General features: G+C 42.3%; 39 protein-coding genes and 2 tRNA genes (1 of these 41 only partly in view). 22 read left to right on the forward strand and 19 right to left on the reverse strand.

Annotated elements, in window-relative coordinates; translation table 11 throughout:
• Window positions 1-229: 229 nt before the first annotated feature.
• Entirely contained in the window at window positions 230-1837 is a 1608-nt protein-coding gene (locus tag DN068_RS07375; protein ID WP_110998264.1) for a T9SS type A sorting domain-containing protein, read from the forward strand.
• 104 nt (window positions 1838-1941) lie between these two features.
• On the opposite strand, the gene DN068_RS07380 is transcribed toward DN068_RS07375, so the two are convergent.
• The 3 genes from DN068_RS07380 to DN068_RS07390 form a co-directional block, all read right to left on the reverse strand.
• Window positions 1942-2355: an OsmC family protein gene (locus DN068_RS07380; protein ID WP_123985274.1), complete on the reverse strand. Its 414-nt coding sequence runs from the start codon at window positions 2353-2355 to the stop codon at window positions 1942-1944.
• 261 nt (window positions 2356-2616) lie between these two features.
• Window positions 2617-4023: a dihydrolipoyl dehydrogenase gene (gene lpdA, locus DN068_RS07385; RefSeq protein WP_110998266.1), complete on the reverse strand. Its 1407-nt coding sequence runs from the start codon at window positions 4021-4023 to the stop codon at window positions 2617-2619.
• 521 nt (window positions 4024-4544) lie between these two features.
• Window positions 4545-6155, reverse strand: a complete 1611-nt coding sequence (locus DN068_RS07390) for an amino acid permease (protein WP_110998267.1) — start codon at window positions 6153-6155, stop codon at window positions 4545-4547.
• A 209-nt stretch (window positions 6156-6364) separates the two neighbouring features.
• On the opposite strand from DN068_RS07390, the gene DN068_RS07395 reads away from it, so the two are divergent.
• Window positions 6365-7264 (forward strand): hypothetical protein, encoded by a 900-nt coding sequence (locus tag DN068_RS07395; RefSeq protein ID WP_123985275.1) that lies wholly within the window; start codon window positions 6365-6367, stop codon window positions 7262-7264.
• Window positions 7265-7566: 302 nt separating this feature from the next.
• On the opposite strand, the gene DN068_RS07400 is transcribed toward DN068_RS07395, so the two are convergent.
• A complete protein-coding gene (locus DN068_RS07400; RefSeq protein WP_110998269.1) occupies window positions 7567-8199 on the reverse strand; it encodes a hypothetical protein in 633 nt (210 codons plus the stop codon).
• Window positions 8200-8241: 42 nt separating this feature from the next.
• The gene (lipB, locus tag DN068_RS07405) at window positions 8242-9048 is read right to left on the reverse strand and encodes a lipoyl(octanoyl) transferase LipB (RefSeq protein ID WP_243630149.1); all 807 of its coding nucleotides are present in this window, start codon (window positions 9046-9048) and stop codon (window positions 8242-8244) included.
• Window positions 9049-9203: 155 nt separating this feature from the next.
• Between lipB and DN068_RS07410 the strand changes: the two genes are divergently transcribed.
• From DN068_RS07410 to DN068_RS07420, 3 genes are all read left to right on the forward strand, one after another.
• Window positions 9204-11408 (forward strand): carboxy terminal-processing peptidase, encoded by a 2205-nt coding sequence (locus DN068_RS07410; protein ID WP_165836311.1) that lies wholly within the window; start codon window positions 9204-9206, stop codon window positions 11406-11408.
• Window positions 11409-11667: 259 nt separating this feature from the next.
• Window positions 11668-12309 carry a DUF5683 domain-containing protein gene (locus DN068_RS07415; RefSeq protein WP_110998271.1) on the forward strand — a complete coding sequence of 214 codons (642 nt, stop codon included), beginning with the start codon at window positions 11668-11670 and terminating at the stop codon, window positions 12307-12309.
• A 66-nt stretch (window positions 12310-12375) separates the two neighbouring features.
• Window positions 12376-13041 (forward strand): protein-L-isoaspartate(D-aspartate) O-methyltransferase, encoded by a 666-nt coding sequence (locus DN068_RS07420; RefSeq protein WP_110998272.1) that lies wholly within the window; start codon window positions 12376-12378, stop codon window positions 13039-13041.
• A gap of 238 nt (window positions 13042-13279) precedes the next feature.
• Here the strand turns inward: DN068_RS07420 and queG are convergent, their stop codons facing one another.
• The 4 genes from queG to ribD are packed head-to-tail and all read right to left on the reverse strand — an operon-like array spanning window position 13280 to window position 16769.
• The gene (gene queG, locus DN068_RS07425) at window positions 13280-14212 is read right to left on the reverse strand and encodes a tRNA epoxyqueuosine(34) reductase QueG (RefSeq protein ID WP_110998273.1); all 933 of its coding nucleotides are present in this window, start codon (window positions 14210-14212) and stop codon (window positions 13280-13282) included.
• A gap of 3 nt (window positions 14213-14215) precedes the next feature.
• Window positions 14216-14833, reverse strand: a complete 618-nt coding sequence (locus tag DN068_RS07430; RefSeq protein ID WP_110998274.1) for an IMPACT family protein — start codon at window positions 14831-14833, stop codon at window positions 14216-14218.
• Window positions 14833-15696, reverse strand: a complete 864-nt coding sequence (locus tag DN068_RS07435) for a DMT family transporter (protein WP_110998275.1) — start codon at window positions 15694-15696, stop codon at window positions 14833-14835. Before DN068_RS07435 ends, DN068_RS07430 begins: the two co-directional genes overlap by 1 nt.
• An 8-nt stretch (window positions 15697-15704) precedes the next feature.
• Entirely contained in the window at window positions 15705-16769 is a 1065-nt protein-coding gene (gene ribD / locus DN068_RS07440) for a bifunctional diaminohydroxyphosphoribosylaminopyrimidine deaminase/5-amino-6-(5-phosphoribosylamino)uracil reductase RibD (protein WP_262508848.1), read from the reverse strand.
• A gap of 508 nt (window positions 16770-17277) precedes the next feature.
• On the opposite strand from ribD, the gene prmC reads away from it, so the two are divergent.
• The gene (gene prmC, locus DN068_RS07445; protein WP_110998277.1) at window positions 17278-18150 is read left to right on the forward strand and encodes a peptide chain release factor N(5)-glutamine methyltransferase; all 873 of its coding nucleotides are present in this window, start codon (window positions 17278-17280) and stop codon (window positions 18148-18150) included.
• Between the two features lie 184 nt (window positions 18151-18334).
• Here prmC and DN068_RS07450 read toward each other — a convergent pair whose 3' ends face one another.
• The 6 genes from DN068_RS07450 to DN068_RS07475 all read right to left on the reverse strand — a co-directional run bounded on the left by DN068_RS07450 (window position 18335) and on the right by DN068_RS07475 (window position 38552).
• Window positions 18335-25357 carry an Ig-like domain-containing protein gene (locus DN068_RS07450; protein WP_110998278.1) on the reverse strand — a complete coding sequence of 2341 codons (7023 nt, stop codon included), beginning with the start codon at window positions 25355-25357 and terminating at the stop codon, window positions 18335-18337.
• A 537-nt stretch (window positions 25358-25894) separates the two neighbouring features.
• Window positions 25895-34195 (reverse strand): Ig-like domain-containing protein, encoded by an 8301-nt coding sequence (locus tag DN068_RS07455; RefSeq protein WP_123985276.1) that lies wholly within the window; start codon window positions 34193-34195, stop codon window positions 25895-25897.
• A gap of 1109 nt (window positions 34196-35304) precedes the next feature.
• Window positions 35305-36741, reverse strand: coding sequence for a Glu/Leu/Phe/Val family dehydrogenase (locus DN068_RS07460; RefSeq protein ID WP_110998280.1), 1437 nt, complete (start codon window positions 36739-36741; stop codon window positions 35305-35307).
• 26 nt (window positions 36742-36767) lie between these two features.
• On the reverse strand, window positions 36768-36980 hold the full coding sequence (locus DN068_RS07465) for a CcmD family protein (protein WP_110998281.1): 213 nt from the start codon (window positions 36978-36980) through the stop codon (window positions 36768-36770).
• Between the two features lie 68 nt (window positions 36981-37048).
• Window positions 37049-37759, reverse strand: a complete 711-nt coding sequence (ccsA, locus tag DN068_RS07470) for a cytochrome c biogenesis protein CcsA (protein WP_110998282.1) — start codon at window positions 37757-37759, stop codon at window positions 37049-37051.
• Window positions 37760-37895: 136 nt separating this feature from the next.
• The gene (locus DN068_RS07475) at window positions 37896-38552 is read right to left on the reverse strand and encodes a heme exporter protein CcmB (protein WP_110998283.1); all 657 of its coding nucleotides are present in this window, start codon (window positions 38550-38552) and stop codon (window positions 37896-37898) included.
• Between the two features lie 313 nt (window positions 38553-38865).
• Between DN068_RS07475 and DN068_RS07485 the strand changes: the two genes are divergently transcribed.
• The 11 genes from DN068_RS07485 to DN068_RS07535 all read left to right on the forward strand — a co-directional run bounded on the left by DN068_RS07485 (window position 38866) and on the right by DN068_RS07535 (window position 49913).
• Window positions 38866-38938, forward strand: a tRNA-Gly gene (locus DN068_RS07485).
• A 61-nt stretch (window positions 38939-38999) separates the two neighbouring features.
• Window positions 39000-39085, forward strand: a tRNA-Leu gene (locus DN068_RS07490).
• A 238-nt stretch (window positions 39086-39323) separates the two neighbouring features.
• Window positions 39324-40391, forward strand: coding sequence for a site-specific integrase (locus DN068_RS07495; protein ID WP_110998285.1), 1068 nt, complete (start codon window positions 39324-39326; stop codon window positions 40389-40391).
• Between the two features lie 8 nt (window positions 40392-40399).
• The gene (locus DN068_RS07500; protein ID WP_110998286.1) at window positions 40400-41095 is read left to right on the forward strand and encodes a hypothetical protein; all 696 of its coding nucleotides are present in this window, start codon (window positions 40400-40402) and stop codon (window positions 41093-41095) included.
• A 65-nt stretch (window positions 41096-41160) separates the two neighbouring features.
• A complete protein-coding gene (locus tag DN068_RS07505; RefSeq protein ID WP_110998363.1) occupies window positions 41161-43482 on the forward strand; it encodes an N-6 DNA methylase in 2322 nt (773 codons plus the stop codon).
• Window positions 43463-44875: a restriction endonuclease subunit S gene (locus DN068_RS07510; protein WP_110998287.1), complete on the forward strand. Its 1413-nt coding sequence runs from the start codon at window positions 43463-43465 to the stop codon at window positions 44873-44875. The genes DN068_RS07505 and DN068_RS07510 overlap by 20 nt, the downstream gene beginning before the upstream one ends.
• Window positions 44876-44885: 10 nt before the next feature.
• On the forward strand, window positions 44886-46364 hold the full coding sequence (locus tag DN068_RS07515; protein WP_110998288.1) for an AAA family ATPase: 1479 nt from the start codon (window positions 44886-44888) through the stop codon (window positions 46362-46364).
• The gene (locus tag DN068_RS07520; RefSeq protein ID WP_110998289.1) at window positions 46348-46971 is read left to right on the forward strand and encodes a retron system putative HNH endonuclease; all 624 of its coding nucleotides are present in this window, start codon (window positions 46348-46350) and stop codon (window positions 46969-46971) included. Before DN068_RS07515 ends, DN068_RS07520 begins: the two co-directional genes overlap by 17 nt.
• A 163-nt stretch (window positions 46972-47134) precedes the next feature.
• The gene (locus DN068_RS07525) at window positions 47135-47425 is read left to right on the forward strand and encodes a helix-turn-helix domain-containing protein (protein ID WP_110998364.1); all 291 of its coding nucleotides are present in this window, start codon (window positions 47135-47137) and stop codon (window positions 47423-47425) included.
• A 2-nt stretch (window positions 47426-47427) separates the two neighbouring features.
• A complete protein-coding gene (locus tag DN068_RS07530) occupies window positions 47428-48888 on the forward strand; it encodes a DNA primase family protein (protein WP_110998290.1) in 1461 nt (486 codons plus the stop codon).
• A 107-nt stretch (window positions 48889-48995) separates the two neighbouring features.
• Window positions 48996-49913: a DUF6371 domain-containing protein gene (locus tag DN068_RS07535; protein ID WP_123985277.1), complete on the forward strand. Its 918-nt coding sequence runs from the start codon at window positions 48996-48998 to the stop codon at window positions 49911-49913.
• A gap of 171 nt (window positions 49914-50084) precedes the next feature.
• On the opposite strand, the gene DN068_RS07540 is transcribed toward DN068_RS07535, so the two are convergent.
• Genes DN068_RS07540 through DN068_RS21955 form a run of 3 tightly spaced genes read right to left on the reverse strand, consistent with a single transcriptional unit; the run spans window position 50085 to window position 52521 of the window.
• Window positions 50085-51128, reverse strand: a complete 1044-nt coding sequence (locus DN068_RS07540) for a hypothetical protein (RefSeq protein ID WP_110998292.1) — start codon at window positions 51126-51128, stop codon at window positions 50085-50087.
• Window positions 51129-51155: 27 nt separating this feature from the next.
• On the reverse strand, window positions 51156-52280 hold the full coding sequence (locus DN068_RS07545) for a radical SAM protein (RefSeq protein ID WP_110998293.1): 1125 nt from the start codon (window positions 52278-52280) through the stop codon (window positions 51156-51158).
• A 43-nt stretch (window positions 52281-52323) separates the two neighbouring features.
• The gene (locus DN068_RS21955; RefSeq protein ID WP_123985278.1) at window positions 52324-52521 is read right to left on the reverse strand and encodes a hypothetical protein; all 198 of its coding nucleotides are present in this window, start codon (window positions 52519-52521) and stop codon (window positions 52324-52326) included.
• Window positions 52522-53160: 639 nt separating this feature from the next.
• Between DN068_RS21955 and DN068_RS07550 the strand changes: the two genes are divergently transcribed.
• From DN068_RS07550 to msrA, 4 genes are all read left to right on the forward strand, one after another.
• Window positions 53161-53418, forward strand: coding sequence for a hypothetical protein (locus tag DN068_RS07550; protein WP_110998294.1), 258 nt, complete (start codon window positions 53161-53163; stop codon window positions 53416-53418).
• 104 nt (window positions 53419-53522) lie between these two features.
• On the forward strand, window positions 53523-54683 hold the full coding sequence (locus tag DN068_RS07555; protein WP_110998295.1) for a cell envelope integrity protein TolA: 1161 nt from the start codon (window positions 53523-53525) through the stop codon (window positions 54681-54683).
• Between the two features lie 313 nt (window positions 54684-54996).
• Complete coding sequence (locus DN068_RS07560; RefSeq protein ID WP_110998296.1) at window positions 54997-55308, forward strand: SHOCT domain-containing protein; 312 nt, start codon at window positions 54997-54999, stop codon at window positions 55306-55308.
• Between the two features lie 423 nt (window positions 55309-55731).
• Window positions 55732-56220, forward strand: a complete 489-nt coding sequence (gene msrA, locus DN068_RS07565) for a peptide-methionine (S)-S-oxide reductase MsrA (protein ID WP_110998297.1) — start codon at window positions 55732-55734, stop codon at window positions 56218-56220.
• Window positions 56221-56441: 221 nt separating this feature from the next.
• Here the strand turns inward: msrA and DN068_RS07570 are convergent, their stop codons facing one another.
• Complete coding sequence (locus tag DN068_RS07570) at window positions 56442-56747, reverse strand: hypothetical protein (protein ID WP_123985279.1); 306 nt, start codon at window positions 56745-56747, stop codon at window positions 56442-56444.
• Between the two features lie 629 nt (window positions 56748-57376).
• On the opposite strand from DN068_RS07570, the gene DN068_RS07585 reads away from it, so the two are divergent.
• Window positions 57377-57671, forward strand: the start of a protein-coding gene (locus tag DN068_RS07585) for a DUF1214 domain-containing protein (RefSeq protein WP_110998301.1). The gene runs 779 nt beyond the window's last position; only the first 295 of its 1074 coding nucleotides appear in the window; it begins with the start codon at window positions 57377-57379; its stop codon lies off the right edge, out of view.

Here is a 57671-nt window from a genome sequence, read left to right on the forward strand (position 1 = left end):
CCTGATTTCGCGCCGGGGAAAACACACTGCGAGCGACCTGCATTCCGCGCAGCCGGCTTCTTACCTCGCCATGACGCGAATACCAACCAATTAACCTCTTAACCCTTTAACCAATTAACTAGTTACCCCTTTAACCAATTCCCCATTTAACCAATTAACTTTCCCGCCCACCCAAGCTTCTCCCCTACTTTCTCCGTCTATATAATAGTCACCAAAGCAAACTTTGCTTATGAAGCCCTTCTTTATACTCATCGCCTTCCTGCTGTGTAGCAGCTATGTATCACAAGCACAAATCACTGCGCTTGATTCCTCTTTTGGTGTGAATGGAATTGTGCAGTTGGATTCACCCATACAAATGCAAAGCAATAAAATGGCGCTGCAGGCTGATCATAAGATTATCCTCGCTGGCTGCTATTATTACTACCTACCAAATTTTGATCTGGTCTACGAGCTGTATACCATGCGTTTTCACCCCGATGGCAGCCTTGATACCAGCTTTAATGGAAACGGAATCGTTATGCACCCAACCTATCGCGGCACCACTGTTTCGGGCGTTTCAGTGCAGGCTGACGGAAAGATCGTGATCGCGGGTACAGAGCACATTGAGCGACTTCTGCCGAACGGTCAACCCGATTATAGTTTTTGCGATAGCGGTAGTATTCAGCTTTCATTTCTTGGTCCGTACGACCGTATCCAGGATATGATCCTGCAACCAGATGGAAAAGTATTGGTAACTGGCGGTTTTCATCAGGCATATGCTATGGTATATCGCCTCAAAGCGGATGGTCATCCAGATTCTACGTTTGGCTACAATGGCCTGGTTACTACCACACTCGACAGTGCGTATTCAGACAACGGTGCCGCGCTTACATTGCAGCCAGACAATAAAATTTTACTCGCCGGCTGGACGATCAGCAGTCCACCAAATTATCCGGCTACGTTTTCTATTGTTCGTTATTTACCTGATGGTTCGCTTGACCCGGCATTCGGCAGTGGCAACGGTTACAATAAAATTTATTTCCCGGGCCAGATGCACAGTCGCGCTGTAAATGTTGCCCGGCAGGCGAATGGGAAAATATTAATTGGTGGCATCGTGTTCAAACCAACACCTACCGATCCGAATCGCTACTGGTATTACAGCGCTTTTACCCGTCTGGATACCAGTGGTAATCTGGACGCCAGTTTCGGAACAAACGGATATATGTTGTCCGATACATTGAGCAACAATAACAACATGAATCTTTGGGATGAACCGAGGATCGTTGTGCAAAATGATGATAAAATATTGTTGGGCTACGCTGATTTCTCTGCCGGGCAAAATGGACAATTTGCATTACGTCGTTTTACGCCAGATGGCAGTATTGACAATAGTTTTGGGCTGAATGGATTAATCACAACAGATATCACCGTACACGAAGATTACACGACCGATCTACTCGTGCAACCTGACGGAAATATACTACTGAGTGGTATTTCAGATGTGACAGATGATTGGCCGTTATCGCTGCATTATTTAGGAACAATGGTACGTTATAAACCAAATATCAATTTGGGTGTTCCGGACATAACCAACAATATTTCGAATCTACAGTTATTCCCAAATCCTGTGGATAACATCACTACGTTACAATACGATCTGGCAGCGACTTCCAAGATTTCCATTCATCTCTGTGATGTCAATGGCCGCACCATACAATCTTTTTATCAGAATCAACAACGCAGCAAAGGCAATCATAAAGAAACGTTGACACTGCGCAATGATCTTTCAACGGGAAATTATTTTGTGGTGATGGCTACAGAGAATGGTGTGCGTGTGGTGAAGATGAGTAAAAATTAACCGTAGAGGCGTTGCATGCAACGTCTCCAGATAATGCGGGTAATTTGAAATTTATGAAGGCAATCGTTTCTCTTATTTTGCCGGAGACGTTGCGTGCAACGTCTCTACTCTATCGTGGTAATAACATGATTCGGTTTACCCAGCAAACGGTGCACCGGGCAGGCTTTGGAGATTTCTAATAATTTGGCACGTTGCTCTTCGTCTATCTGGCCATCAAATTCCAGACTACATAAAAACGTATTTGGTTCACCGGGATTATCCGCTTTTTCAAAAGTTACATTCACCTTAATGTTCTCAACATCCCAGCCTTTACGTTTTACATACATCCGCAACGTGATAGCCGTACACGATGCCAATGACATGCAGAGATATGCCGCAGGCGATGGTCCGGAATCCTTGCCGCCTATCGTAATCGGTTCATCAGCCATCATTTCATGATCGCCCACTTTGAGATGCGTGGTAAATACATCACCGCAATTAAGGGCTTCGGCCGTTGCTGAAAATTTCGTTATAGACATCTGTTGTAAAAATACGAGTTTCCGTAGAGACGTCGCACGCAGCGTCTCCAGATAATACGAACCAGCGAATGCCGCACATTTTCTTACAAAACCCACAATACCTGGAGACGTTGCGTGCAACGTCTCTACATAATCTGTGCAAAACAAAACCGGCTGCCTATACAGACAGCCGGTTTCTTATCTTAATCAAAAGCTAGTTGTAATGTTTATCCTTCGACTCCGCTCAGGATGACAAGTTTTGACTTTTGAATTTTGAATTTACTAGAGGTGGATTGCTTCGCCCAGTGCTACTTCGATTGCGTCTTTCACGCTTTCGCTCATAGTCGGGTGCGGGTGAATGCTATCCAGCACTTCCTGCCATGTAGTTTCCAGTTTGCGAGCAGTTACTGTTTGCGCAATGATCTCAGTTACGTTAGCACCGATCATGTGCGTACCCAGCCATTCGCCATATTTAGCATCGAAGATTACTTTTACGAAACCTTCAGTAGCACCCGCTGCACTTGCTTTACCAGATGCAGAGAATGGGAATTTACCAACTTTCAGTTCGTAACCAGCTTCTTTCGCTTGCTTTTCAGTCATACCAACAGAAGCGATTTCTGGAGAGCTGTAAGTACAGCCTGGTACGTTACCATAATCCAGTGGTTCCGGAATGTGGTGGTATTTACCTTCTTTATTAGCGATTGCTTCCACACATACGATTGCTTCTTTAGAAGCTACGTGTGCCAGCGCCTGACCCGGAGTCACGTCGCCGATAGCGTAGATGCCGTCAACGTTTGTTTTGAGGAATTTGTCAACGATGATCTTTCCTTTGTCAACAGTGATGCCCAAAGTTTCCAGACCAATGTTTTCGATGTTTGCAACCACACCTACTGCGCTCAGTACGATGTCTGCTTCCAGAATTTCTTCACCGTTTGCAGTTTTTACAGTTGCTTTAACGCCGTTACCGCTGATATCAACTTTTTCTACAGAAGCGTTGGTCATAACAGTGATACCTTTCTTCTTGTAGATTTTTTCCAGTTCTTTAGAGATATCTTCGTCTTCAACCGGCACGATGCGTGGCAGGAATTCAACGATCGTAACTTTAGTACCGATGCTCGCGTAGAAGTATGCAAACTCAACGCCGATTGCACCAGAACCAACAACGATCATTGATTTTGGTTGTTCAGGCAGTACCATTGCTTCACGGTAACCGATCACTTTTTTACCGTCGATCGGCAGGTTAGGCAGTTGGCGCGCACGGCCACCAGTAGCGATGATCGTGTGACGAGCCTGGTAAGTGGTAGTTTTACCGTCAGTACCGGTAACTTCTACTTCTTTCTTAGCATTCAGTTTACCAAAACCGCTGAGTACATCGATTTTGTTTTTCTTCATCAGAAACGTAACACCTTTGCTCATTTTATCTGCTACGCCACGGCTGCGTTTTACCATTGCACCAAAGTCAGCTTTAGCACCTTCAATAGTAACACCGTAGTCGTTAGAATGGTTAGCATATTCCATTACCTGTGCTGATTTTAGCAGGGCTTTGGTAGGGATACAACCCCAGTTCAGGCAGATACCGCCCAGGCTTTCACGTTCTACGATTGCTGTTTTGAAACCTAACTGTGATGCACGGATGGCAGCTACATAACCGCCAGGACCGCTACCAATGACAATAACGTCGTATGACATAAGAGAAATTAATTTAAAAGTTAGTGGTCAAAATTTAAACCGGACAAAAGTAGCAAAATAGGGCTTAAATTAAAAAGTCAAAATTCAGAAGCCAAAACCAGCGCCGATGTCTGATTATTGATTTTCCCAAATTCGATTCAATTCCTTTTGGAGCCGGCATTATATCCTTGATTAAACATCGTTGCGACGCATTACGTTCATCTGCAATACTATTATTAAACCCTTCCCGAGTTGTGTGTCTGAGTTGATTTTAACCCAAAAAATGATAATCTATAAGTCCATCCCGACGAAGGATCCTTCCTCCCATCAGGATGACAACGAAACATGATTGACCATTCACCATTGACCATTGACAATCTTCTCTTTCGACTACGCTCGGGATGACCATGTAATTATATACTCATAGTATTACCATCGGACTACAACAAAAAAAGTGGCGCAAGAGCCTTGCACCACTTTTGGTATTAATTAAAGGCAACACATATCAACGTATCAACCTATTAACCTTTTAACGTATTAACCTACTTGATTTTCTCAAAATCAGAAGCCTGCGGCAAAATTTCACCTGGTCTGCGCAGTTTACTTCTTTTGCGGCTGTAACCGAAATACACAAACAGACCTACCACCATCCACGCAAAAGCAACCGTAAGTGTTTGTTTATCCAGCGCCACGATCATACCGCCACATATAATAATACCGAGAATCGGAACCAATGGAACCAACGGTGTTTTAAACGGACGCTCAATGTTTGGAGATTTCATACGCAAAATCCATACACCCGCACTCACCAGCATAAACGCAAACAAAGTACCAAATGATGTAAGATCGCCCGCTACACTACCCGGCACAAATGCCGCAAACAATGCCACGAAAATGAACAGAATCCAGTTGGCCATATAAGGCGTTTTATACTTCGGATGCAGTTTGCCGAATACCGGAGGAATCAGACCATCGTTACTCATGGTATAGAAAATACGGCTCTGCCCCATCAGCATTACGAGAATTACAGATGAGAAACCAGCCAGAATCGCTACGGTAACACTTGTACCGAGCCAGCCATAACCATGCATATAAGTCTGGATCGCGTAAGCTACAGATGCTTCCTTACCTGCAGTTGCAAATTCCTGCCAGTTAGCTACACCTGTCAACACATGACCAAACAGAATATAAAGAATCGTACAAACCACCAGTGAACCGAGGATACCGATCGGCATATCACGCTTCGGATTTTTTGCTTCCTGCGCTGCAGTACTCACCGCATCAAAACCGATAAAGGCAAAGAATACAATGGCTGCACCGCCAAGAATACCACCCCAGCCGTGTTTGAAGAAACCTTCATGACCTGGTGTTCCTGCAGGAATCAGGTATGGAGTATGGTTCTCCGGTCTGATAAAATGCCAGCCGAAACCGATAAACAACAATACAATCGTTACTTTGATGAATACGATTACCGCATTTACCATCGCAGATTCCTGTGTACCTCTGATCAACAACAACGTCAGCAATACAAGAATAATCAGCGCCGGACCGTTGAAAATACCGGCTTGTGTTACAACCAATGTTTTCAGCGCAGGCGCCAGATTTTTCACCTGATCATCAGTGAGCAACAATACACCTTCTTTGGCCGTCTTAGCGAGGTCTGCCGGGAATTGCCCGATAGCACTGCCAACGACCGTATTAATATGCTCAAAAGGCGAGTGGCACCATTCGTACGGAATGCCCCCTCCTAAAAGCTTGTTTAGATATTCACTCCAGGCAATGGAAACGGTAGCCGCCCCCAACGCATATTCCATGATCAGCGCCCAGCCAATGATCCAGGCCACCAATTCTCCCATGGTTACATAAGAATAAGCATACGCACTACCCGCAATCGGAATCATGGACGCAAACTCAGCGTAACAAAGACCTGCAAATGCACAACCGATGGCTGCTACGATAAAGGAAAGTGTAACGCCTGGTCCCGCTGCTTCTGCTGAGGCTGCTGCTGTTCTAACAAACAGACCGGCACCTATAATAGCGCCAATGCCGAGGGCCACCAGGTTACCGGCGCCGAGGGTACGTTTCAGTCCCTTCTCGGAATCGTCGGCCTGCGCCAGCAGTTGCTCTAATGGTTTCTTCAGAAATAAACTCATGAGATATCAGTAAATAATTATTTGTTGGGCGCTAAAGATAGTGGAAAACCTTAAAAACCCAATTGCTCGTCCGCGAGGTTAAGTCGTGAAATTGTAAAGTTGTGAAGCTCCGAATTTTCAGTTACCAACAATGTATATTTTTTTCTCTTTGTTAGAAAAAATGAAATTCTCACAGGCATTCTGTCCATTCTACAATATTTTGCAGTAGCTTGGCATTCTTAATTTGTATCTCTGAAGTGCGGAAATTAATCACTCTACTTTTCATCCTCTTTACTTATACATTGCAGGCGCAGCCACTCATGCCGGATATGATCGGTATTACACAAGGTGGCATGAACGTCATCACGTGGACCTGCCAATACGATGGTATCAAATCCATCGCCATGCAGCGTTCGCAAGACAGTTCGCATAATTTTGCAACGATCGGTTATGTAAAAGATCTGAAAAAAGGTCCACAGGCCTTTATCGATGGTCACCCGAATCCGGGCAAAAACTGGTATCGCCTGTATATCGTCTTCAGCTCTGATCTTACCTGGTACAGTAATAATCTGAAACTAATGGTGGACAGCGCTCAATTGCTGCATCAAAAAGTACTGCCGCCGAATGATTCGCTCCAGCGATACGCAAGTAAAGTGCGTACATCCGGTGATTTTACGGCCGGTGATGTGAGTACGACTGTTACTACGGCCTCAGGTATGACGGCAACAATGGCCGCTGCTCCCTCCGGGACAACCACACCTGCGGGAACAACAACAGGAGCCACCGCGACTAATCCTGCTAGCCCAACCAAACCTAAATCGACCGCTCCCGTCATTAAAGTACCGACGATTGGTGGTGACGCCGTGGACCCTTCGGTTTATATCAAGTCTCAGTATGTATTTACAAATCCATTTACCGGACACGTGAATATTGAAATTCCGGAAGCGAAAAAGCATATGTACAGTATTTCGTTTTTCGATCAGAAAGACCGCCGCATTTTTGAAATTCCGCGTATCAGTGAGCCAAGTATTATTGTAGATAAAAGGAATTTCCAGAAAAAAGGCCTCTACAAATTTGAATTGCTGAAGGATAAAGAGAAACTGGAAACAGGGTATATTACTATTTATTGATGATTTGTGACGGACTATTTGAGACGGACACTCATTTTGTCAGGCTGAGCGAAGCCGAAGCCCACACAATTTTCCCGCAAGTTTCTCGCGAAGACGCGTAAGGAGCAAAGCACTTACAATTTTGCATATACTTAAAAAATAAACAGCCGCAAAGATTCACTTTGCGGCTGTTTATTTTATTTATTCGATGTATAAGTTACGGCATATTCCGATTCAAATTACGCGGGATGTCTCCTTCGCCGACATGACCAACACGAGTGTACCCGCAAACTCTTAAGCTTTGACTTTTGAATTTTGACTTTTTAATTATTAAGGTTGTCATCCCATTCATGTTCCTGCATCATGTACGCCCATTCGGCCCCAAGCTGCAGTACATCGCCCATGTAGAGTTTCATCATGCGCACTATTTCTTCAGCATGCCATGAATAAACGCCTTTGGCAAAACGCACCGGAAACCCTTCGTAGTTAAAATAAAGGCTTCCGTCCTGGTGGAGATTTTGAATAAGATGTTCGTGTGTTTCAAAACCGAAGTAATCAAAATTCTTTCCTTTCAGTGGATGGTCTGTCTTAGAATCTTTGCCCACGTAGTGTAACGGACCGACGTATTTCCAGTCATAATGCTGGACTTTTCTTCTGAGAAATGTTTGCTGTAATAATGTGAGGTGGTCTTTTTCTATCAGGATCTTTTCGCGGAAATACATCCGGGATAAAAAACGATAGGCTGCAAGCAGATATAAAATAGCAGCGCCTAAACCCGTGCTCCAGTGCATCCAATGCTTGCCAAGCGGCAGCGACTGCAACAGGAAGATAGAGGCCATGCCATAGGTGAAAAGAAACTCGGCCCAAAATAGAATTCGGATGCGTGTTTCGATACGGTTACCAAGGTCGATCAGAACGAAGTCTTTGCCCCAGTTATATTTGATCTCAGAGCTCACTTTTATAATAGAGTAAACTTAAAAATAATGCAACAATAATTGTTATGCAACAGTCAGCAGCTCATTTAGTTCATTTTCTGCCAATTCAGCCCCGAAAACCTCTTCGAATGCTGCCCTGATATTTTGCTTTACTTCTGCTTCATCTACCGGGTGTCCTACTTCTTTCTGAATAGAAGTAACACCTTTATCCGTAATGCCGCAGGGAACTATATAGTCGAAATATCTCAAATCTGTATTTACATTCAGCGCAAAACCATGCATTGTAACCCAGCGGCTGCAACGCACACCCATCGCACAAATTTTGCGGGCATCTGGCGTGCCTACATCCAGCCAAACGCCGGTAGAACCTTCCAGTCGATCCCCCTTAATACCAAAAGGAGCAATGGCGCGAATGATCACTTCCTCAAGAAAACGCATGTATTTACCGAGATCGGTAAAGAACTTTTCAAGGTCAAGTATCGGATAACCAACCACTTGTCCGGGGCCATGGTAGGTAATATCGCCGCCGCGGTTGGTTTTATAAAAAGAAACATCCAGCTCCTTCAGGCGACTATCATTGACCAGCAGGTTTTCCATATGGCCGCTTTTGCCCAAGGTGTACACAGATGGGTGTTCGCAGAAAAACAGGTAATTTTTGGTCCCGATATCCGCAGGCCGCTCTTCATCTGATTTTCCAAACCACAGAGATTTTTTCTCAAGATTCTGTTTCAACAGCGATTCCTGCAAATCCCAGGCCTTCCCATATTCAATATTACCGAGATCCTGTACCCAAACCTTTTGCATCATGATATTCCTTAAATAAGGCTGCAATTTACAGATTTGTTTGTTTACCAAATAAGCCTTAACCATTCGTTTTATCTGCCCTGGCATTGATTTTATCCATTATTGAAAATCACCTGAAATGAGGGATCCAAAAAGGGGTTTGATTTACTTTTTCTTAACAGCAAAACGTTTACATTTGTTTCCGACGCGTATATTAATTTCGTTAGACTATGTTACAATTCATGAAGAATAAAATTTTAATACCGCTATTGATCGGAGGTGCGCTGGCCGCATTCTTCTCGTTTAAATATATAGGCGGAGATGACAACAGCGGAGGGGAACAAGACAGACGCAAACTGGTACTTCAAACGGTAATGAAAACAATCAACGAGGGACATTATTCTCCCCGTGCTATAGATGATACTTTTTCGTCTCATGTATATCATAAAATCATGGATGATCTCGATTTCGAAAAGAAATTTTTCACCCAGGGCGAAATGAACGGCTTGCAGAAGTATGAATTTCAGATCGATGACGAGATCAATGCCAATTCACTGGAATTCTTCGATAAGCTGAACGGCATGTTTGCAAAAAGCATTGACCGTGCAGAAGGTTATTATAAAGAAATCCTCAATACACCATTTACATTTACCGACAAACAGGAATATGTGATGAGTGGTGACAAACTGCAATACGCAGCTGACGAAAACGCGCTGAAAGATCGCTGGAAGCAATATCTGAAATACCGTGTACTTGTAAAATATGTGGATCTGAAAGACGCACAGAAGAAAGCTCTCGAAGATCCGAAGGTAAAAGACACACTGAAAGTAAAAACAGATGCACAACTGGAAGCAGATGCCCGTGTCAGCGTTCGCCAGAATCAGGAAAGATATTTCAAACGTCTTCGTAAAATTGATGAAAATCAGCGTTTCTCCATCTTTATGGATGGTGTAACACACAGCGAAGATCCGCATACAGACTACTTCCCGCCGAAAGAGAAACAAGATTTCGATGTTCAGATGTCTGGTACATTCTTTGGTATCGGTGCACAACTGAAACCAGAAGATGGTAAAGTGAAAGTAGCTGCAATTATTTCAGGTAGTCCAAGCTGGAAACAAGGCGATCTGAAAGCCGGTGATGAAATCCAGAAAGTTGGCCAGGGTGCGCAAGACCCGGTGGATGTACAAGGTTATGACCTTGATGAAGTGGTAGCACTGATTCGTGGTAAAAAAGGCACTGAAGTACGTTTGACGGTAAAAAGACTGGATGGTAGCATGAAAGTAATTCCGATCATCCGTGGTGAAGTCCAGATTGAAGAAACATTTGCAAAATCAGCACTTATCAACAATCCAGGTGGCCAGATCGGTTATATTTATCTGCCGGAATTCTATTCTGACTTCCAGCGCGTAAATGGCCGTCGTTGTGCGGAAGATGTTGCGAATGAAATTCAAAAACTGAAAGCTGCAAACGTAAAAGGCATCATTCTCGATCTCCGTTACAATGGCGGTGGTTCACTGAGCGACGTAGTTGATATGGCAGGTCTGTTTATCGACAAAGGCCCGATCGTACAAGTGAAAAGCAATGACGCTGCACCAATGAAATTGCAGGACAATGAAAAAGGTGCTTTGTATGCCGGCCCACTGGCAATTATGGTAAATGAAGGAAGCGCTTCTGCTTCTGAAATCATGGCTGCTGCAATGCAGGATTACAAACGTGCGGTAATTGTTGGTACACCTACATATGGTAAAGGCACCGTTCAGAAAGTTATTTCACTGGATGAAATGCTGGATCCGATTACCCGCATGCGTTTGCAGGCAACCAATATGGCCGCTAATAGTAGTAATAAAGCGAATGGCCTGGGTCAACTGGGCGCGCTGAAAATCACTGTTCAGAAATTCTATCGTATCAATGGTGGTTCTACTCAGTTGAAAGGCGTAACGCCAGATGTACTGCTGCCAGATCCATACGCAGAAATCGATATGGGCGAACGCCGTGATAAATGTGCTTTACCATGGGATGAAATTGCGCCAGCAGAATACGAACCGTTTGCAAATCCGGTAAATGGTCCGACACTCGCTGCATTGAGCGCTACCCGCGTGAAAAACAATGCGATCTTCGGTTTGATTCAGGCGAATGCCACTAAACTGAAAAAACAGCAGGATGATAATACAGCATTCCTCGACGAAGCTGATTATCGCAAAGAACTGGACGAAGCAAATACTACTTCTAAGAAACTGGAAGAATTGCAGAAAAAAGGCACACCGCTGACGATCACAAATTTGCAGGATGACATGAAGCGCATCAGCGCAGACAGCATCACAACTGCGAAAAATAACGACTGGATCAAAAATCTGAAAAAGGATATTTATTTGTCTGAAACCGTGAATATCATCAATGATCTGTCTAAACAGTCAATGAATGTAACACTGGGCAAAAGCACCAAATAAACATTCGGAATAATATTAGCAAAGCGGTTGTCTTGAAATATAGGCAACCGCTTTTTTTGATCGCTGATTTGCTTTGTGAGTCGTGAGTTGTCAGTTGTGAGAATCCCTCATTAGACGGAACCATTGTATCGCCGATCCCACATAGCGATTCGTAAACGCGATGTTTAACCCCAACGGTGAGGGAATGCGAACACCAAACAATTGATAAATCGGAAAATCAGACATCCGCCATCAGACATTTCATTAACTTTGCCCTCCGATGAATAGCTTTCTGCGCTTCAGCAATAGATTTTTGGGCTTGATGCCGGTGATGATCGTATGTTTCTTGTGTATTGCGTCTCAGACCTTTGCACAGGCTACACCCGACACATCCCTCAATCGCATTATACCTGATACTGCGCAACAGGCTACGCCTCAGGCAGTGATGACGCCACCGCCGCCTGTTTCGGCAGCCGAATTGAAGAATGAACCGTTTCAGCCAAATCCAAAGAAATCAGGATTATATTCATCAATATTACCTGGTGCCGGTCAATTGTATAACCGTCAGTACTGGAAAATTCCGATCATTTATGTGGGTGTAGGCGTTGCGGGTTATTTTATCGTTGACAATCTGAAAAACTACCGGAATTACCGCAAAATCTATATTGCTCGCCTTCAGGGCGACCATAGCGATGGGTTACCGTATTCAGACGCTGATATCAAAACACTGCAGGATGCTTATAGCAAGTACCTCAACATGACAGTGTTGTTTACAGCTGTTGGTTATGCACTGCAAATTGTTGATGCTATAACTTTTGCCCACCTGAAAAATTTCGATATTTCCCGCGATATCTCTATGCGTATGGTTCCAATAGCCTCGCCATATGGTGTTGGACTTGGTGTCGTGTTTCAGCTCAAATAATTTCCCATACACAGATAAACTACTTCTGCAAGTTTTATTTAAGGTCCGGCTTTTTTAAATTGCAGTATGCTGCACAGCAAACCGAGAGAGGACAATTATCTGCATAAGGGTTTAAGAAAACAACTGGTACAGGCTTTAAAAGAGAAAGGTATCAACGATGAACGTGTACTTGCGGCCATCGAAGCTATTCCACGCCATTTCTTCCTTGACCAGGCCTTTGAACGTATTGCCTACGAAGACCGCGCTTTCCCGATCGTAGCCAATCAAACTATATCACAGCCTTATACAGTTGCTTACCAAACGCAGCTGCTGGAGATTAAGAAGTTTGACAAGGTGCTGGAAATTGGTACCGGCAGCGCTTATCAGGCGTGCGTATTGGCGGAGCTGGGCGCTATGGTTTATACGATTGAACGGCAGCGTGCGTTGTTTGACTTCGTCGGTAAATTCTTTTTCCTGAGTAAATATCCTAACATTAAACGCTTTTATGGCGACGGTTATGAAGGACTTCCTTCTTTTGCACCGTTTGATAAAGTAATTGTAACTGCTGCTGCACCTTTTATTCCTCCAAAGCTGGTAGAACAACTAAAACCCGGCGGCATTATGGTAATTCCTGTCGGTGATGACAACGGCCAGAAAATGATGTGTATCAAGAAAGATAAAGACGGCAATATCACAGAGGAAGAACGTGGTGATTTTGTTTTTGTGCCAATGCTAACGGGGAAGAATAAGTAGATCGCTGATGTCTGATTTGTGAGTAGTGAATTGTGAGTTTCCCGCAAAGAGGCATAAGAAGCAAGGACGCAAAGTTCATTAGAGCGTAAATCAAAAAGCCTAGCCTTAAGGCATGTCACTCCGACGAAGAAGAAGACTTACGAAATGATGGTGGACGCTCACAACTCACACCAACAATCCTTCGACTCCGCTCAGGATGACAGACACGAGTAAAAATCAACGATCAAAAAATAAAACATCAGACGATTTTAATAGCCTGAAGGTTTCTTTGAATCCCTTGCCATTTACTTCTTTTAAGAGGGGAATTTTTGAAGATACGACGAAAGGATTCATCGGTCATTTCCTGCCATTGACTGGTGGAAAGATTAAGAATTTCAGGAACTGGTGTGAACGCAGGTTCGTGGTTCGGTTTTGCGAAGCGATTCCATGGACATACATCCTGGCATACATCACAGCCAAACATCCAGCCATCCATTTTTGAATGAAACTCATCAGGAATGAGCGCGTCTTTTAATTCAATCGTGAGATAAGAAATACATTTGCTGCCGTCGACTAATGAGGGTGATACAATAGCGCCTGTAGGACAAGCATCCAGACAACGCGTGCAACTACCGCAATGATCTGTAGTAAAAGGAGCATCAGGTTGTAATTCCAGATCGGTGATCAATGTTGCAATAAAAAAGAAAGAACCGTTTTTCTTCGTCAGCAAATTACCATTCTTCCCTACCCAACCTAAACCTGTCCGCACAGCCCAACTACGTTCCAATACTGGCGCACTGTCTACAAAACCCCGCCCGTCTACCTCACCGATATTGGCACGAATAAAATCCAGCAGCTCATTGAGCTTTTCGCGAATGACGTAATGATAATCGATACCCCATGAATATTTAGCAATCTTTGGCGCATCTCGTTGTTGTTCTTCCGAAGGAAAATAATTCATCAATAAAGTGACCACAGACTTTGCGCCTGGCACGAGTTTGCGCGGATCAACACGGAGGTCAAAATGATTTTCCATGTATTGCATCTTGCCGTGAAAACCTTTACTTAACCAACTTTCCAACTTACGGGCATCCTCATCGAGCCGTTGGGCCACAGCAATGCCACAGGATTCAAAACCCAAACGGGCTGCTTCCTGCTTAATTATTATGCTATGTTTTTCTGCCAGTGACACGTTTTAAGCTTCGTCTTTAATTGGTTTAATCGTTACACCTCTGATTTCCGACAGTCGCTGTAAATATTGCGCCGCATGTACTTTAGGAATACCCGCCTGCACCATACAAAACAGCTGCAGATCTTGTTTATAAATAGTGGCTTCGCTCTGGCGCAACAGATACATTACTTCACCCATCGTCGGATAGTCGAATGAAAATTCATATTTTTCCTCTACCCATTTTTCAATAACAGGTTTATCTTCTAACGCCATTGACGTTGCTGTTTTATAAGCATTGATCAATCCCGGCACACCCAGCAAAGTTCCGCCAAAATATCGAACCACCACTACCATCACGTTTGTCAATCCGGCGCTGTCGATCTGTCCAAGAATTGGTCTGCCAGCGCTGCCCGACGGTTCCCCATCATCGCTGGCGCGGAATAATTTCCCATCAATACCGATACGAAAAGCGAGGCAATGGTGCACCGCCTTCGGGTGTTCTTTTTTGAGGAACTGTAATTTTTCCTTTACATCCTGCGTACTGAAAACAGGCCATGCATATGCCAGAAACTTGCTGCCTCTGTCTTTAAATTCAGCGGTAGCAGGTTCCGCCAGTGTTTTATATTTATCAGGGTGTGACATTATGAAAAAGCGATCAATAAGATGGAAACAACAGATAGAATAAGTCCGGCAATACGCATTGGCGTTACTTTTTCCCGGAATAATAAAATAGCGGCAGCAGTTGAAGCTACAACAGTTCCTATATTATTAGCAGGAATAGATGCCGAACTAGGCAAAAAATCGCTGTGCAGCATCCGGATAAAAACATAAATCGAGAAATAATTGGGTACCCCTAAACAAATGCCCAGCCAAAGGTTTTTCCAGGCAAGTTTCGATTTGCCGGTTACAAGTTTTACCAATACTATTAATGTGCCGATAGTGCCTGCAACTGCAAACAAATGTGACGTAAAAGAAGCTTGTGACGCCGGTGTGGTCAGATAATTACGTTCGGCATATTTTACAAACGTATCCAGAAAGCCACTGAGAAAAAATAACACAATCAACCAGGACATGTTGCCGTTTCTGCCCTCTTCCTTGGGTTGTCTGACGGTCATGTATACCGCAGGAAACGACAAGATGATTCCTGCTATTTTCAGAAAACTGCTTTTCTCATGATAGCCAAACAAAGAAACAATTACAGGAATGACCAGCGACAATTTATTGGTAACTGTAGTAGCTGTGATACCATCTGTTTTGGTGCAGTAAGCCATCAGATTAAAGACGGTAATAAAACCGCCACCAAGCATAACAGCCCATATAAACCAGGGCTGGTGCACACTTTCAGAAGAGATCGATAAACCTCCTTCGAAAATGCTTCCGGTTACGACACAAGTCCAATAGTTGACTACAATAGTTTGCAGCGCATCTACCTTAAGCTTTTGGAAAATCTTTAGCAGTACGAAAATGTAGGTATTCAGCAGTATGGTCAGCAGCAGAAATATCATAGTTCAGTTTATAGTGGCATTCCGTTCACATACGGATAAGCAGAAGATTGGTTGACATAAACATTCAGCTGATCGTCTTCGAGATCGGTTTTAGCAGCGAGTGCTGCATTTTTCAATAAAGGTGCAGCTATGCCGTCAGAGATGGATTTCGCTGCGGTAAATATGCGTGCTTCATCCCAAAGACCCGCGTCAATAAAGCTTTTGAGCAGTGCAGGACCGCCTTCTATAATAATGGACAATTTATTTACCGCATGTAATTTATTCATCAACGCCTGCAAATCGTTACCCGATTGCTTTATATAATGAACCTTGTCGTCCACTTCCTCCTTTTGTTCATTCAACACCCAGGTCGGAACCGTTTGGTCGAACAAAAAATGAGATGAAGGCAGTCGCAACATTCGATCCGTAACAATGCGCAATGGCTGGTTACCTTTCCAGTGGCGTGATGTAAGCTGCGGATTATCGCTTAGTGCCGTTTGATAGCCAACCATGATGGCAGCCTCTTCTGTGCGCCATTTATGCACGAGCTGCATGCTGTGCCGATTACTCAGCTGCAAACGACTTTTATCTGCCGGTGCTATAAACCCATTTGCCGACTGTGCCCATTTCAGAATAATATAGGGACGTTTTTGTGTGTGAAAGCAATAAAAGCGGCGATTGAGCCATTTACCTTCATCATCCAGCACACCGGTGATAGCCTCTATATTATTGGAACGAAGAATATCGATCCCTCTGCCGCCCACTTTTTCAAACGGATCAACATTGGCGATGATCACTTTTTTTACTTTTTCCTGAACGATGCGCAACGAGCAGGGCGGTGTTTTGCCATAATGTGCACAGGGTTCCAGGCTCACATACATGATACTTTGAGGAATTAAATGCCTGTCTGCGGGTGCAACGCTTTCAAAACAATTAACTTCTGCATGTGCCTGACCGTATATACGATGCCAACCTTCGCCGATTACCCGGCCTTTATGTACAAGCACAGCGCCGACCATCGGATTGGGTGCGGTATGGCCTTTCGCCAACTGTGCCAATTCCAGGCAACGCTTCATAAAAAGTTCGTGATTCACGGTGCAAAGATACGGCGTCCTCTAACTCATCCAAAGCAACTAGCGCTTATACATAACTTCTGTAGCGTTGCATTCCTCGTTGTCTGTCACTTTTTGCTTGAACAAAAAGTAACCAAAAATTCAAGGCTGAAGGAAACTACTGCTAATCCCTACACTTCGTTCAGGACGACGAAGGCATACAGCTGTTGCGAGGTACGACGTGGCAATCTAAAGCTTACTATTAAGCATCTGCTTGATTCCCGGCAAATCTACATCTCGTCGTAACAATTCTCATTACCATCATAATTGCTTTACGCTATCTGCATTTCATTTCTTTACGCCGAGTTTCCTTAGGCCGGAGGTATGGCGTAAATTCATGTTTAGTATGGTACAAAGATACGGCCTTATCGAACTCATCCAAAGGAGGAGCACTTCCAGCGAGAGCAACTTACCCCCAACCCTGAAGGGGAGTTAGCGCGAGGTTTCACAAATTCACCATTGGCCATTCACCATTGCTTATTTTTGCTGCATGACCATAAACGAAGCTTTTTACAGCTTGAAGCAGGACCTGCAGGCTATCTATGATGCCCAGGAAGCTGCAGCTATTGCACATGAGGTGTTGTTTACCTTAACTGGCTTGGAGAAAATGGAACGGTTAGCGAAGAAGGATACACCATTGACAAGTGAGCAGCGGACTAAATTTGAGGATGTTGCAGCGGCATTGAAGAAAGGCGAACCCATGCAATATGCTTTGGGTGAGGCATGGTTTATGGGCCGGTCATTCTATGTAAATAATGCTGTGCTGATACCACGGCCGGAAACGGAAGAATTAGTCGATTGGATCATCAAAGACCAAAAGAATAAAACAGACAATATTTCTGTTCTTGATATTGGTACCGGCAGTGGCTGCATTCCGATCAGTCTGCAATTGGCTTTACGGGATGCAGATGTGAGTTCGATGGATGTGAGCGCCGACGCACTCAGTGTGGCAAAACGCAATGCAACTACATTGGGGGCAGGTGTTCATTTCTACGAAAATAATTTTCTGAATACGGATACCTGGAATGGTTTTCCAAAATATGATATCATAGTTTCCAATCCACCTTACATTCCGGAATCGGATAAGGAAACAATGCATAGTAATGTAAAAGACCATGAACCATCATTGGCATTGTTCGTTCCGAACGATGATGCGTTGCTGTTCTACCGGAATATTGCTGATTTTGGCCGCACTCATTTAACCGAGAACGGCATTGTTTATTGCGAATTACATTTAGAATATGCGCAGGCTACGCAACAATTATTCGAAGAAAAAGGCTATAAAAATGTGGAGATCCGGAAGGATATGCATGGAAATTGGCGCATGTTGCGTGCGGAGTATCTGTCACTTTGCTCATCATAGCAATTCTTACAACCATCATAATTACTGACGCGCTGCATTTCATTTTTTAACGCCGGCGTTTCCTTAGGCAGAAAGTGTTATGCAAGCCCCTCTTATCTATTTTTTTTCGCAAAACAAAGAAAGGGAATAAGCACATTGGCTTATTCCCTTTCTTGTATTTCGACATATCAACGTATTAACTTTATCAACGCGAAGCCTTAACCAGTTTTTCGATTTTTATGAGGACATCATTTTCATCGAGTACACGGATCATGTAAACGCCGTCTGTGTAGTTGGAAATATCTATCTGTTTCGCCTTTTTCACATAGTCAAGCACACGGCCGTCTACCGCGCAAAGCGCAACGTTCACATCTTTCGGCGCATCGATGTACACTTTAGAAGAAGATGGATTCGGATAGATTTTCACCATTTCTGCTTTCACGGTTTCAATACCAAGGAACTGAATGCTGGCAATTGCAGACATCGTCGGACAACCATTTGGTGCAGTTCCCAGCACGGTGTAGTAACCGTCTTGTTCCACTGTATAGCTGGCATTGGTAGCACCTGGAATCGGTGTGTTATTCAAATACCATTGATAAGCAGTAAAACCAGAAGTGCTCAGCGTTGTACCACTAATCGAGATGATCGGGTACATCAGCGGCAGCACCGTTACTACCTGATTAAGAGAAATGCCGGAACAACCATTTGGCGTTGTCACACGAACCGTATAAGTACCTGCCTGCGATACTACAGTGTAGTCTGAATTAGTCGCACCATAAATAAGAGTACTGTTTTTGTACCATTGATAAGTGTAACCTATTCCCGTCGTAACAGAAAGCGTTACGCTGCTGCCTTCGCAGACAGCCAATGAGCCTGTGTGCGCAACGACTGTATTGGGCGCAACAAACGTAGTAATCGTAACCGCAGTTGTTGATGTAGCGGTACATCCCGCTGGTGTTGTTACTTCCACCGTATAACTACCCGGCGTATTTGTCGAATAGATCTGACCATTTGCACCAGCAATAGCATTGCCATTCAGGTACCATTGGTAAACATAACCGGTTCCGCCCGGAGCTTGCAACACAGCCGTATCATTCGTACAAATAGTTGTAGCGGTTAACGGAGTGATCGTTGCAACCGGTATCGGGTATGCCGTTACATTCACCGGCGATGAAGTGTTCGAACAAGTACCATTTGACGCGGTTACAGTATATGCACCGGTCTGGGTTGCCGTATAACTTGCATTGGTAGCACCAGAAATTACGTTGCCGTTTTCTTTCCAGATATAAGTAAGTCCGGTAGCCGGCGATGCAGTCAAGGTTACACTGCCGCCTTCACAAAATCCTGTAGGACCGCTTGCTGCAGTAGTAACTGTTGGCAATGGATTTACCGTAATCACCACACTGTTTGATGTAGTGGTACAAGCACCATTATTTACATCGACCGTGTAGGTGCCTGCCAATGACACATGGTACATACTGTTCGTTGCACCGGCAATAGACACACCATTACGTTTCCATACATAAGAAAGACCTGCACCCACATTAGCTACCAGCAGTGCACTATCCCCCTGACAGAATGTAGTGTTACCAAATACAGAAACCGTAGCCGTAGGCGGTGCCAATACTGTAACATTTACAGCAGTAGAAGTAGCACTACAACTATTACTGGTTACCGTTACGGTATACGCTCCGGTAGTGGTAGCTGTATAGCTGGCTGTAGTAGCACCAGTGATGTTAGTACCATTGCGTTTCCAGACATACGTAAGACCTGTGCCAGTGTTGGCATTCAGCACTACGCTGCCGCCAGTGCAAAAGCTAGTTGCTCCCGCGGCTGTAGCTGTAGCCGTAGGTAAAGGTGTTACCGTAATTACCGTTGCTGCGGAAGTTGCGGAACAATTGAGGCTGGTTGCCACCACGGTATAATTACCTGCAGCCGTTGCTGTATAAGTATTAGCAGTAGCGCCAGTAATAGCCGCGCCATTCAACTGCCATTGATAAGTATAACCTGTGCCGGCGCCCGCTGTAAGCACAATATTATTGCCTGCACAAATTGTTGTCGCGGCAGATGGCGTAATCGTTGCTGTCGGCAAAGGATTAACAGTCACTGTTACAGTAGGTGCTGTTGTGGTACAACCATTGTATGTAATCGTTGGCGTGTACGTTGTTGTTGACGTAGGCGTTACTGGCTGCGGGTTAGCCGTGCCGATAACGGTTGCGCCATTAGCCCAGGAAACATTCGCCGCGTAAGTACCAATGAGCTGAATATTATCAATCAGCCAGCCATAGTAGAACACCGATCCATCGGTTGTATAACGGAAGCGAACTTTAAACTGCGTGCTGGTCATTGCAGCGGCAGGAATATTGATCGTTTCATTTTGCCACAGAGAATTGGTTGGTGTTGCAGTTGCACTGCTGAGCGTGCTGGTCCAGTTGGAATAGCTTAGTGTAGAGAAAGATACCACGGAATTAAACAAGGTACCTGTTCCTGCATAACTTGAAGTCGGGAATGAAGTCCAGGTAGTTCCGCCGTCCGTAGAGTATTGCACATAGCCATAATCATAAGAGCTGGAACTTCCTTCAAGTGCTGCAATCTGAGAGAATGTCAATTTCGCGGAAGAATATTGCGTAAGGTTGATCGATGTTGCAGAAGACAAACTTACATCTGCACTGGCTGAAGCAGTATTAAACAATACAGAACTGCTTCCCTGTGCAAAATAAGTGGTGTTTTGCGTTGCCGTTGGCGTACCAGATACAGAACCTGTGACGAAAGTTGTAAGCGGGAATGAAGCGCTTTCAAATGTTTCCGTAAAGAACGGCGCCGTAATGGAAGCCTTCAGAGAATCCGCATCGCCTGCGCAAATGGTAGGTTTTGTTGCCGATGTTGCCAATGGCGTGTTGGCAAATGTATTAATCACATTTACCGTTACCGAAGAAACAGCCGTACATGTAGCATCGGAACCAGTTACTGTGTACACATAAGTTCCTGCAGCAGTTGGTGTCACCGTAATATTCTGACCTGTAGTACCTGTTGCCGGAATATTGCTACCCGTTGTCGGATTTGCTGTCCATTTGTACGTATAAGTATTGGTGGTGCCGTTTTTTACTGTTGAAAGATTTACCGGGCTACCCAGACAAATATTTGGCGGTGTAAAACTGCCATTTGCTTTTGCATTGATAGAATCCGGAATTGTCACTGTTGCAGTTACCGCAACACGCGCACTTTCGCAAAGGCCAGAAGAGTCGACTACGTAGAATGTAGTCGTCGTGCCAATAACACCCGTATAAGTATTACCACCTCTCTGCAATAATGTGCCGCCTGTAGCAGCGCTATACCATTTGTAAATTCCTGTACCACCAGATACAGATACCGTAGGTACACCGACACCACATTGTGTAGTATTGGTAACCGTTGGCGAAGCAGGAAGCGGTGTTACTGTTACCTGAATTGCATTAGAAGTAATCGTACAGTTATTCACGTCTTTTACAGTAGCCGTATAGCTGGTAGTAGACGCCGGCGTAACTGTGAGCGGTGATGTAATACCTACAACACTTGATCCGTTTGACCAGGAATAGGTTAAGTTACCTTTATTACCTGTGAGGACCATCTTTGGTCTTGCAGATACCGTACCTGTGTTAGAAGTATTACCACACATCGTTGCAACTGATGTGTTATCTGCTCTGTAATAAGCCTCCGCGATAAAGGAAGTATTATCATACTTAACTTCACTTGCAGTACCGCCAGTGTTGTTATTACTCCAACATACCTGCACTACAATGTTTGAAGTACCATCCCAGGTAAACGGCGCCGTAAATGCGTAAGTATTGATCCCCACAACCGGTGTTGCGCTTGTATTGTAAACCTGTTGCAAACCAGAAAGATTAAAACCAGCACTCAGGTCAGTGTTGGTTGTCTGAAGCATATTGATTGCAAAACCCGCATAGGTAGTACCAACCGATGTCACGTCGAAAGCCAGCGCGGTAAAATCACCCGGAGCGAATCCTGCAGCAGTAAGCTCTGAAGCTCTGATCATGTACTGACCTTTATAACCGCCGTAGTAGTGGCTGAACGGGCTCACGTAGTTACCACTGGAACCGCCGCTACCGGAAGTCGTAAGCGCACCTGCGCCAACGACCGAAGGTGCCGGCACATTTACTTTTAATACTGACGGGCTACCAGCGCACACAGTTGCCAGCGTTGCAGAAGCCGTAGCGGTAAGGCCCAGCATTGGCGCATCACTATAAGAAGTGCCAGTTGATGTTTTAGTAAATGAACCGTCGTAAACTAACACACTCCAGGTAACAACTGCATTTCCAGGAGTTGCAGCGGGAATGGTAGCTGTCCAGTTGGAAGTGGTTGTGGTACTGCCACCGGTCATTGTGATCGGCGTTTGTGCTGTGCCATTAAATGCATAAGTCAGCGTTACAGAAGTAATCGACCCACCGGGAGCAGGTGATACATTGGCCGTAACAGTATGTGCCGACGCCTCACATTGTGTGCCCGGCGCTACGGCGATGGTATTGATAGACGGCGTTAATGGCGTACCATTAAATTCATCGGCGCCAATATCCGGAGCAGTACCGGTACCTGTATAACCAGGGTTACCTTGTCTGATATCCCCGTCGTAATCATCCGTAATACCGCTTACGTTTGCACCTCCACTTTCTGCGTATGTACTGGTGCCTGCTGCAAAATGCAGATAGTTAGCCGCACTGCCGGTAGTACTTGCAAAGTTTGGATTTTCAGTAACAGAGAAGGTATCTCTTGCATTGCCGATATATGATTTGTACCCGGCCAATGTTTGTTGTCCGTTCGTTGCAGATGCGGATGCTCCTTCACCATAAATCAAATGATTGGCGGCAGCAGTACCTGCATAAAACAGGTTATTATTGGACACATTCTGATACGCTGAACCCGGAGCAGCGGTATAACGAAAAGCGGCAGAATAGCCACTTGTAGCGCCCGGAGTAGAATTATTAACCAGAATATTATTACGTGAAGTAACAGACGGAGAAGTGGAGGAAACATACAACGCACTACTACCAAATGTAGCGCCAGAGCTGGTTGCGCTGAGATAAACAGTGTTATTGTACACATTCGCAGCATTCACGCTGCTAATATAAATACCTACTACTGCATTCGGATCCGTTGCTGCAGGCGCTTTGATGTCGCCTACCAGGTTGTTGTAAATCGTATGCGTTGCACTTGATGATGCATAGATACCATAGGCCTTTCCACCCGCATTGGTCGCACTAAAATCGTATACCTTGTTTTTGTAGGCATTGGTTACGGCACCACTGGCGCTTGCATTCAGGTAAATACCGTAAATCGAATTCGCGCCAGACGTTGAAATGGTATTGATGATATTCGAATACACATTCGCATTGATTGTGCTGCCACTACCTGCAAATATTGGATATAGATCGCCCCCGGTACTGATATTATTGATGGTATCATTATTAATATTCACCACATTGCCGTAAGTATTGTAGATCATATAAGCGGATCCCGATCCTAATGTCAGATTGGTAAACTTATTGCCAGTGTAGTTTACACTCTGCGACGATGAAGTGGTGGAATGCAATCCATAAAAAAGCCCGCTGCCACTTGAGGTAATGTTGTTAAACGTATTGTATGACAGCGTTGCCGTACCATTACCACCACCGTTGTTGTAGTGACCATAAAAGTTGCCACCTAGCGTCGAAGCCCTGGACAGATTGTTGAATTTATTATTCTGAACGCTGTATGAAGGCGTACTGTTATTGTTGTAGATAAAATAAACATCGCCCGAAGTATTCATATTGGTACAGTTCTGGAATGTATTACCGTTGATGGTAAATGTTCCGGTCATTGTACTACTGTTATAAATAAAGTATTGCGTACCGGTATTTACTGTACTGCCATAAGCCGCTCCCGAAAACGTATTATTGTTGATGCTCAGATTGGCCGGAGCGTCATTGTTGTAAATACCCTGAAAACTGCCATTTGCGGTTGTAACTGAGTTACCGCTGAATGTGTTATTGTTCACATTTACCGCTGTGGCTGTAGAACTTACATAAATACCATACAAAGAACCACTGCTTGATGTAGCAAAAGCACTGTTTTGAATTGTGTTATTAACGACATTCACCGTATTGCTGTTGGCAGAATTACCTGCCTCCATATCAATCGCATAAATGCTTTGCGAGCTGCCGCCACCAGCAACAGTAACGGTATTATTATTTGCACTGCCCGATGCACCGGCAGAATTTACAAAGTACATACCACGCAATGTGTATGGATGATTCACGCCAGAACCATTGTTGCTATTAACCGTATTGTAAGACGCATTAAAATTCCACTGATTGCGCACTGCAATACCAATCGACTGTTGTGTAGCGCTGGTGCCACCACCAAAATTGATCACCGTATTTGCAGTCGTAACAGAAGACCCGCCAATATCATTGCTTGTATCTGCCAGCGTGTACGGCGAAGAGGCGGCATAACCGCTCAATGCAATACCCACGTTGCAATTCTGCACCGTGTTGCTGTAGAATTTATTATTCATACTCCGCCCAGACACAGCAGAAACCGTGAGGCTGGTTTGTGTTGCTGCTGGCGTACAGTTCATCACTTCAATACCTGCGGAGCCTGGGTATAATGGCCCGGAACCAGCAGCGGTCCAGTTGAGGCGGTTGAGTGTTACAGTACAATTTTTAACCATATTGTTTTGCGCACCATCTGTTGCACTTGTTTTGAAAAATGCATAACCATATTCCATCAGAATACCGGCAGCAGCGGCTTGTGTAGCTGCTGCCGCAGCAGCAGTGTTATTGGCGCTGTTTTCAGAAAGGTCAATACCATTGATGGTCACATAATCGGAGCCCACAAAATTCCAGATACCGTCTATGGTTGCAGAAGCTGCAGTAGCAGTGCCGGAAGTGTTTGCATATGCGGTGATAAGTGGATTGGCTCCTGTACCAGATTTTTGAAAAGTGATCTGATTGGCCGAAGTACCTGTCGCTGTGAGCGAAAGTGCGGCTGTAAGTGTTTCTGTATAACCTGCAGTAACATTTACGGTAACACCTCCGGCGCCCACACCCTGTGTATTGAGCGCGGAAACAACAGATGCAATAGTTGGATAAGTAGCACTCGGTACGGATAAGGTGCCCGATAACTGGGCTCTGGCAGAGGTTGTAGCCCCTACAAGACACAGGCCTATAAGCGCTTTTTGTAATGGTAATTTCATACTCGTAATTGGGATTGAGAAAACTTTGTTTTAGAGATAAATCCGGGACGAATTGGGAAGCAGAGCAGTCGATAATTCCTGTAAATCAAATTGGGTAGCTAAAATTTCTTCGAATTGGTTTTGGGCATGCCTCCGGCTATACCGATGTTTTTTCAACTTCGGAGCAGGCGTAGTTATGGCATCCTTTTAAAGTCCGGACGCGGGACTAGTTTTGCTTTCCTGGAAGTCTCAGCGTTGGGTTCAGTTTTCCTTCCAATGTTTATAGATGTGATTGTTTACAGGTCGCACATGCGAATGATGTCGACAATTGTCAATTTAATGCAATTATTTAACAATTTTACAACAGTTGATTTTCCTTAACAGTCGAATAACAACAAAAAAGCGAACCAAAACGTCTAAAAATGGCGCAAAAATCAATGATATTTTTTATCAGTTTTTTATCCTGAGGCAAGCATAAAACCAAAAAAGGGAATAAGCCGAGTGGCTTATTCCCTTTAAGTTATTCAAAACGTATCAACGTTTTAACCTATCAACACATTAATGACTCGTCTTCACCAGTTTCTCAATTTTTACGAGAATATCGTTTTCATCAAGTACACGGATCATATAAACGCCGTCGGCGTAATTGGAGATATCTATCTGCTTCGCTTTTTTCACATAATCGAGCACACGGCCGTCTACTGCACAAAGTGCGACATTCACATCTTTCGGCGCATCGATATATACTTTAGAAGAAGAAGGATTCGGATAGATTCTTACCATCTCTGCTTTTATGGTTTCAATACCGAGGAACTGAATGTTTGCAATTGCAGACATCGTAGGGCAACCATTTGGTGCGGTACCCAGCACCGTATAGTAGCCGTCTTGTTCCACTGTGTAGCTGGCATTTGTCGCACCAGGAATCGGTGTGTTATTCAAATACCATTGATAAGCCGTAAAACCAGAAGTACTCAGTGTTGTACCATTGATGGCAATAATCGGATATACCAGCGGCACCACCGTTACTACCTGATCAAGAGAAAGACCGGTACAACCGTTTGGCGTAGACACACGAACCGTAAAAATGCCAGCTTGTGATACAACGGTATAGTTTGCACTGGTAGCACCGTTGATCGGGCTGCCATTTTTATACCATTGATAAGTGTAATTAAGGCCCGTGTTTACTGAAAGTATCAGATTATCACCTTCACAAAGTGCCAGCGGTTTGTTGTGCGTCACAACAGTATTCGGAGCAGTGAATGTGCTGATGGTAACAGCCGTCGTGGACGTAGCAGTACATCCGTTTGCAGTTGTCACCTGAACCGTGTAATTGCCCGCTGTACTTGTGCTATAAATCTGACCATTAGCTCCCGGAATAATAGCACCGTTCAAATACCACTGATAAGTGTAGCCTGCTCCGGCCGGAGCTTCCAATGCAGCTGTATCATTCGCACATATCGTCGTTGCTGTAAGTGCTGTAATATTTGCTGTAGGTAATGGGAACGCTGTAACATTTATTGCCGATGATGTATTCGGACAAGTACCGTTGGAGACCGTCACCGTATACGCCGCTGTCTGAGTGGCCGTGTAGCTGGATGTTGTGGCACCGGGAATTGGCGTTCCATTTTCTTTCCAGGTATAGGTAAGTCCTGTTGTTGGCGATGCATTCAATATTACGTCACCACCAATGCAGAATCCAATTGGTCCGGATGCAGTAACAGTAACCGCCGGTAACGGATTTACCGAAATCACGACGCTGTTTGATGTAGTGGCACATCCGCCATTAGAAACATCGACAGTATAAGTGCCCGCCTGTGTTGCATAATGTATGTTGGCGGTTGCACCTGCGATAGTAGTACCATTACGTTTCCAGATATAAGTAAAACCTGTACCCGTATTCGCAACCAGCGCAGTACTATCACCCAGACAGAAAGTTGTATTGCCTTGTGCTGAAATAGTAGCCGTTGGCGGTGGCAATACTGCTACATTAACAGCTGTAGCCGTTGCACTACAACCATTACCGGTAACGGTTACCGTGTAAAGCCCAGTGGCGGTTGCTGTATAGCTGGCATTGGTAGCACCATTGATACTACTTCCGTTTAGCTTCCATTCATAAGTAAGACCTGTACCTGTAGCAGCATTCAATACTACATTACCGCCTGTACAAACCGTAGTTGGTCCGCCGGCAGTAATGGTTGCAGTTGGTAAAGGTGTTACGGTAATATCAGTTGCTGCGGACGTAGCAGCACAACTGGCAGTTGTTACAGTCACCGTATAACTTCCCGCAGCGGTTGCAGTGTAAGTACCGCCGGTAGCACCATTGATAACTGCGCCATTCAATTTCCACTGATACGCGTACCCTGTACCTGTAGCCGCTGTAAGCACAATGTTGTTACCCGCACAAATGGCAGTCGCAACAGATGGTGTAATCGTAGCTGTAGGTAAAGAATTGACGGTTACTGTTACCGGAGTGGCAGCAGTAGAACATCCATTATAAGTTACCGTCGGTGTATATGTAGTCGTGGTTGTCGGCGTTACCGCTTGTGGATTAGCCGTGCCAACAACTGTCGCACCGTTACTCCAGGATACATTCGCTAATGAAGTACCAACAAGCTGCAAGCTATCAATCAGCCAACCATAATAAGTCGTTGAAACATCTGTAGTAATGCGGAAACGGATTTTAAACTGTGTACTGGTCAATGCGGCTGCCGGAATGTTGATGGTTTCATTTTTCCACAGTGCATTGGTTGGTGTCGAACTAGCTCCGGTAAAGTTGGTGATCCAGTCGGCATAACTGCGTGTAGAGAAAGAAACGCCGGTGCCAATCATTGTACCGGTACCAGCATAGCTAGAAGCAGGGAAAGTTGTCCATGTAGTACCACCATTCGTAGAATACTGTACGAAACCAGTGTCATATGCCGTCGTTGGACCTTCCATAGCTGCAATATGAGAGAAGGTAAGTTTCGCAGCAGTATAAGGCGTCAGATCAACTGGCGAAGCTGATGAAAGGTTTACGTCAGCGTAAGCAGAAGTTGTTTTAAACAAGAGAGAACTACTACCCTGCGCAAAATAAGTAGTATTCTGTGCTGCTGATACTGTACCAGAAACAGAACTTGTTGCAAAGGTTGTCAGCGGGAAAGAAGCATCTTCAAAGTTTTCCTTGAAGAAAGGCGCTGTGATCATTGCTTTCAGCGTATCCGGATCACCCGCACAAATAGTAGGTTTTGTCACAGAACTAACCACTGGAATATTCGCAAATGTATTGATCACATTTACCGTTACCGAAGCTATCGCGGTACAACCAGCATCTGTTGCGGTTACCGTATACACATAAGACCCGGCAGCAGTTGGCGTCGCTGTAATATTCTGACCTGTTGTACCAGTCGCAGGAATATCGCTGCCCGTTACCGGACTTGCCGTCCATTTGTACGTGTAGGTATTTGCCGTACCAACTTTCACAGTAGACAGATTTAACGGACTATTGAGACAAGCTGTTGTCGCAGTCACCGTACCGTTAGCTTTCACACTGATCGAATCTGGCTGCGTTACAGTCACTGTAACTGGAACACGAGCACTTTCACACAAGCCTGAAGAATCTGCTACATAAAAAGTAGTTGTTGTATTGATAGCACCTGTATAAGTGTTGCCACCTCTTTGCAGTACAGTATTGCCCGTTGCAGCATTGTACCATTTGTAAACACCAACACCGCCAGATACGGAAGCCGTTGGCACAGCAATACCACATTGGTTTGAATTCGTTGCAACCGGCGTTGCAGGTGTCGGGTAAACAGTTACATCTACCGTTCCTGTTTTAAAACAACCTGTAGTGCTATTGGTAGCTTTTACTGTATAAGTCTGCGTTGCTACTGTCGAACCTGTATTGGTAGGTGTAACAGTAACTGCATTTCCCGAAACAGCGCCCGGATTCCATTGCCATGTCATAGCACTGGTCACGTTTGTACCAACTTGTCCGGAAAAAGTGGTAACCGGTCTGGTAGTGGCAGATGAACCTGCAGTGACCGTACAATTGGAAACAGAGCCCGAATTATCGTACAATGTTTTGTTGGTTGTGCTTGCCATTGCTACGGAACTTGAACTATTACTAGAGTAATCGTGACAGATGGTCACCACAATATTAGAGACTCCGTCCCATGCAAATGGTGTCGTAAATGTATGCGTGTTTAAACCTGATACCGCAGTATAAGACAAAGGCCCATAAACAACAGTAGGTGTGGCTGTGTTGAAATTGGTTGTAATAGTTGTTGCCGTTGTAGGCGCAATTTTAATGGTATAATTACCCATTGTACCATTTCCCAGACTAGTTACATTAAAAGCAAGCGCAGTTATATTTCCTAACTGAAGGCCTGCTGCATTCAATTCAGCCGCAGTAAAAAGATATTGGGCTTTGTTTGCATAACCCGAACCTTCTCTATATGGTCCGCCTGTAGTACCCGTCGTTGATTGCGTACCTACAGCTGTAGTACCTGCTGAAGCAGATACGCTAAAAGCAGATAACGCTACCTGCGTACCCGTACATATCGCATTAGGCGTAGCACTCAAATTGACAACAGTTGGCAGTGGATTGATCACAATTGTCTTATTGGCTACAGCAGTACAAGAACCATCCACACCAGTCACGGTATAAACATAGCTGCCAGCCGCAGTCGGTGTGACATTTGTGCTATTACCTGTTACGGTGCCCGACATGCCACTACCTGTTGCAGGTGCTACTGTCCAGGTATAAGTATAGTTGTTGGCAATGCCTGTTTTAGCTGCCGTCATCGCAACCGCACTACCGATACAAAGGCTGTCTTGTGCAGTATTAATGGTCAGTTGATCTGGAGTGCTGACCGTTATAACTACCGGTACACGCGGACTTTCGCAAGCACCCGTAGAGTCTGAAACATAAAAAGTAGTGGTAGTCGTGACAGTACCTGTATAAGTGCTGCCGCCCGTCTGCAACAAACTTCCACCGGTGGCAGCGCTATACCATTTGTAAGTACCCACACCACCTGATACGGAAGCCGTAGGAACACCCACACCACACTGCGTGGAATTGGTAGCTGTTGGTGCTGCAGGTAATGGGATGGTATTTACGACAACGCCGTTAGATGTCAACTGGCAGTTGTTCACATCTGTAACCGTCGCCGTATAAGTGGTAGTGTTTATTGGCGATACAGTCAATGGAGAAGTAGTGCCTACAGTGTTTGCACCGTCTGACCAGGAAAAAGTATAGCCAGGTTTCACGCCGGAAAGTATCATTTTAGGTCGTGCATAATTGTAATCCGAGTAAGTGGTAACACCACACATGGCTGCCGGTGTATAACTATCATGATACTCGAAAGCTTCAGATGCAAAAGACGTGGCGTCATATTTTACTTCAGCGGCACTACCGCCAGAATTATTATTACTCCAGCAAATTTGTACCACAAGATTTGAAGTACCGTTCCATGTAAATGGTGTTGTAAAATTGTAGGTATTAATACCAACTACCGGCGTTGCATTGTTGCTATAAACCTGCGTCAGACTGGACATAACAAAACCATTACTTAAATCGCTGGCAGTCGTCTGCGTCAGATTAATGGCAAAACCGGCATAAGTAGTGCCTGCAGTAGTTACATCAAGTGCAAGCGAAGTAAAATCACCCGCCGAAAAACCTGCGGCAGTGAGTTCACTGGCTCTGATCATGTATTGTGCTTTATGTCCGCCGAAATAATGGCTAAACGGACTTATGTCATCGGTGTTATAAGTTCCGCTACCAGAAGTAGTGGAAGCACCCGCACCAAAAGTAGCGCCGAGAGGCACCACAACTTTCAATACACTTGGGCTGCCAGAGCATACGGTAGACAAACTTGCAGTTGCGGTAGCCGTAAGACCAGTCATCGGCGCATCGCTGTAAGATGGGCCATTGGTCTGTTTGACATTTGTTCCGTCGGCAACTACGACACTCCAGGCAACAGTCGCATTAACCGGTGTAGCTGCCGGAATAGTTGCCGTCCAGTTAGAGGCAGCGCTTGTGCTGCCGCCAGTCATAGCAATTGGCGTTTGTGCAATACCATTAAATGAATAAAGTAAGGTCACCGAACTAACGGATCCGCCAGCCAACGGTGATACATTAGCCGTAATAGTGCGCGCAGTCGCGGTACATTGTGTGCCTTGCGGTGTCATCGCCACACTATTAATTGCAGGAGTCAATGCCACACCGTTAAATTCATCTGCGCCAATATCCGGAGCAGAACCGCTGCCAGTATAGCCTGCATTACCAGCCCTTGCTTCCCCGTCATAGTCATCAGTCAATCCGGTAATGTTTATGCCGCCACTTTCTGCATAAGTTGACGCACCGCCAGTTAAATGCAGATAATTTGCTGCACTGCCTGTTGTGCTTGCAAACGCAGGGTTCTCGGTAACAGAAGTTGTGTCTTTACTATTGCCGATATACGACTTATACGTGGCCAGCGTTTGTTTGCCATTGGTCGCCGATGCCGATGCTCCTTCCCCGTAAATTAAACGGTTAGCTGCTGCCGTACCCGCATAAAACAGATTGCCATTAGAGCCAACCTGATATTTTGCACCCGGAGCTGAAACATAACGAAACGCTGCACTGTACCCACTTGTAGACCCTGGCGTTGAATTATTAACGAGGATATTATTACGCAGCATCACCGTAGGTGTAGTAGACGATACATACAAAGCACTACTGCCAAATGTCGCACCAGTGCTCGTAGCATTGAGGTTTACCGTATTGTTATAAACATCTGCAGCTGCAACGCTCGATATGAAAATACCCACTACCGCATTCGCATTAGTAGCAGCAGGCGCTTTGATATCTCCTACAAGGTTATTATAAACCGTGTGCATGGCACTAGCTACGAGATAGATCCCGTATGCCTTTCCGCCGCTCACGCTTGCAGTAACGTCGTAAACCTTATTTTTATAAGCCGTATTGACAGAGATAGTATTGTTTCCCGCATTCAGATAAATACCATAAACATTAGATGAGCCCGATGTTGACAACGTGTTTACTACGTTCGAAAACACATTCAAATTGTTCGTGTAGTTCCCGCCATAGATGCCATAAACATCACCGCCACCGCTGATATTACTGATCGTGTCGTTGTTGATATTTACGTTATCACCGTATCCGTTATAGATTGGATAAACAATGCCTGTGCCGTTGGAAATATTCGTGATTTTATTTCCTGTATAGTTGACATTCTGTGTGGACAAAGTATTTGAGTACAATCCATAGAATGCACCTGTGCCACTTGCTGTAAAACCGGTAAATACATTCTTTGCAAACGTAGCAGTACCAGCACCGCCAGCACCATTGTAGTAACAATAAAAGGCACCATTTTTTCCACTGGTTCTGGAAACGCCTGATATCAGGTTATTCTGGAATGAATAGCTGTCGGTGTTTGTACTGTTATAAACAAAATAAAAAGAACCGGACACATTCAGATTCGTAAAATTCTGAAACGAGTTGCCATTTATAGTAAGCGTGCCAGTCACTGTAGCGTTATTATACACCACATAATTCGTGGTAGTATTTGTCGTCGTACCAAAACTGAAACCTGAGAATGAGTTATTGTTAATGCTCAGACTGGTCGGAGTATTATCATTATAAATCCCTGGCATTTTACCAGTCGTAGCCGTTGTAGACATGCTGCCAATGGTATTATTATTCGCATTGACTGTGGTCGCTGAAGAATTCAGGTAAATACCATACAACCAGCCTGTGGTCGCAGTAGCATAAGTTCCCTGAATAGTATTGTTATTTACGTTGATTGTATTGCTATTGGCAGTAGAACCAGCTTCCATATCAATCGCATAAATGTTTTGCGTAGTACCGCCGCCGGTCATGTTTACCGTGTTGTTATTAACACTACCCGCAGCACCTTCAGCACCCGGCAAGTAGATACCACGCAGTGTGTTTACATGATTTGCTCCGGAGCCGTTATTGTTGGTTACAGTGTTGTATGAGATATTAAAACTCCATACATTTTTCGCAACAATACCTGCAGCAACCTGCGTTGCGCTGGCACCACCACCAAAGTTGATGACCGTATTGCCCGTAGCGGTGGTAGCACCACCAATATCATTATTGGCGTCAGCTGATGTATATGGAGCAGCAGCCGCATAACCACTGAGTGCAATACCAGTGTTACAGTTCTGTACTGTGTTACTATAAAATTTATTATTGGAACTCGCGCCTGAAGGTGCTGCAACAGTAAGCGATGCCTGCGTTGTTGCAGGCGTACAGTTCACCATTTCAATACCTGTAGCACCCGGAAAGAAGGGGCTGGAAGAACCCGCAGCCGTCCAGTTAAGGCGGTTAAGTGTTATAGTACAATTTTTAATCGTGTTGTTTTGCGCGCCGTCGGTTGCACTCGCTTTGAAGAAAGCATAACCATATTCCATTAAAATACCAGCGGCAGCAACCTGCGTAGAAGCAGCGGCCGCAGCAGTATTATTGGCGCTGTTTTCTGCAAGGTTAATGCCATCAATAGTCACATAGTCGGAACCTACGAAATTCCAGATACCGTCGGGCGTTGCAGAAGCAGCCGTAGCAGTTCCGGAAGTGTTTGAGTAAGCGGTAACGATCGGATTGGCGCCGGTACCGGATTTCTGAAAGATGATCGGATTAGCCGATGTACCTGTTGCGGTAAGTGAAAGCGTTGCTGTAAGTGTCTCTGTATAGCCTGCAGCGACATTTACGGTAACACCTCCCGTTCCTACACCTTGGGTATTGAGCGCAGAAACAACAGATGCAATGGTGGGATAAGAACTACCAGGAACGGATAAGGTGCCCGATAACTGGGCGCGTGCAGCGGTGGTAGCCCCTACGAGACATAAGCTCATAAGGACCTTTTGTAAGGTTAATTTCATACTCAGAATTGAAGTAAAAAAAAGCGTTGATGTGTAGCAAAGCCAGTAGTGATTCGGGTGTGCATAGAGTGGTCGGTTAATTCCTAATACGTGTTTGGTAGCAGTAATGTTTAAAAAATATTGTTTTGGGCATGCCTACGGCAAAACAGGTGCTTGAAACACCAGTGCAGGCATCGATAATTATACCAGATTATAGTCCGGGTAGCTGGACTGTTTTGTTTTATTTAAGGAGGGAAATGCAGTAATCCCAATTCGGTTTATGGTAAAAGCATTTGTTTACAGGTAGCACGTCAGTAATGTGCGAACGATCAAAATAGGTTAATTATTTAGCAATTTTATAACACTTCAAATCCGTTAACAGACTATTAACAAATCATTAAGTAATTAAAAACCTTGAAATCATCATTTTATTCGTATATGAAAAAAATAAGGTTTTGGTTTAATGGCGTGGAAAAAAATATCTGATCGCCGATGTCTGATTTTCCGATCGCTGATTTTAGGCACTCAAAGCGTAAAGCCTAAAGCTCAAGGTTTGTTCCCCGCGGTAATTCGAGCTATATTAAAATAAGTGTCACCCTGAGCGGAGGCGAAGGGCCACGCACAATGCTTCGACTGCGGTCAGTATGACATCGCGCTTTGCCCGCGCATCATCGTACAGACGTTGCACGCTACATCTCCAGACAAAAAGAAAAAAGCCCCGGATAACACAAGCTATATTAAAATAAGTGCCCCCCGGAGCGGAGGCGAAGGGCCTCGCACAATGCTTCGACTGCGCTCAGAATGACATCGCGCTTTGCCCGCGCATCATCGTAAGACGTTGCACGCAAGGTCTCCAGACAAAAAGAAAAAAGCCCCGGATAACACAAGCTATATTAAAATAAATGTCACCTGAGCGGAGGCGAAGGGCCACGCACAATGCTTCGACTACGCTCAGCATGACATCGCTGCTTGCGGGACACCTCCTACCGTCGACATGACAAACACGAGCATATATCCACAGCCCGATACTTAATATTTACTACTTGATACAAAAAAAAGAGACTCCTTTCAGGAGCCTCTTTCTATAAAAAGCAGATAAACTACTATGGGAAGATACCGAGTTCTTCGTAAGCAACACCAACTTTGTTGATTGCTACGATGAACGCTGCAGTACGCATATCAACGCCAGGGTTAGCTTGCATAGCTTCGCGGATTTCATGGAAAGAACCGATCATAGTGTCTTCCAGACCAGAATAAACCAGATCAACTTCATCCGGACCGTGCAGCAGTTGTTTGCGCTCGATGTCAGTTACAGTTTTACCAGTCATGTTTTCTACCGTTTTGATGATAGAAGCATTCTGGTTTTCGCTGAAACGTTTGTCCATACGACCGAAACGAACGTGGCTCAGGTTTTTCAACCATTCGAAGTAAGAAACAGTAACACCACCTGCGTTCAGGTACATGTCAGGAACAATGATTGCACCTTTCTTGTTCAGGATTTCGTCAGCTTCAGGAGTCAACGGACCGTTAGCGCCTTCACCGATGATTTTAGCTTTGATGCGGTCAGCGTTACCAGCATTGATAACGTTTTCCAGCGCAGCAGGAATCAGGATATCACATTCTTGTTCCAGTGTATCGAAGCTATTTTCGAAGAAAGTAGCACCAGGGAAACCTTTGATAGAACCTGTTGCTTTACGGTGAGCAACTACTGCTTCCAGATCAAGACCTGCAGCGTTGTAGATACCCCCTTCGTATTCAGCCAGACCAACGATTACAGAACCACCTTCAGCGAAGAATTTAGCTGCGTGATAACCTACGTTACCCAGACCTTGTACGATTACTTTTTTACCTTGAACACCAGGAGTCAGACCCAGTTTCTTCATGTCTTCAACAACGTTACACAGTTCGCGAACGCCATAGAAAACACCAAGACCTGTAGCTTCAGTACGGCCACGAACGCCGCCCTGGCTAACTGGCTTACCAGTTACGCAACCCAGTGCGTTTACATCACCCGGATTCAGGGATGCATATGTATCAGCGATCCAGCTCATTTCACGAGCGCCTGTACCGTAGTCAGGAGCAGGTACGTCGATACCAGCACCGATGAAGTTTTTCTTCACCAGTTCAGATGCATAACGACGTGTGATTTTTTCGAGTTCGAAAACGCTGTAGTTTTTCGGATTGATACGGATACCGCCTTTCGCACCACCAAATGGTACGTTTACGATAGCGCATTTGTAAGTCATCAGCGCAGCCAGGGCCATTACTTCGTCCTGGTTTACATCCATGCTGTAACGGATACCACCTTTACATGGCAGTTTGTGATGAGAGTGTTGTACACGGTAAGCTTCGATTACTTCTACTTTTTCACCGATACGAACAGGGAATTTCATACGGTAAACTGAGTTACAAGCTTTGATTTGTTCCAGAATACCAGATTCAAAACGAGTGTACTTCGCAGCTTTATCGAAGTTGCGTTCTACGCCTTTAAAGAAGCTGTAATGCTCTTGCTTGGCATTGGCAGTTGCTGTTTCTACCATAAATTGTTAGTTAAAAAATAAAGAGGTTAATTATTTTTTTCAAGCTTCTTAATCTTGCGGTCGAGGGATACCAGAAACGCAATAATTCCGGCAAAGATAGTAGCTAATACTAAAACCACAACGTATATTTTACCATTACTGCGGAGGCCGTCCGCCATTTCCGGATTATCGCCCTGAGCCCTTGATACAAAGGAGATTAGCAATAAAAATATGGTTGTAAAAAACGATGCTTTGCGCATTTTTATATAGTTTATACTAACTGTTTCACAATATTTAAGAATACCTTCACAAGTGAGTGCTTGCTCACCTAGGCTTTAGACTTCGCTGCTATTTTTTCCTCCAGTTCAAAACGGAAACTATTGTCCTTTTTGTACTTAATCAGATTGAGGCGAATGCAAAGACTGGTAATCCACACCGACAATAGAATCCACGCAATGATCGCCGGATAAAACACCATACGCATGTCACTATCCAGATCATATTTACTAAACGCAGGATTGCCGCTGCCACCGGGGTGCAACGAACTTACCATACGCGGAATCACGAAAATCAAAGGAATCATCAGCGCGAACGCGAAAATATTCATCACCGCACTGATATTGGCGCGCTTCTCTTCATCTTTAATACCGGCGCGCAGCACGAGATAAGCAAAATAGATCAGCATACACAAAGCCGCACAAAGCTGCTTCGGATCACCCGTCCACGGACCGCCATCCCAGGTATACGTAGCCCATTCCATACCTGTGAGCATACCAAGCACACTAAATAAGATGCCGACATTAGCGAACTGTACCGAATAAATATCGTCTTCCATTTTGCCGGAACGCAGATATTTGATGGCGTACCAAAACGATACAGCAAACAAAATCACCATAGCGAACCACATCGGAACGTGAAAATAAAGGTTGCGGATCGTCTCGTTAAGAATAAACAGTCTTGGCACCGGCAACAGCATACCACCGATCAAAGTGTAAGCCAGCAGCGCAACACAGACGATTTTCCACCAGGATTGTCGCATAGACAATAAAAATTTGGGGCAAAGGTAGGCTTTTGCTTTAATCCCGTATACATCTTTGTAACATTAAGTTCATATTCAAACTTATTACAAGTAAATGATAATCATACGATAAAACAAAACGAGACCAACTACCCTGCTATTCTTTCCAGAGAAAAGGAAAAAGAATAACGGAAAGGACCACCACCAATCCGTCAAAAAGAGCCAGTACGCCGGCAAGTGTCCACCAACCGGGTTGATAAACCGGCGCGATGGCTTTGAGTGCCAGATTGCCCAAGATCATCAGTACTGGCGTCACCAGCGGAAAACCGATAATGGCCATCATCCCTGTATTCTGATTGGCACGCGCCGCAATTGCCGAAATGAAAGTAAATACCAACGCCAGACTCACACCACCGAGCAATGCCACGCAGGCGAATAAACCATTTTGTGTAATGGGATCGCCGAGCATGATCCAGAACAAGATGAGGCTGACCAGCGTCATGAAGGTCTGCAGCACGAGGCTGTAGATCATTTTGGCGAGCATGAAGGTTTGTGGCTTGACGATGCTGTAATAGTAACGAAAGCGAGAAACGGACTCCTGCAAGAAGCTCTTGGCAACTGCGTTTACAGCAACAAATAATTGGGTAAGCCAGAACAATGCGTTCCAGACTTTATCCACCGGCTGACCGTTCATCATATAGATCACAAACACGGTAGAGCCCACGTAGAGCAGGACGCCGAAAAGCGTATGCTTCTGCCGCCACTCCATGACTAAATCTTTCCGTACTAATGATAATAAAGGACTCGCTGCCATAAAACCGGGCGTAAAGGTAAGCGGCGCGGTTGGTTTTGGGAACTTTTTGTGTGCGCTTTTTCGAATAGCTATTCTATTGATTGAGATAAGATGACAACTTTTGCGAAGTCCAATCTGGGGACGTTTTGTATGCCGACATACAAAGCAAACGTGATGAAATGAATAATTTTTCCTTTCATAAAGTGCTCCTGCAAAGACTTACAGCGTTCATTACTAGAGCAATCTCAAAAAAAATCGAAAAAGGATTTGCAATTTTAGAGTCCTGCACTATCTTTGCAATCCCAACAACGGGAAACAAGTTCTTAAAACACATGCGGAAGTAGCTCAGCTGGTAGAGCATCACCTTGCCAAGGTGAGGGTCGCGCGTTCGAATCGCGTCTTCCGCTCGGAGAATTCCAAACCATAACGGTTTGGAATTTTTTATTTAAGCACTATTTTAGTGCGGCTGCCCTGGTGGCGGAACAGGTAGACGCGCAGGACTTAAAATCCTGTTTGCCGTAAGGCGAGTACGGGTTCGATTCCCGTCTGGGGCACACAACCCACCGAAAGGTGGGTTTTTTCATGCCCGTACATGCCACAAATTCAACGTTTTCCTGTTTTTGTTTAGCTCCAATATTCTCTTGTTTTCGCTTTTTTTGTTACTCTGTTGTTACTTCAAAAATTTTCGGTTTACTTTTGTAAAACATTATCCAACCAAAGGAATCAAAACGATAAAAACATCGGTGAATCTACATTACATCACTTTTTTAAAGTAACAAAAAGCAAAGTAACATGGGTGTGACGCTTAGAAAACGGAAGAATGCGGACGGTACGACCTCGCTAATTCTTGATATTTACCACAATGGTAAACGCAGCTATGAGTTTTTAAAGGATTTGAAACTAAAAACGAAGCCTAGCTCACCTATCGATAGACAAACAAATAAAGAGAATTTAGAGCTCGCCGAAAGCATTAGAAATAAGCGAGCACAAGAACTTGTAAGCAGTGGTTATGATGTCGTGACCTCCTTCAAAAGCAATGTAGATTTTATCCAATACTTTGAAAACTACATTAGCAAGTACACCAAGAAGGATAAACGGAACATGGAAGGAGCATGTAATCGGTTCAAAGCATTCATGAAAAAAGAAGGCATCAAAAGCCTTACGATGAAACAGCTTAACGAGAACATCGTTTTTAAATATTCTGAATACTTGCGTGAGACATCGCAAGGTGAAGGTGCTAGCAGCTATTTCAAACGGTTCAAAAAAATGATTAAGCAAGCAGTAAGAGAGAAAGTGCTATTGAACAACCCGACATCCGATGTAACAATAAAAAGAGACGATAGCCTTGTGAAACAAGTGCTCACAATAGACGAGATAAAGATACTTGCAGAAACACCGATAACTAATGGTGAAGTAAGGAATGCATTTTTATTTTGCTGCTTTACGGGGCTGAGTTGGATAGATGTAAAAGAATTAAAGTGGAAACACATTGATCTTAGGAACCAAAAATTGACGAAGGTAAGAGCAAAAACAGGCACAGAAACTGTAGTTAACTTACACAGCACTCCCCTTTCAATGTTGACAGAGCCAGGTCAGCAAGAGGATTTAGTATTTACTTTACCAAGCAACACTGCCGCGCTTAAATCCCTTAGAAGTTGGGTTTCGAAAGCAGAGATTCAAAAGCATATAACATGGCACTGTGCTCGTCACTCCTTTGCAACCAATCTTGTCCACTATAAAACTGACGTCACAATTATCAGTAAGTTGTTAGGACACTCCACGCTTAAATATACCCAGAGATACACCCACATCGCCGAAGATTTAAAAAGGGAAGCGGTCAATAAACTACCGACTATTTAAATTACACTATGGAACCGACGACAGACATGCGCAATTTCCCGAACCCAGACTATGTAGAGATAAAAAAATATCTCAATGATCGAGTTGTAAACGAAATCTATTTTAAAAAAAACTTCTCGCTATTCGTTCAAAAGGATAAATATATTCGATTCCGCGAGTTCCTAGAAGACGAACAATTAGCATCTGACGCCAACCTATACTTCTTGGGGCTTTATTATTTTGATGCGCTAGATAGTGCCAAATGGAGCACTAGCATTGAATATTATAAAATACCCAATAACTACAATCAGGATTTGAAGGGGTTAAAATCTTTTTTTAAAGAATTAAAATCCGCTTATGAAAACCCTAAAAAGAATACAAATGACGAGGACTATTTACAGTCATTAACATTCAAATCAAATAGGAAAACTGTATCAGTAAAGACACACCCTTTATTGTTTGATATTTTCTTTGAACTTTCCGATTGGGTAGAAAATCAGCCCGAGACAATAGTACCCAAAGAAAAAAATGTCGCCGCATACTACCGTGATTTTATCAAAAGAACGCGGCCTTTATTTAATTATTTGCGTCATACCCATTATGCTAAAGAAACCGATCAAACGATTTATTCTCTCGTAGCAAATTTTGTCGATGCTTTGGGGTTTAATTGGGAAGACAAGGATGAAATAGTTAAGAGCGAGTATATTCGTAAGGCATATAATTAGTACCCGCTTTTATTTAAAGACACTACCCAACTTTTAAAAAGCAATCAAAACATTGAACAATGGTTATGGAAGTAAAAAGAAATGGCAATAAGATTTTTGCCCCATTGATCGGCAAAGAATTGATTTGTACACCTGAGGAAGAAGTTAGACAACAGTACATTGTTCACTTAGTAAACCAATATGGCTATTCACTAGACCAGATGGCTCAAGAGGTAAAAGTCAACAACTCTAAAAGAGGTCAGGGTAAAGCCCGGGCAGATATTGTAATCTGGAAAACTAAAGAAGACCGAAATTCCGATAATAGTCCAATTATCGTTATTGAATGCAAAGCAGAGCAAATCACCATTCACGAAGAAGACTACTACCAAGGATACAACTACGCATCTTGGGCAGGTGCTGACTTTTTTGTAACCACCAACCTGAAGGATACAAAATTCTTTAAAGTTGTAAACGGTAGAATGCCTAAGAAACTGGAAGAAGTCGTAGAAATACCGAATGCTATAGAACTCTTTGATAAAAAGAAAATCGAAGGGCTCTTGACCAAGACAAAGGCATTTACGCGAGATGAATTTAGCAGGCTACTATTCAAATGCCACAACATCATTCGCAACAATGACAAGCTATCTCCCGAGGCTGCATTTGACGAGATCAGCAAGATTCTCTTTATGAAAATTCGTTATGAAAGAGAGCAGGCAAAAACAAAAGCTCTTTTCTCAGAGGAAAAATTCAAAGGGCTTCGAAATGCATATGTTGAAACTACGGGCAGCAGTGGAAAACCTTTCTTTCAACACTTTTTTGACTTGACTAAAAAAGTTTTCGAAGCGGATGAAATTTTTGACCCAAACGATACAATCAAGATTAGAGAAACAAGCTTTTTACAAATTGTGAAAGAGTTGGAAAAATATAATCTTTCTGACACCTCTGATGATATAAAGGGTATCGCCTTTGAAGAGTTTTTAGGTAGAACATTCCGTGGAGAGCTAGGCCAGTTTTTTACTCCACGTACCATAGTAGATTATATGGTTGATGTACTTGACCCAATGGAAGGTGACATAATTTGCGACCCTTGTTGTGGCAGTGGCGGTTTTTTAATCAAAGCATTTGAATATGTTCGGGATAAAATAGAAAGAGATGTGCAAGGCCAAAAAGAGAAGATTAAAAAACACTACTTTGGACAGGACTATAATACTTTACCAGAAAAGAGACAAGAGGAGTTGGCCAAACAAGTAGATGAACTATTTGGCAAATTCAATTTCGAATTGGATATACATAACCCTAGGGGCAGACTTAAGACGCTTTCGTATGATTGCATCTTCGGGACTGATGCCAATCCAAGAATGGCGCGTACTGCCAAAATGAATATGATTATGCATGGTGATGGCCATGGTGGAGTACATCATCATGATGGTTTATTAAACGTCAACGGGATATTTGACGGGCGTTTTGATGTCATATTAACAAATCCCCCCTTCGGTTCCCGGGTTAATAAAACCTTAAAGGTCACCCCTTCCGATGTTCCTAATGAAGATAAAATCAGATTTTATGAAAAGAGGTACGGTAGCCATTACAGAGAGGCTGTTGTGAAACAAATTCAGGATTGGGCTAATTATGATAATGGTCACGGTGAGAGCCGAGGAAAAGCCTTATTGGACATTTTTGACGTTGGAGCTTGGAGTGGATTGACAGAAGTACTCTTTATAGAAAGATGTCTTAATCTTTTAAAACCGGGCGGCAGAATGGGCATTGTACTTCCTGAGGGTGTCCTAAATAACACTGCTTTGCAAAAAATTAGGGAGTACGTTGAGGGCAAAGCTAAATTAATTAATATAACATCTATACCGCAAGACGTATTTGTCGCGTCTGGCGCCACTGTCAAGCCTAGCTTATTATTCCTTAAAAAATTTACCCCCGAAGAATACGAGAGTTATCTAAAAATCGTTGAGGATTCTACCAAAGAAATAAAGAACAAGTACGAGCCTAAACTGAACGAATTAAAAACAACTTTCAAAAAAGACGAAGAGACTTTTAAAGAGAGTCGCAAAGAACTTAAAGAACTTAAAAAAAGATATTCCGAAGAGATAAAACGGATTGAAGATCTAATAAACATTGAAATCAAATCCATAGTAAAAGAACGTTTCGATTACCCCATTCCAGTTTTTGAAATAGAGAAAGCCGGCATCTCCAGCACTGGAGCCCCCTGCGAAAACGAATTGGTAGAAGTGGCTGCAGAGTTTAGAGCATATCGAATGAAGGCAAATCTGTGGGATGAACCAAAGAAGGAAGTTCAGTATCCTGTGGATGAAAATGGAAATATTGCCCGATTGCAATTAATTAATGGAACAAGAGTAACCGAACCGGAAATTTTTTATGAAGCATATGCAAACTGAGACGGTATTCAAATACCTAAACGAAGTGCGCTTTAAAACTTTGTCGAATTGGAGCGCTGGCACCATATTAAGCAATAAAATACTTTATAAAGATGGTTTCAACCTAGAACCAATCAGGAATCTTATTCTTCGAAATAGGGAGAGGGAAATTCTAGAGGATGACAAAGCATATAAACAAGTAACTATAAAGCTTTATAGCAAAGGTGTAGTTCAGCGTGGTGATGAATTAGTATTAGGAAAAAATATCGGTACTAAAACTCAATTTCGTATTTCACAAGGTCAGTTTATTATGAGCAAAATAGATGCTCGTAACGGGGCTTTTGGCATTGTGCCTGCCGAACTCGAAGGAGCCATTACAACTCAGGATTTCTTAAGCTATAATATCAATACAGAAAGGATACTACCGGATTTTTTTAATCTAATCACGGGAACAAGACACTTTGCTGAACTTTGCCAACGTGCTAGCTCGGGCACTACTGGCCGGCAGAGAGTAGATGAAAATGCCTTCTTAGAATTCAGAATTCCGGTGCCCTCTATTAAAGTCCAGAAGGAGATATGTTCAGAATTTGAAACGAATATGTCATTGGCAAATGAGGCTGAAGAATTGGCCAATAACCATGTAGAGTCACTAAAAGGGATATTTGAACCTATCCTCAAAATTAAAAACGATGAGAACAAAGGAAGGTTTTCTGTTTACAGTTTTACTGATTTAGATAGATGGGATTTATGGAACAGAACAGTAGAATTAAAATCAAATTACCCATTAAAGAAAATGAGTCAGCTTATTAAGTCTATTAATACAGGTACGACTCCTCCTACGACCAAGAAACACTATTTCGAACCTGGCGAAGTGAATTTTTTCACCCCAGTTGATTTAGGGACTGAAAAATATTTAGTACAAGCAGAACGAAAAATATCGCTTAAAGCAATTGAAGACAAAAAAGCAAGAGTGTTTGAAAAAGGAACATTACTGTTTGTTGGAATTGGATCTTCAATTGGCAAAATAGGCATCGTAGCCGAACAGTTTGCCTGTTCTAATCAACAAATAACCGGCTTTTTAATTGATACACACCAGGCTTTGACAGAATATGTATATTACTATTTCAAGATGTTCAAAGAAATTACAACTTTGGAAAAAACACAAGCAACATTGCCTATAATCAATCAGGAAAAAATAAACAACATACCAATCCCCTTACCTCCAATGGAATTTCAAGAGCAACTGGTAAAATCAATTGACGAAATCGAAAATAAGATAGCATTTCTTAAAAATGCATCTGAAAATTCAAAGAAAAAGGCGAAAGAACAATTCGAATCAGCGATTTTCAACACCAACCTTCAATTCAGCCAAATTTCTTCTAGTCAAATGCTAGGATTATTAAACTCACTTTGAATGAACAATTATGAAACTACTTACACTAGACATTAAAAACTTCAAGTTATTTGAGAATTTATCAATTGACTTTCAAGATAGCGATCATATCGCGGTGTTCATTGGAAAAAATGGGTCGGGAAAAACAACGCTAATCGAGTCAATAGTACAAATATTCGCTCCTCTTCTTAGCACAAAAGATTTTAAATCTTTGGAAAAAGAGTTTTTCTCTTTTCAATTTTCGATTACTTATTTGCTCAGACGAGAAAAAATTACCGAAACATCTTTCGGGGGCGAATCGTTTGTCAACTACATTGTGGTAGAAATATCGTTCGACGACAAGTTGCAAATGAAATTGCACGAAGGCACCCAAACTATCGAGGGTTTTTCTGAAATAGAAAAGCATCTACATAGCAAAGGCGAAACGTTGGCTTATGTTTTACCTGACAATCTTGTAGTTTACTACTCAGGAATCTCTAACAGCATTTACAACATCTACAGTAAGTTTCAGAGAGAACTAATTACAGGGACCCTTACTGGAGAAGTTAAATTTGATCAGCCATTTTATTATTTCCTTCCACAGAACCTCCCGGCCATTTTGATTGGCTTATTGAGCTACGAATACGGAGATGTGCCAGATGCGCTACGAGAACAATTTGCAATCACTGGATTTTCTACAATTCGGCTCAATTTCAAAAAACCAAATTGGGCAAAATCTAAATCTGTGCCGGAAGATTTTTGGGGAGCGATGGGGGAATTAAGTCAATTCATGAATATTTTAAAAGGATCTACTACAGCGACTTTTAAAACAGATTCCATCTCGTTCACCATAAAGAACAAGTCCGAACTTGAAAAAATTTGGAGTTTTTACGGAACTGAAAAAAGGCTTTTCGAATACCTCGTTTCTTTGCAATCAAACGACTTTCTCGAAAGCATTGATTTGGTACTATTTAAGAATAACCGTGAGGTTGGCTACAATAATTTAAGTGAGGGTGAAAAACAACTGTTGATAATTACAGGATTAAAAGAGCTGCTAGCGGCTGACAATAGTTTGTTCTTGTTAGATGAACCAGATACCTATCTACATCCAGAATGGAAACGAGAATTTGTTTATCGCTTGTTCAAGGAAACAGAAGATCTTTTCAAAAATTTTTCCATAATCACAACTCATTCACCGAACATCCTATCTGCGTTAAAAAAGGGACAATTAAAAGTCCTAACCAATGAAAACGGCAAATCGAGGATAAAAGAAATTTCATTTAACCCATACGGGAAGCCGGTCGATGACTTGCTAACTGATTTCTTTGACTTAGAAGGATTACGCTACAAAAAAGTTCAACATCAACTTAATGACGCTTGGGACTTTATTAGAGCAAATAATTATAAATCTGATGAGTTTCAAACACTGTTTGGAGAGCTAGAAAAAGATCTTGGAAAATCAGACAAAGCACTATCAGATATTAGGCTTGAAATCACAAAAAGAATTAAGCTAAATGAGAAAAATAAATAAGGCACATGCTTTGGCTTCTTTCTGTGATTTTAGCCACCAAAACCCAGGAGCTGACTGGAATATCGATTTTAGCAGACCGGGGGCTAGAGGACATCCAATTTATATAGACACCAGAACAACCATTTTAATTGGAGAGCAGGACTGCATTTGTGGCTATTCGGAAATCCCGATTGAAGATGAGCGGGATTGTCATATAGACCATTTCAGAAAAAGAAGCATGTTCCCCCAAGACACTTTTAACTGGAACAATCTAATCGCGGCATGTAACCACGAAGCTTTCGGTGCAAAATACAAGGACAACAAATCAGGCATAAGACAACTAGATTATGCCAATATTTTTGATCCAGTAGTGGATGCAGTTCAGAATTATTTCTATTATAACGAGAGGGGGGAAATTGAACCGCACCCTAAACTCTCTGATCTAGTATTACGAGCAAAAGTTCAAAAAACGATTGAAGTATTTAACCTTCAAGATAAAAGCCTTGTGAATAGACGTAAAACAATAATTGAACAAATCAAATCCTATACAGACTTAACTCAAGCCGAGATTTTTAACGCCTTAATATCGGCAGGCTTTGTCAGCCTAATTGAACAATATACCAGCTAGACAGTCAATTAATTATTATCCCGAAACAAACCGCCAAAACGCGACTAAAAAATAGGTCGTCTTTTGGCGGTTCATTTTTTCCATTCTATTCCATTTTTGCTCATAGTTAGCCATTGCTAACGTGCACTGCGCAGTGTTACTCACATTTAAATGGTTCAAAAAAATGGACACATTACAATCTATTGAACAAAGGCTTGCCAACATTGAAAGCCTGCTATCTGGCGTAAAGACCGTCCTAACGCTTACGGAAGCTGCGGAATATTGTCGGCTATCGCAATCCTATATGTACAAACTTACTAGCGCAGGACTGATACCACATTACAAGCCTGCGGGCAAGATGCTTTATTTCAAAAGAGAAGAGTTGGATGCGTGGATGTTACGAAATGAAGTAAAAACATCAAGCAGCATTGACGCACAAGCGACAAATTATGTGGTAACTAACAAAAGAGGTTAACAATGGAGCATTCAAATCATGAATCATTGAACCCTAAATTTAATTTGGATGACTTTCGCAAAGAAGCGAAAGACTGTATTCAAAGAGGTTCGACCAAGCCAATTAATCATGCCGACGTTTTAGATAGATTACTCGACCAGATTGAGCCAATAAGTTTCTGTGAATATCTGGAGATGCCAGAAGGTGAAGACCTAAAACAGAAGCATATTATCGTTGCAATTATAAAACGATTATTAGAAGTGGCATCAAAATGGCGTTGGAATTTATCGAAAGTTTACGATTATACTTATGTCTATAATGGCGCGTACTGGCAGCAACTTGACAAAGATGAAATGAAATCCTTTTTAGGAAAGGTCGCTATAAAAATGGGCTGCCCAGAATATGAAGCTCGACATTTTGAATTTAAAGATAAGCTTCTGAAACAATTCTTAACTGATGCTCATTTGCCACCGCCTCCCCCAAAACAGGATAATATTCTTGTCAACTTAAAGAATGGTACGTTCGAATTTACAAAATATGGAGGAAAATTGCGCGAGTTCAATCCGAAAGATTTCTTAACCTACCAATTACCCTTTGCGTATGACGAAAATGCCAGATGTTCTCTATATGATGACTATCTAATAAAAGTCTTACCTGACAAAGAAAGCAGAGATATAGTACAAGAATTTTCAGGATACATTTTCACTACACTTCAGCTGGAAAAACTGCTTCTTTTGATCGGTAGTGGCTCAAATGGGAAAAGTGTGTTTTTCAATATCCTTTGCGCATTACTAGGACGAAACAATGTTCTGACGTATTCCATGGGTTTATTCTCCCACGAATACAATAGAGCCAAGTTAACGAATGTCTTAATCAATTACAGCAGTGAAAAAGGCACAGAATTAAATAGCGACACGTTCAAAGCTTTAATCAGTGGCGAGCCTTTGCAGGCACGGGAAACTTATGGAAAAAGCTTTACTCTGTACAACAAAGTCAGATTCATTATCAACACTAATGAACTACCTAAAGAAACGGAACACACAGAGGCTTATTTCAGAAGATATCTTATCGTCAGGTTCGACGTTAAAATTCCAGAAAGTGAACGAGATATTTCACTTGCAGATAAGATCATTGACAATGAGTTGGCTGGCGTATTTAATTGGTTATTGATAGGCTTAAAAAGAATACTGGAGCAACAAAAATTCACCAATTGTGAAAAATCAAAAAAAGAACTCGAAGAGTTCAAGAGGCAATCGGACAGCGTTGCATTGTTTATTGACGATCGTGGCTACGGCTCATCCACCAATAAAATCACCCTGGCAGAATTGTATAACGACTACAAAAAATTTTGCACCGACGACGGATATAAGCCTGTTAGCAAAAACAAATTCTCCACGAGATTAGAAAACAAAGAATTTGAAAAAACAAGACTTAATGGGGGTTCAACAGGCTTCTTTATTGGGAAAATGCAATTGCATAGTTAAAAAAAATACTCATAAATAGTTTTCACTTTTTCACTTTTTCACTTTCGCTCCGCCCAAGTAGAGAGGCAAATGAAAAAGTGAAAAAGTGAAAACTAAAAAACTCTTTTATGGCATACACATACAAGCTAGACAACCGGAAACAACATAAAAAATTCCAATGCCCAAGTTGCGGAAAACAAAAATCATTTGTTCGCTACATCGACAGTACAAACGACAATTATTTGCCGGAACAATATGGGAAGTGCGACAGAGAAATAAACTGCGGATACCATAACAATCCATACAAAGATGGCTTCGCTAAGGAAAATATTAAGCCGCACCACAAACACACTTTGAAGCGTCAAGCGTCGCCGATTCCTCCTTCGTTTATTAGTAATGATATTTTTTCTGGCACACTCCGGCACCATGACGAAAACAACTTTGTACAATTTTTAATCACGCATTTTGGAAAAATCACTGCGACTGATTTAATAGAACGATATTACATAGGCTCATCAAAGCATTGGCATGGGGCCACCGTATTTTGGCAAATAGATATTTCCAAAAGAATTAGGACGGGCAAGATTATGCTTTATCACCCTCAAACAGGTAAGAGAGTTAAAGAAGGAGGCAATCACATCAATTGGGTGCATAGCGTCCTAAAAATGCCAGCATTCAACTTAAAACAATGCTTTTTTGGCGAACACCTTCTGAAATGCGAACCACTCAAACCCGTGGCGATAGTTGAAAGCGAAAAAACGGCCATTATTGCAAGTGCCTATATACCGGAATACACTTGGATGGCCGCTGGCGGTCTAGCCAACCTATCATTTGAAAAATGCGAGGTTCTACGCAATAGAAATGTAACATTATTTCCCGACGTCAATTGCTTTGACAAATGGACTGAAAAAGCGAGAGAATTATCATGCGTTACAAACTTTATTGTAAGCACTTTATTAGAACAAAACGCCACGGAAATAGAGCGACAAAAAGGACTTGACATCGCAGATTACTTGATAGAGACTCAATCAAATAAGCATCTCTAGATATTCTAAAAAACAACCCAAAAATGGCAACAAACCAAATGGAACGGGTCGAAAGCGATTAAAAGCGGCAAACGAATTAAGCTGCTGCCTCTGACAGAACGGTGCATCCGATTTTAGACGTCAGAAAACTATTACTCGAAACAATAAAATATATCTCTACAATAAGTCTTTTTACTTCCCATAAAACATACTAACCATATATAAAATAGCTTTTTTCATATCGGTATTAAGATGATTATTGAATGGCATTAATGATAATTTTCTAAAGCCATTACTTATCTTGTTTACATTATATTTTCCGAATGAAATTTCATTAACATCGTCTGAATCAATTATCACTTTTGACCAAAAATTAAAAAGTCCATACCAAACAAAACATGCTTGAGCCAAATTATCCGTATTAATAGTATTGCTTGTCCAAGGAGATTGAACCAACGCAGCAGATGTTGTATCGTCAATGAAAAAGGCACCGTGCGTTGGCTCCAGCTGATAAAGAACGCTGTGAATTGCTTCATGAATTATAGCATCCATTATTACTTCTACTGAGGTAGCATGACTGTTAATAATCAAATTTAGACCTGCTAAGCCCCTGAATGAGGCTGAACTAAATCGATCATGTTCGGTCATTTCCGTTCTTAAAACAAGACATTCTGTACCAATTGCAACCAATTCCCATGTCTTTTCGGAAAGTTCCGATATTCTTTGGCATATCGAGGTTATTTTCGAGAGCTCAGTTTCTAAGGTATTAAATGAAAGCATGCATAAATCATTGCCTCCCCTATTCATTCCCGGAATTTTTATGCTAGACTTTGCAGAAAGCGGTAAAGGGTAATTTACTCTTTGCTCCAAAGGCATAGAATTATTTGCACGTCTTAAGCCGTCTGCTGGAATGTTTTTAAAATCATATTTTGAAGGAAGCTTGTTTAGCCAGGACAAATAAGAGAACGCATATTCCAATAACCGTAATTTGGTATTTTCCTCATTTTTAAGATTGCCGTAAAAAAGTTTTGCAACAAATGGAATTCTTATAAAAGAATGAAATTCTGTTTCATCCATCTGATCTAACAAAGACTTTAATTCCTCAGAAATCTCATCTTGACTGGAGATTACTGCATTTATCTTACCCAATAAAAAAGATTGATATTCCTCACAGATAAAAAGGGATACATCATTCTTCCATTCCAGAGATTTTGCAAACTCTAAATATGCATTCATGATACATTAGATTTACTTATTAGTAAGCTAAGAGGTAAGAATAGCTTTCTTAATATCGGCCTCAATTGTCGCACATATATTAAACAGTGCATCACAGTATACCGATGGGGATCGAAAATCAATACCATTAAATCTATGAGGCATATACCCCCCTCCACACATTCCTAAATATCTACATTGACTACAATTCAATGGGATATTCATTGATTTTTGAACTAAGCTTTTTACAGACTGGTTTTCTTCAAACTCTGTTATAGAGTTGTCGAGAACATTTAATCCTAATTTTGTAAAATCTTCACCGCAACATTTAAAAGTGTCTAACGGCTCCATCCCGCCATCTGTTTCAATTACAAAGATGTTAGCATCGTTTGTTCCAAGTGAATCTAAAGAAGGGCTTTTTCCGAATACAGCCATAACAAGTTCGCGAAAGAATCTGATGTCATAATCAGGGTCATCAATTTCCCTCCAACGTATATATGCATTTGCGAGAAATTCTGTATAGACAGAGATATTGTCCGTTGCACTAGGATAATGGGGAGATTGAATAACATAATTTTGGTCAGGAAGTAAAAAATCTAGCTTTTTTACACCTAGATCATGAAAATAATCTACAATCTTAGCACCTTGAACGGTTGGATCAATCACCGCGAGACATCCAGAAAATATATCCTCCGCTTCCTGCTGCAATAGCTTGATCTTACGCTCTACAATATGCGCTGTAGCATTGCCGTTATGCAATTTACGCCTCTTGTCGTTCACATAAGATGGGCCATCAAGGCTTATTCCGACAATGCAATTGTACTTCCTAAAAAGATTTATCCATTCTTCATTGAGCAATAAAGAATTGGTTTGGACGGTAAACCCTACCGAAACCCCTCTTTTATGGCCAATTTTAGTAATGGATGAAAATAATTGTTCCATAATAGGAACTCCTGCCAATAGAGGTTCCCCACCATGGATTACTACCAGAAAATTGTTGCCGATGTAATTATTAAAGTATTCATCTAGCCGTTCTAAAAATCCCGCAATAACAGCCTGAGACATAATCTTAGGCTGGTTCATCCAAGTTTGATCAGCTAATTCATACATATAACAATATGTACACTTCATATTGCAACGACTTGCGATCTTTAATACACACGACGCCAACATCGAATCTTCAATGAATAGGAGGTGAAAAAATTTACTCTAATTATTAGATCTTATCTGGGGAACTACGGGAAAATGCACTCCTAGAAAAAGGTGCAGCTAAATCTTTTTCTGAATCTGGAGTTAAATGAGCTTGAGACGCTAAGCGTTTCAACAATCGCTCGTGAATTGAGTTAATATGTTCCTCTGTAAGCATGTTACGATTGATTTCAAAAGTAAACTTTGATGTTGGATTGTTTTCCATAAATAAATAATTAATGATTAAATGATATTTTGAAATAACTCTCGGATGAAGATAGTGTTTTTATTTTAATATAAAAGCGTTAAAAAGAATTAAAATGCAATAAGCATTTCATTTTTTTGATCATAACCGCCATAGATTCTAATATGGAATAAATGTAGTTAATTGAGATTTCGGGCAGGCGGTAACGTCAAGCTTTGGAAAACTCCTTAGGACGTGAAAATTAAAATTTCAAATGTCCATCAACTGTTTTTTGAATAGGAAACGTAATAAAATTACGATGCACGAATACACTGATCAAATTAGCACGAAACACCTTCCTCCGAAAAAATTTCGAGTCCACCCGAGTACATTGCAGAAAATGCCTAAGTATTTAGCTCGTAGGATATAAGGTAGATATTGTAATTTGCACTGACTAAACAAAAATAATAATGTCATAAAAGAGGAGTAATCCGTTATTTATAAAGTTTTTATCGGTTGATGCTATCCTGAATTACGACCTTAGAATTAGCACTTACACATTAACGCGATACGCCGCATGGCGTAGTTGCGTCTTTTGTGTAAGATGGGCGTCGTAACCCAAGGATAGCGAAGGATTGTCAGCTACGCTATTTTTTTTTATCATATCCAAAAATTACAACAATGGATTTTTTAGTCTATGGAGGTTTCATGCTACTCGTGGTTTTAGCATTTTATCTGGTGTATCGCTATTTCGGATATCTAGAGAGCAGGAAAAACTTGTTGCATACGGAATATCTGGAGGCATTAGAATCTGGAGATAAATCCAAAGCGTTGAATGCAGGTAGAAGATATTATGCCCACGTAAGAGGTGGCAATCTTTCCATTTATGACGAACAAGCAATCGCAAATGATCTTAGTATAATGAAACCTCATGATTAACTAACATTTATACATCAACCCCTCAATGGAATCCAGTAACACGATGAGCAGCAAGCAGAATGTCTGCTATACTATTTTGTAAAAAACGAAGACACATTGAAAACATGAGAAACACACTATTAATAATTACCCTTGCATTTAGTATAAAAAGTTCCGCCCAAATTGAACAAGTTGAAATAAAAACAAAGCCCGCTGCAAAACTTGCAATACCTCCCTATGATAGTCTAAATAGAGACTATCATATTCATGGCGACCTCACTAAAAACGAATTCAGCAAACTCCGGGAGCTTATTGGGCAGGAACTTACTGTGATACCGAGATCAAAAAAATATACTAAATATTACAACTTTAATTTCGATCCAAATCAAGCTTTTTTTAGTCGAGCTGATTTAAATGGCACAAGAAGCAATTACAACGATTATGACGGAAAGAAATTAAGAATAACTGATTTTGTCATCTTAAATAGTTCATACGACGAAAACGAAATATCACGCCTTGTATTTGAGTTGGTGGATGAAACAACTGGAAGTAAACTCTATTGGTGTTTTTACTGGATTGGCAACATCTCATATCCCGATATTCCACGCCCATTACTAATGCAAGGACACTATGAAAAACTCAAATTAAAATATGTTGGTAAAGATTTCGTTTCTACCAGCAGTAGCTCAAATATGTTCTTTGATAATAATACTGGGGATAGTGTTGACATGCAAGCAGGAAGTATGTGGAAATGTATAAAAATGGCGTATGGAGACTATACAGATGACCCGTATCAAAAATTAACTGCAGTCTTAGTCAGTGATCGGGGCAACGAAATTGTGATAGAATTTGCGAATCTGACCAAATATTTTATTAGTAAAGAGCAACAGTTGAAAAACATCGAGGAACAAAAACTCAAACAGGAAGCAGAAAAAGCAGAAGAGCAACGAAAAGCAGAAGCAAGTGCCAAACAAGAAAAACTACAAAAAATTGCAAATGCCAAGCAAACCGAAGACGCACGTAAAAAATCGATAGCGAATGCCGAACGCAAAAAAAAGAGACAAGAAGACTTGATTACGAAATATGGATATAATTATGGTACAGCAATAGCCAATGGAAAAGTAATAATTGGAATGACTAAGGAAATGTGTATTGCAGCTTGGGGTAAGCCAATTAATGTAAATAGCACAATCACAGCAAACGTCACGCAAGAGCAATGGGTATATAACATGAAGACATATCTATACTTTGATAAATTTGGGAAACTTACCGCAATCCAAAATTGATAAATCATTCAATAATTGCTTTATGATTCTATCTGAAGCAACAAATTCAACACAACTTCTAGAAGGCTCATAGTTTATTATAGCACGACTAAAACGGGGGTTTAAGCTAAGTTATGACGAAAATTCATATAGCAAAATTGAATAGAGCTCTGCCTACTTTACCAAGCACCTCACCCCCTCAAAAAGACGTAAAATTTGAACTCAAAAATGTCGAAGCCTCGTACACTTCACTCATAGGGAATTAAAGGAATTTATGCCTAAATACGCCTTGAAAAACACAAACAATTACCAGTTAATAACCCAATAAAAATTTATGTACATTGTTATTGTCCCGCTTTCACTATTATCGCTGATCATGTTATTAGTTTACTCAGCAATGCGTAGAAGGGTAAAAAGCGACTATCAAAACTGGCAGAATAATTTAGAATTGGACAGACAAATAGCGAGTTCTTACGCCCAACTTGAAAGTCAAAAAAATAAAAAAGTAGGTGACGTAACAAAAGACGATGCTGATGAGCTAAAAAAATGGCATGAATTAAAAGTTGCAGGAGCCATCACCGATGAAGAATTTGAAAAACAGAAAAACAGAATTCTAAACAAAGATGTCGAACCTGATGAGAGTTAACCTCCCCTCAAAAGTCAACAGTATTGCGCTTTTTGTTACTCTATTGTTACTTTGCAAAACACAAATAAGCTAAGAGCACCGACTATACTGCATCACACGCAATTAAATTTTCCCCGTCTGGGGCACACTACAAAAAAGAAAAGCCGATCAGAGATGATCGGCTTTTTTGTTGAAGTAATTCCTACCTTTTTTTGCAAAAAATGGCATGTCGCCTGAAGTGTGTATTGTGTATAGTAAGTAAAATATTGATTGTCCCACCTGAATTCCTGATAGATAAGGTAAGTCTTCTAGCTGCAAAAAGTTGTACTTCATTGAACAGTACTCCCAATCGCGTATATATGTCAGGGTTGTGGAAGAAAATCCAACATTTGCCACAGGTATCAAAAGAGAACTTGTTTAACTTTAAAAAGAATCAACTTAATTATGGAACAAGCAATACTTGCAGGCGGATGTTTTTGGGGAGTAGAAGAACTTATCAGGGAACAGCCAGGTGTTATAGATACTGAGGTTGGCTACACAGGTGGCGATGTTGCCCATGCAACCTATGCCCATCATGGCACCCACGCGGAGGCAATCAAAATTGACTTCGACCCATCTGTAACATCTTACCGAAAGCTCTTAGAATATTTCTTCCAGATACACGATCCTACAACGAAGAACCGTCAGGGTAATGATAGAGGAACCTCCTACAGATCCGCAATATTTTATCTGAACGACGATCAGCAAAAAACAGCCAAAGAGATAATTTCGGAAATAGAAGCATCGGGAAAATGGCCTGGCCAAATTGTGACCGAAGTAGTACCTGCAAAAGAATTCTGGAGCGCTGAATCAGAACATCAGGATTATTTGCAAAAACATCCACACGGATATACCTGTCATTTCGAAAGACCGGACTGGAAATTAAATAAATAAAACACCGTCTGCTAGCAGCGTTAAATGATATTACAACGTGGATTATGATCAAAGCGAGCATTCGATTCTCGTCTGTGATACCAAAAAGAAAAGCCTCCCGAAATCGGAAGGCTTTTCTTTTCGTATTGTCTGTCTAGTCCTGCTACTTAAAGAGTATTCAGATTAGAAAACGTCCATTCATTTAGCATTTCATTCCCGTATAATTTCAGAAACAGAAAGCCTTATTCATCTTTTATTTCTGTCGTTGTACTGGTACTGCTGATATTTCCGAAATCATCTCTGGTAATTGTTGAGTCGGTCCGTTTAGTCCGATTTGATCCTCTGCTGAACAGGATAATCAGCACAAGCAGCAGCACCGTACCTGCAACCCAAATCCAATACCTGCTGAACCACGATCCGACATCCTGCCCGTTTACTTTTACATCAGGGGACTCTTGTGCATAAGAGTATATCGTGACAAACAGGGACACGACAAACAAGGAGCATCCTCTCCATTTACGATTTAAACTTGCAATAGTGTTTTTCATAGCTTTTACCTTTAATTAAAGTATTTGATACAATAATTAAACCACCGAAAATAAGCACGCTATAAATAGTTGGGACTGCACCCATTTTGCTGTTTACCACTTTCATTATCAGTACGGCTGATTTCGTTTGCGAACGACCGCCTTCGACTTCTTTTCTCAATAGAAAATCATCCTCATCACTTCCCCATCTGACAGCTTTCTTTCTTATTAATCACTTTGTTTTTGACCATAATTTAAATAATTCCACACCCCATTTTCAACACTTAAAACCATACCCTTATGCAACTCAAAACAAGCACCTCTTAACTAAAGCTTTCAAATAAACATAACCATCCCACAAATCTTATCCATCGAATCTTTAACCCAATGAAAAAAAATTCTGTTACTACGCTGATAATTGTCCCTGTAGTTGTAAGCATTTTGTTGCCTCCAATCGGATTTTTTCGTCCTCCGAAAAGCCTTTCCTATTTCCACTCAATCAAACACTACCGCTCCACTAAAAAAACGCCCGAGCGTGTTATAAATATTGAACTCAAATTTGCCGCGGTCGCTGACGACACTTTACTTGCTTTTTATATTACAATAATTAGTAACTTAATTACTTATTCTCCATATTTATCTAGTTACACATGAAAAGCAAATCCATTCCCTTTATAGCCGGCGCCGGTTTCGCGATTTGGTTCGGCGTGTGCGCTTGCGGCCAACAGCATAAGCCAACCGAGGAACATGCTAGCGGCGGAGATTCATCGCAACGAACCACAGAGGTGACGGCGAGCAATTTCGTGCGTGCGGAAACCGATATGTACTTCACTACATCCGTTAAAGAAGCTGGCGGCACAGGACAATTTTTCCATCGTAGTGAACTGATGTCAATCGACCACCAAATCGTTATTCGCGCCAACCGGGACGTGCTATATTCTTCCG

The organism is Taibaiella soli (assembly GCF_003236175.1).
Taxonomy (GTDB): domain Bacteria; phylum Bacteroidota; class Bacteroidia; order Chitinophagales; family Chitinophagaceae; genus QKTW01.

Bases quoted from the DNA above. Each gene is read 5' to 3' on its own strand.
- ccsA (WP_110998282.1), bottom strand. From the start codon at position 37,759: ATGCGACAATCCTGGTGGAAAATCGTCTGTGTTGCGCTGCTGGCTTAC.
- DN068_RS07505 (WP_110998363.1), top strand. From the start codon at position 41,161: ATGGAAGTAAAAAGAAATGGCAATAAGATTTTTGCCCCATTGATCGGC.
- DN068_RS07500 (WP_110998286.1), top strand. From the start codon at position 40,400: ATGGAACCGACGACAGACATGCGCAATTTCCCGAACCCAGACTATGTA.
- DN068_RS07420 (WP_110998272.1), top strand. From the start codon at position 12,376: ATGCTGCACAGCAAACCGAGAGAGGACAATTATCTGCATAAGGGTTTA.
- DN068_RS07540 (WP_110998292.1), bottom strand. From the start codon at position 51,128: ATGAATGCATATTTAGAGTTTGCAAAATCTCTGGAATGGAAGAATGAT.
- DN068_RS07455 (WP_123985276.1), bottom strand. From the start codon at position 34,195: ATGAGCTTATGTCTCGTAGGGGCTACCACCGCTGCACGCGCCCAGTTA.
- prmC (WP_110998277.1), top strand. From the start codon at position 17,278: ATGACCATAAACGAAGCTTTTTACAGCTTGAAGCAGGACCTGCAGGCT.
- DN068_RS07390 (WP_110998267.1), bottom strand. From the start codon at position 6,155: ATGAGTTTATTTCTGAAGAAACCATTAGAGCAACTGCTGGCGCAGGCC.
- DN068_RS07560 (WP_110998296.1), top strand. From the start codon at position 54,997: ATGTACATTGTTATTGTCCCGCTTTCACTATTATCGCTGATCATGTTA.
- DN068_RS07515 (WP_110998288.1), top strand. From the start codon at position 44,886: ATGAAACTACTTACACTAGACATTAAAAACTTCAAGTTATTTGAGAAT.
- DN068_RS07465 (WP_110998281.1), bottom strand. From the start codon at position 36,980: ATGCGCAAAGCATCGTTTTTTACAACCATATTTTTATTGCTAATCTCC.
- lipB (WP_243630149.1), bottom strand. From the start codon at position 9,048: ATGGTTAAGGCTTATTTGGTAAACAAACAAATCTGTAAATTGCAGCCT.
- DN068_RS07430 (WP_110998274.1), bottom strand. From the start codon at position 14,833: ATGTCACACCCTGATAAATATAAAACACTGGCGGAACCTGCTACCGCT.
- DN068_RS07435 (WP_110998275.1), bottom strand. From the start codon at position 15,696: ATGATATTTCTGCTGCTGACCATACTGCTGAATACCTACATTTTCGTA.
- DN068_RS07410 (WP_165836311.1), top strand. From the start codon at position 9,204: ATGAAGAATAAAATTTTAATACCGCTATTGATCGGAGGTGCGCTGGCC.
- DN068_RS07510 (WP_110998287.1), top strand. From the start codon at position 43,463: ATGAAGCATATGCAAACTGAGACGGTATTCAAATACCTAAACGAAGTG.
- DN068_RS07495 (WP_110998285.1), top strand. From the start codon at position 39,324: ATGGGTGTGACGCTTAGAAAACGGAAGAATGCGGACGGTACGACCTCG.
- DN068_RS07375 (WP_110998264.1), top strand. From the start codon at position 230: ATGAAGCCCTTCTTTATACTCATCGCCTTCCTGCTGTGTAGCAGCTAT.
- DN068_RS21955 (WP_123985278.1), bottom strand. From the start codon at position 52,521: ATGGAAAACAATCCAACATCAAAGTTTACTTTTGAAATCAATCGTAAC.
- DN068_RS07550 (WP_110998294.1), top strand. From the start codon at position 53,161: ATGGATTTTTTAGTCTATGGAGGTTTCATGCTACTCGTGGTTTTAGCA.
- msrA (WP_110998297.1), top strand. From the start codon at position 55,732: ATGGAACAAGCAATACTTGCAGGCGGATGTTTTTGGGGAGTAGAAGAA.
- DN068_RS07525 (WP_110998364.1), top strand. From the start codon at position 47,135: ATGGACACATTACAATCTATTGAACAAAGGCTTGCCAACATTGAAAGC.
- DN068_RS07535 (WP_123985277.1), top strand. From the start codon at position 48,996: ATGGCATACACATACAAGCTAGACAACCGGAAACAACATAAAAAATTC.
- DN068_RS07545 (WP_110998293.1), bottom strand. From the start codon at position 52,280: ATGTTGGCGTCGTGTGTATTAAAGATCGCAAGTCGTTGCAATATGAAG.
- DN068_RS07520 (WP_110998289.1), top strand. From the start codon at position 46,348: ATGAGAAAAATAAATAAGGCACATGCTTTGGCTTCTTTCTGTGATTTT.
- DN068_RS07460 (WP_110998280.1), bottom strand. From the start codon at position 36,741: ATGGTAGAAACAGCAACTGCCAATGCCAAGCAAGAGCATTACAGCTTC.
- DN068_RS07415 (WP_110998271.1), top strand. From the start codon at position 11,668: ATGAATAGCTTTCTGCGCTTCAGCAATAGATTTTTGGGCTTGATGCCG.
- DN068_RS07570 (WP_123985279.1), bottom strand. From the start codon at position 56,747: ATGAAAAACACTATTGCAAGTTTAAATCGTAAATGGAGAGGATGCTCC.
- DN068_RS07555 (WP_110998295.1), top strand. From the start codon at position 53,523: ATGAGAAACACACTATTAATAATTACCCTTGCATTTAGTATAAAAAGT.
- DN068_RS07475 (WP_110998283.1), bottom strand. From the start codon at position 38,552: ATGGCAGCGAGTCCTTTATTATCATTAGTACGGAAAGATTTAGTCATG.
- DN068_RS07380 (WP_123985274.1), bottom strand. From the start codon at position 2,355: ATGTCTATAACGAAATTTTCAGCAACGGCCGAAGCCCTTAATTGCGGT.
- DN068_RS07450 (WP_110998278.1), bottom strand. From the start codon at position 25,357: ATGAAATTACCATTACAAAAAGCGCTTATAGGCCTGTGTCTTGTAGGG.
- lpdA (WP_110998266.1), bottom strand. From the start codon at position 4,023: ATGTCATACGACGTTATTGTCATTGGTAGCGGTCCTGGCGGTTATGTA.
- DN068_RS07530 (WP_110998290.1), top strand. From the start codon at position 47,428: ATGGAGCATTCAAATCATGAATCATTGAACCCTAAATTTAATTTGGAT.